Raw genomic sequence first — 57,671 nt, 5'->3', positions numbered from 1 at the left:
GCCGGTGACATGCTTGATGGCGCTGTCATGGGCTGTTTCGCTGTGGGCCAGGCCGCGGATGGTGGTGTCGTCCTTCATCGTCAAACTCCTGCCGCGTGATTCAGCCGCACCGGCAGATCCGGTTCGGATTGTTCCAGCCAGAAACGGCGGAACAGATTGGCCGCGACGGCCTGCCGGTATTCGGCGCTGGCCCGCCAGTCGCTGAGCGGCTGGAAATCTTCGGCCACGGCATCGGCGGCCGCTTCGAAGCTTTCGACCGCGAAGGGCTGGCCGGTCAATGCGGCCTCGGCGCGGGCGGCGCGTTTCGGGATGGCCGCCATGCCGCCAAAGGCGATGCGCGCCTCGGTGATGACATCATTTTCAACGCTCAGGCAAAAACCGGCGGCGACGGCGGTGATGTCGCTGTCGCGGCGCTTGCTGATCTTGTAGGCCGCGACCCGTGCATTCGGGCGGGTCGGTATCACGATCTCCTCGACGAACTCGTCGGGCTGACGGTCCTGCTTGCCGTAATCGATGAAGAAATCCTGCAACGCGACCTCGCGCCGCGCCGCGCCCCTGCGCAGCACGATCCGCGCGCCAAGCGCGATCAGCAGGGGCGGCGTGTCCCCGATGGGGGATCCGTTGGCGATATTCGCCCCGATCGTGCCCATGTTGCGCACCTGCCAGCCGCCGATGCGCAGCCAGTAATCATGCGCGGCCGGGATGTGCCTTGCGATCAGCGGCGCGGCCTCGGAATAGGTCACGCCCGCGCCCAGACGGATCTGATCGCCCTCGACGCGGATACCCTTCATCAGATGGCCGATGAACACCGCCGGGGAAATGTCGCGCAGGAATTTCGTCACCCACAGACCCACATCGGTCGCGCCCGCGACCAGCGTGGCTTCGGGGTTCTCTGCCAGCACGGAGGCCAGATCGTCGGTATCGGCAGGGATGATGGCGCGCTGGCCATCCCTGGACAATTCCACCCGCCGGCCCCACATGCCCTGCAACCTTCCGGCAACCGTTTCGCGTTCAAGGGTCAGCGCATCGCGCGCCTGTCCGCCCTCGCGGCCGGCGGCCAGCGCCGCCTTGACGATCGGCTCGTATCCGGTGCAGCGGCACAGGTTGCCTTGCAAGGCCTCCTCGATCTGGGCCACGCCCGCCTCCGGGTTGCTCATCCACAGGCCGTAGAGGGCCATCACGATACCCGGCGTGCAGAAGCCGCACTGGCTGCCGTGATGGGCGACCATCGCCTTCTGGATCGGATGCAGACCGCCCTTGGGTCCGCGCAGATGTTCGACCGTGACAATGTGGCAGCCGTGGCAGGATGCCAGAAAGCGGATGCAGGCGTTGATCGGCTCATAGATCAGCCCGGATCCGGTCAGTCGGCCCAACAGCACCGTGCAGGCGCCGCAATCGCCCTCGGCACAGCCCTCCTTGGTGCCGGTCAGACGGCGCGAGATGCGCAGGAAGTCCAGCAGCGTGTCGGCGGCGCCGACCTCGCCGAGGCTTATCTCCTGATCGTTCAGCAGAAAGCGCAATCGGGGCGTCATGGCATTCCTCCTCGCTGTGAACCCGTCCGGAAAGGTAGGCCGGAAAAAAGGATTGCGAAATCACTCGCGACGCGGAAGACTTTACACGAAACGTTGAAAGCGGCCTACGCAAATGTCCTATCTCGAAAGCCTGCGTGTTTTCGTCCGTGTGGTCGAGCTTGGCTCGATCACCGCGGGCGGGCGCGATCTGCGGCTGTCGCCCGCCGTCGCCTCGAACCGGATCAAGGATCTGGAAAACCGCTTCGGCGTGCGGCTGCTGAACCGCACCACCCGCAAGCTGACCACGACCGAGATCGGCCGCAGCTTCTATGACCATGCCCGCCGCGTCATCGACACGCTGGACGAGGCCGAGGCGATGGTCAGCAGCTTTTCCGGCAAGCCGCAGGGCGTGATCCGGCTGACCGCGCCCCTGGGTCTGGGCCGGCGTCTGATCGCGCCGCTGATCCCGCCCTTCTGCGCCGAGAATCCCGGCGTCGATGTGCGCTTGCGCCTGTCCGACCGAAACGTGAATATCGTCGAGGATGCCATTGATCTGGCTTTCTTTCTTGGCGACCCTGCGGATTCCGCGCTGAAATGGCGCAAGATCGCGGACGCGCCGCGTGTGCTGGTCGCCGCGCCCGCCTACCTGGCCGCGCAAGGCACGCCGAAACGCCCCGAGGATCTGGCCGATCACAACTGCCTGCTGCTGCGATATCCGCGCAGTCCGGAATATTTCTGGGTTCTGGATACCGCCGAGGGGCCGCAGAAAATGATGGTCGGCGGCCGCTATGACACGGATGACGGCGACGTGCTGACAGGTTGGGCGCTTGCCGGACACGGCATCGCCAACCGGCCGCGATACGAGGTGGCCGCCGATCTGGCGGCGGGCCGGCTGGTCGAGGTTCTGCCCGGCACGCCGCCGCCGCCCTCGCAATTCGGCTGCCTGACCCCGCATCGTCGGTTGCAGGATCCCAAGGTCCGCATGTTCGCCGACCATTCCGTGCGCGAGTTGAAGAAAATCTTCTAGCCCTCGCAGCCGGTCGCATGGCCCCTTCATCACGACGGCTTCACGACGAGGTGATGAGCATAGTCCGAGAAATCGGGTGGGCGACCTGTCCAGCCGGTTAAGGTTAACGGCGGCATCCGCTGTCGGATAGCCGGTATCAGGAGGTAAGTCTTTGCGTAATAAAAAGAAAACGATAGCCGCCGCGGCCACGGCGATGATTCTCGGCCTGCCGGCTGCGGGTTGGACTGCAACCTTCAAGGCAAATCTGGTCGAACTGAACAACTCGGGGGTGAGCGGAAGCGTCACTTTCGTGGTGAATGAGGCGCTGACTCTGCTGACGGTCAGTGCCCGGATCATGGGGCTGGAGCCGAACGCCCTGCACATCAACCACGTCCATGGCCGCTTCAACGAAGATGGCACGCCCAAGGATTCGATCCTGCCCACGGCCGATCTGGACACGGACAAGGACGGATTTGTGGAAGTGCTGGAGGCGCTGCCGAACTACGGCGACATCCTGCTGTCGCTGGAGCCGTCGCTGGCGCTGCCTTCGAGCGACCCGTCCAAGGTTCATACCGGGCCGATTTCCGACGCTTCGGGAAATCTGTCCTATGACCTCGACTTCGATCTGACCGACGACGCGGTCTTCTTCAGTCCGGTCTCGCGCGTCAACTACACCGCGGCGGATCTTTTCCCGCTGTTCCTGCGCGAATACGTCGTTCACGGCCAGACCGTGCCCGACGGCGTGCGCCAGGACGGGGAAGGCAATCTGCTGCCGGCGGGATATGACGCGACGCTGCCCGTTGCCGCGGCCGAATTGTCGCCCGTGCCTCTGCCCGCGACGGGGCTGCTGCTGATGGGTGGCCTGGGCTTTCTGGGTGCCATCAGGAAACGCCGCCGCGCGGCTGTCTGAGAAATCTTCCGGCGCGGCGGCAACCTGTCGCCGCGCCCCCGCCGGCATCGGCATCAGAGGCCAGACCCCTACATCCCGGCCGTATCGGCGGCGCCCGCCGCCCGGAACCAGCGAATGATGCGGGCCCGCTCTTCCGGTTCGATAAAGCTGACATTGGCGGGCGGCATCGCGTCGGTCAGTCCCGCCTGCACATAGATCTCGCGCGCGGCGCGGGCGATGTCTGCGGGGGTTTCGAGAAAGATCCCCTTCGGCGCGTGATAGATACCTTCATAGCCCGGCTGCCGCGCATGGCACATCGCGCAGCGGCCCATCACGATGTCGCTGACCTGCTGGAAGCCCTCGGCATCGGCGAAACGCTGTTCGGACGGGGACAGGGTGCGGGCCTCGGCCTGTTCGTAGCTGTCCTGATTCAGTCCGGCCGAGCTGAGCCACATGATCATGATGAACAGAACCGCCGTCACCAGCCAGGTCCACCACAATTCGCCCTTGCGCGAATGCATGGTGTTGAAGAAATGCCGAATTGTGACGCCCATCAGAAAGATCAGCGCGGCGATCAGCCAGTTGTACTGGCTGGCGAAGGCCAGCGGGTAATGGTTGGACAGCATCAGGAAGATGACCGGCAGCGTCAGGTAGTTGTTGTGGGTCGAACGCAGCTTGGCGATCTTGCCGTATTTCGGATCCGGCGCGCGCCCGGCCTTCAGGTCGGCGACGACGATCCGCTGATTGGGCATGATGACCAGAAACACGTTCGCGGTCATGATCGTCGCGGTGAAGGCGCCCAGATGCAGCAGCGCGGCGCGGCCGGTGAAGACCTGATCGTAACCCCAGCCCATCGCCACCAGCGCCGCGAACAACAGCAGCATCAGCACCGTCGGACGTTCGCCCAGCGGCGATTTGCAAAGCCGGTCATAGATCAGCCAGCCAAGCGCCAGCGATCCCGCCGAAATCAGCACCGCCTGCCAGGTCACCAGATCCATCTTCGCGGGATCGATCAGGAACAGCTGCGAATTCGCCCAGTAGGTGACCATCAGCAAGGCCGCGCCCGACAGCCATGTCGAATAGCTTTCCCATTTGAACCAGGTCAGATGTTCGGGCATCCGCTCGGGCGCGACCAGGTATTTCTGGATATGGTAGAAGCCGCCGCCATGGACCTGCCATTCCTCGCCATGGGCGCCTTTCGGCAGATGCGGCGCCTTTTGCAGCCCCAGATCCAGCGCGATGAAATAGAAGGATGACCCGATCCAGGCGATCGCGGTGATGACATGGGTCCAGCGAATGGCGAAGGCCAGCCATTCCCAGATGACGACGTGATCCGGAACCATCGCTCAGCTTCCCCGATAGGTTGAAAATCCGAAGGGCGAGATCAGCAGCGGGACATGATAGTGATCGTCCTGCGACATTCCGAACCGGATCGGGATCAGGTCCAGAAAGCGCGGGTTTTCCGCCGCGATGCCGGTCGCATCCATCCACGCGCCCGCGTGAAACTGCAACTCGTAGGTTCCCGTCGCGAAATCCGCCTCTGGCAGGATCGGCCGGTCGGTGCGGCCGTCCGCATTGGTGCGAAGCCGCGCCAGTTCGGTTCGCTGCCCGTCCGTCAGCCGATACAGCGCCACCTCCATCCCCTCGGCCGGAGCGCCGCGGGCGGTATCAAGAACATGGGTTGTCAGAAATCCCGGCATCCTCGCCTCCCCTGATGATTGCCGCCTGATTGATAACCGATCCGCCACGACAGGCGAGACACGGCAGAGGCAAGGCAGTCTTTACATCTGGTGCATAATCGCACATGCCCGGCCCCGGAAGAATGTTTCCCCGCAGATGGCCAGGCGGTTCGCCACGAAGGAAGCGCCGGCGCAAACAGGCCCCCCGCCATGTGCCGCGGCGAAAGCCGGCCGCATCAGCCCGCAAGCCGGGCCACGGCCGCTTGCGCCCGGCCTTGCAACTCGCGCGGATCGGCGCTCAGCAGGCGGTGTTCGCCGACGATGGCCCGGCCCTGGACATAGACGGCCCTTGGCCTGACCGGCGCGCAGAAGACCAGCGCCGCGACCGGATCCCAGTGGCCCGCCACCGGCAAGTCGCCGATATCCCACAGCACCAGGTCGGCCTGCATCCCCGGCGCCAGGGCGCCGATATCGCGCCGCCCCAGCACGCGCGCCCCGCCGATCGTGGCGATCTCCAGCACCTCGCGCGCGCCCATCGCGGCCGGTCCGTCGCGCAACCGGGCAACCAGCATTGCCTGCCGCGCCTCAAGCCCCAGATGGGAACAATCGTTGCTGGCCGAGCCATCGACGCCCAGGCCCACGGCCACTCCTGCGTCGCGCATGGCGCGGACCGGCGCGATGCCGCTGGCCAGCCGGGCGTTGGAACAGGGGCAATGGGCGACGCCGGTGCCGGTCCGCGCGAACAGGTCGATCTCGGGGGCCGACAACTTGACGCAATGGGCGTGCCAGACATCCTCGCCGGTCCAGCCCAGGCTTTCGGCGTAATCGCCCGGCAGCATCCCGAAAGTCGCAAGCGAATAACGGATATCCTCGTCGTTCTCGGCCAGGTGGGTGTGCAGCCGCACGGCCTTGTCGCGTGCCAGGATCGCTGCGTCGCGCATCAACTCGCGGCTGACCGAAAAGGGCGAACAGGGCGCAAGCGCGACCTGCACCATCGCGCCTTCCGCCGGATCGTGAAAGGCGTCGATGACCCTTTCGCTGTCGCGCAGGATCGCGGCCTCGTCCTCGACCAGGGCATCGGGCGGCAGTCCGCCCCGGCTTTCGCCGATCGACATGGCGCCGCGCGTGGCGGTGAAGCGGATGCCGATCTTCCGCGCGGCCTCGATGCTGTCGTCCAGCCGCGCGCCGTTCGGAAACATGTAGAGATGATCGGACGAACAGGTGCAGCCCGACATGGCCAGCTCCGCCAGGCCAATCTCGGCCGACAGGCGGATGTCATCCGGGCCCATCCGGGCCCAGATCGGATACAATGTCTTCAGCCACCCGAACAGCGCGGCGTCCTGTGCGGCGGGCACCGCGCGGGTCAGGGTCTGGAACAGGTGGTGGTGGGTGTTGACGAGGCCGGGCGTGACGACACAGCCCGCCGCCTCGATCACGCGGGCACGATCGGGCGGCAGGCCCCGGCCCACCGCCACGATCCTGCCATCCTCGATCAACACATCGCCCGAGGCGATCTCGGATCGCGACTGATCCATGGTCACGACGACGTCGGCACCCCGGATCAGCAGGCGGTCAATGCTCGGCGACATGGCCCGCTTCGCGCAGTTCCGCCTCGTCGATATCGGGCGCGCCGTTGTAGAACCAGTTCAGCAGCACCGCGCTGATCGCCGCCAGAAGAATGCCGGAATGGACCAGCGGATAGATCGCCTTCGGCATCCACTGGTTGAAATCCGGGGCGATCACGGGGATCATGCCGACCCCGATCGAGATGGCGACGATGAACAGGTTATGGCGGTTGGATGCGAAATCGACCCGCGCCAGAATCCTCACGCCGGTGGCGGCGACCATGCCGAACATGACCAGCCCGGCGCCGCCCAGAACAGTGGTCGGCAGGCTTTCGACCAGAGCGCCCATTTTCGGGATCAGCCCCAGCACGATCATGATCGCGCCTCCGGCCACGCAGACGAAGCGCGACCGGATCCCGGTCACGCCCACCAGTCCGACATTCTGCGAGAACGAGGTATAGGGAAAGGTGTTGAACAACCCGCCGATCGCCGTGCCAAGGCCGTCGGCGCGCAAGCCGGCGGCCAGCGACTTCTGGCTCAGTGGCTTCTTGCAGATATCGCTCAGCGCCAGGAACATGCCGGTCGATTCGATCATCGTGACCAGCATGACCAGCAGCATGGTCAGGATCATGATCGGATCGAAGGTCGGCATCCCGAAATGCAGCGGCTTGATGAAGGCGAACCACTCGGCCGTGGCCACCTTGTCGAACTGCATCATCCCCAGGGCCGCTGCCACGATTCCGCCCACCGCGATGCCCACGAGCACCGCGATATTGGCGAGAAAGCCGCGCGCATAGCGCGACACCAGCAGAATCGTGCCCAGAACCAGGATCGCGATCATGATGTTTCTGCCCGAGGCATAAAGCGGGTTGGGCACGTTCGCCGCCAGCGCCACGCTGGCCGGCACATCGCCCGCCGCACGCGCCGCGTCCAGCCAGGCCACGGCCTCGGGATCGACGATCCTGGGCGCGGTCGGGCCGCCCTGCAATCCGAAGATCCAGTTGATGCCGATCGGCATCAGGCTGATGCCGATGGTCAGGATCAGCGTGCCGGTGACGACCGGCGGAAAGAAGCGCAACATCTTGCTGATCACGGGCGCGATCAGGATTCCGATCAGGCCGGCGGCGATGATCGCCCCGAACAGCGCACGCGCGCCTTCCTGGCCCGGCGTCGTCTGCGCGATGGCCACCATCGGTCCGACCGAGGCAAAGGTGACACCCATCATCACCGGCAGCTTGATACCGAAATATTGCGTCGCGCCCAGGCTCTGGATGATGGACACGATCCCGCAGACGAACAGGTCGGCCGAGATCAGGAAGGCCACCTCCTCGGGCGACAATTGCAGCGCCCGGCCGACGATCAGCGGCACCGCGATGGCGCCGGCATACATGACCAGCACGTGCTGGAACCCCAGCGTCACGAGTTTCGGCGCCGGCAGCAGCTCGTTGACGGAATGCGCCGTCGCGGCGCTGCCGGTTGGATAGCTTGCATCAGACATTGCGGACCTCCCTTTCCACGGATGTCACGGTTTTCTCAAATCTCGACCTCGACGGCCTTTCCCTGTTCCTTCGCGCGTTCGACGACCGCGCCTGCGACCGCAAGATCCTGCAGCCCGACGCCGGTGCCGTCGAAAATGGTGATCTGCGCATCGTCTCGTCCCCGATGATTGCCGATGATGACCTGGCCTATCGCGGTGACATCGCTGGTGGAAATCATATTCTGCGCCGCGGCGTGCTGGAATTCACCGATGCTGAGGGATTGGGCAACCTCGTCGGTGAAAAGCCGGGCACGACGGACGAGGGCCGGGTCCAGTTCCTGCTTGCCGCGCGTATCGGTGCCCATCGCGGCGATATGGGTCGGGCCCTTCACATGGGCGTCCATCAGCAGCGGCTCGAAGGCCGAGGTGATCGAGATGATGACATCCGCCTCGGCCCCCAGCCGGCCCAGATCGACCGCCTCGAAGGGCAGACCCAGTTCGGCCGCGGTATCGGCCAGCCGTGTCAGCATCTGGGGATGCGGGTTCCAGCCGATCACGCTGGTGAAATCGGCGGCCTGCACGGCGGCCCTCATCTGGAACGCAGATTGATGGCCCGCACCGATCATGCCCAGCACGCGGGCATCCTTCGGCGCCAGATGCCTGATCGACACGGCGCTGGCCGCGGCTGTGCGCAAGGCGGTCAGCAGGTTGCCGCCCACCGCCGCCGCGACCCGTCCGGTATCCGGGTCGAAGAGAAATACCGTGGACTGGTGGTTGATGATCCCGTGCTTCTGGTTGTTGGGCCAGTAGCCGCCGGCCTTCAGTCCAAGGTTCAGCGCCGCCCTGTCGAAGCCGCCCTTGAAGCCATACAGCGCATCTTCGTAGCCGATCGCCTCGCGCACGACCGGAAAGTTGCTGGCATCTCCGCGCGCCATGGCCGCGAAGACCGCCTCGACCGCCTCGAACGCCGCCTCGGGCGTCATCAGGCCGGCGATTTCCTTTTCAGGAACGACCCACATCAATAGGCCTTCCCGCGCGCGCTGACCGGCCACAGCGTTTCGACCTTGCCGTTGCGGACACCGACATACCAGTCATGGACGTTGCAGGTCGGATCGCAATGGCCCGGCACCAGTCGCAGCTTGTCATTCACTTTCAGCGCGCCGTCCGGATCCTCGATCACGCCATGTTCGTCGCTGCATTTGACGTATTTCACGTCATCGCGGCCATAGATGAAGGGCAGCCCGCTATCGACCGACTGCGCCTTCAGGCCGGCATCGCAGATGGCCTTGTCGGGCTTGGCGTGGCTCATCACGCTGGTCAGGATGAACAGCGCGTTTTCCCATTCGCCCTGGTCGATGCGCTTGCCGTCCTTGTCGTGGATACGTCCGTAATCGGCATCCATGAAGGCGTAGCTGCCGCATTGCAACTCATTGTAGACGCCCGAATTGCTTTCGAAATAGTAGCTGCCGGTGCCGCCGCCCGAGACCAGCTCGGGTTCCAGACCCTCGGCCTTCAGCGCATCGACGGCGTCCCGCACCTGCGCGATGGCAGCGTCCAGTTTCGCCTTGCGGTCGTCATAGCTGTCCAGATGCTGCATCGCGCCCTGATAGGCCTGGATGCCGGTGAATTTCAGTCCCGGCGCGGCATCGACGGCGCGCGCGATCTCGACCACTGCGTCGGCGGTCTTGACCCCGCAGCGGCCGGCGCCGCAATCGATCTCGACAAAGACTTCCAGTTGCGTGCCGCGCTTCTGCGCCGCCGCCGACAGGTCGGCCACGTTTGCCACGTCGTCCACGCAGACGATGATCCGGCTGCCATGCTTGGGCAAACGCGCCAGTCGGTCGATCTTCTTCGGGTCGCGGACCTGGTTGCTGACCAGCACGTCCTTGATGCCGCCGCGGACAAAGACCTCGGCCTCGCTGACCTTCTGGCAACAGACACCGACCGCGCCGCCCAGGCTTTCCTGCAATTTCTGCACGTCCACGGACTTGTGCATCTTGCCGTGGCTGCGGTGGCGCATCCCGTGTGCCCTGGCGTAATCGCCCATCTTCCTGATGTTGCGCTCCAGCGCGTCCAGATCGAGGATCAGGCAGGGTGTCTGGATTTCGCTTTCATCCATGCCGGGCAGCGCCGGCACGTCGAAGCCGACTTCCAGATTGTCGAAGTTCGCGGGTGCGTTCATGACGCCTCTCCTTGGGTCCAGGGCAGCCTGTCCAGATCGACATTGCCGCCGGTGATGATGATGCCGACGCGCTTGCCGGCGAATGCGTCGCGGTTTTTCAGGATGGTGGCCAGCGGCACGGCGCTGCTGGGCTCCATCACCACGCGCAGATGTTTCCAGATCAGCTTCATCGCATCGACGATCTCGGCGTCGGACGCGGTATAGATGTCGGAGACGTGGTTGCTGACGAAATGCCAGGTCAGGTCCTTGAGCGGCACCAGCAACCCGTCGGCGATGGTCTTGGGCGCATCATCGGCGATGATGTGGCCGGCCTTGAAGCTGCGATAGGCGTCATCGGCCTGTTCCGGCTCGGCCGCGATCACCCGCGTCTGGGGCGACAGCGTCGCCAGCGTCAGGCAGGTGCCCGAAATCATGCCGCCGCCGCCGATCGGGGCGGTGACGATATCCAGCCCGTCGGCCTGCTCCATCAGTTCCTTGGCGCAGGTGCCCTGCCCCGCGATCACGCGCGGGTCGTTGTAGGGATGGACGAAATCGCCCCCCGTCGCCTCCTGCACCTTCGCAAAGGTCGCCTCGCGCGAGCTGGTCGAGGGATCGCACTCGGTGATCTGGCCGCCATAGCGGCGCACGGTGTCCTTCTTGGCCTGTGGCGCGGTGCGCGGCATCACCACATGGCAGGGAATACCCCGCCGCATCGCCGCGTAGGACAGGCACGAGGCGTGATTGCCCGAGGAATGCGTGGCCACGCCCCTTTTCGCCTGATCGTCGCTCAGCCCGAAGACCGCGTTGCTGGCGCCGCGGACCTTGAAGGCCCCCGGTTCCTGGAAATTCTCGCATTTGAAGAACAGCTGCGCGCCGGTCAGATCGTTCAGGTAATCCGATGTCCGGACCGGCGTGCGCCGGATATGCGGCTTGATCCGATCATGCGCGACCAGCATGTCGTCATAGGTGGGAATATCCATAGCGATGTCCTTCATCATGCGGCTGCCCGCTGGCTGCCGGCGGCGCTCTGGCGATAATGATCCTGCGCCGCGGCGACGCCGCTGCCAAGCGTGATCGGCAGGCCCAGGTCGGCCATGACCATTTCCGCCGTGGCAATGCCCGACAGCGCCATCACGTCCGTCAGCATGCCCAGATGCCCGATGCGGAAGACCTTGCCGGCCACGTCGCCCAGACCGGTGCCGAAGGCCACGTCATAGGTGTTCAGCGCATGGCTGACGATGCGGTTGGCGTCAAAGCCCTCGGGGACGCGGATCGCGCTGACGCTGTCGGAATACAGATCCGGCCGCGCCGCGCAAAGCCGCAAGCCCCAGGCGTCGACCGCGCGGCGCACGCCCTCGGCGATGCGGTGATGGCGGGCAAAGACATTGTCCAGCCCCTCATCCAGCAGCATCTGGCAGGCCAGGTTCAGGCCGTTCAGCAACCCGACCGGCGGCGTGTAGGGATAACCGTTGGCGGCATAGCCTCTGGCCATGTCGCGGATGTCGAAGAAGGTGCGCGGCAGCCGGGCGGTCTCGACCGCCGCCATCGCCTTGGGCGAAAAGCCCAGGATGGCCAGGCCCGGCGGCAGCATGAAGCCCTTCTGGCTGCCGGTCACGGCGATATCGACGCCCCATTCATCCATGCGGAAATCGTAGCAAGCGATCGAACTGACGCCATCGACCAGCAGCAGCGCCGGGTGGCCTGCGGCATCCAGCGCGCGGCGGACGGCGGCGATGTCGCTGCGCACGCCGGTCGCGGTTTCGTTATGGGTGGCCAGAACCGCCTTGATCTGATGTTCCCTGTCCGCGGTCAGGATGTCCTCGAAGCGATCGGCGGGCACGCCCTCGCCCCATTCCTGCATGACGACCTGGACGTCCAGCCCGTGCCGCTGGCACATGTCGATCCAGCGATGGCTGAACATGCCGTTGCGGGTGGCCAGAACCTTGTCGCCGGCCGACAGCGTGTTGGTGATCGCGGTTTCCCAGCCTCCGGTGCCGGTCGAGGGAAAGACAAAGACCCGGCCCTCGGCCGTCTTCAGCACCTGTTTCACACCGTCCAGCGCGGGATGCAGGATGCGCCCGAAAACCGGGCTGCGATGGTCGATCGTGGGCATGTCCACGGCCTTGCGCAGCACCTCTGGAATGTTGGTGGGACCGGGAATGAAGACGGGGTTCTGGCTTGTCATGGCGACTCCTCCTGCGAGTATCGAAATGCTAGCCCTGCCCTTGCAAGTTCGCAATTTTTCTGGAAATCATTTCCGGCAAGCGGAAATGTTCCGGATTGTCCCGTTTTTACAGAGCGTTGCGATTTTCCAGTTGCGCAACGGGATTTTCGTCCGCAAGAGATGGCTGAATTAAGCAGAGGTTGAAAATGGCTGAACCGCAACGCAAACGGGGTCGCCCGCGCAGCGCGCCCGAGGCCGCGGGCACGATTCAGGCGCTGGACAGGGCGCTGGACATTCTGGACCTGCTGGCCGCCCATCCCGGCCTGACGCTGTCCGAGGTGGCCGAAAGGATGGACCAGTCGCCCTCGACCGTGCACCGTGTGCTGCATACGCTGGCCGCGCGCGGCGTGGCGGAAAGCGACCCGGCAACCCAAGCCTGGCATATCGGGCCGGCAACCTTCCGGCTGGGATCAGCCTTCATGCGCCGCTCGGGCATCGTCGAGCGCGCGCGCCCGATCCTGCGCGCACTGATGGAACATACCGGGGAAACCGCCAATCTGGGTATCCTGAACGGCGACGCGGTGCTGTTCGTCAGCCAGGCCGAAACGCACGAGACGATCCGCGCCTTCTTTCCGCCCGGCACCCGCTCGGCGCTGCACGCCTCCGGCATCGGCAAGGCGCTGCTGGCCTTCGGCCGCCCCGAGATCCTGCGTGAGGTGCTGGAGCGCGCGCCGCTGCAACGCTTTACCGACAACACCCTGACCACGCCCGAGGCATTGCAGGCCGACATGTCGCGCATCCGCCATCGCGGCTTCGCCTTCGACGACGAGGAACGTACCCGCGGGATGCGCTGCATCGCCGCCCCGGTCTTCGATCTGACGGGCGAGGCCGTGGCCGGCATCAGCGTCAGCGGCCCGACCCACCGGATCGGGCACGAGCATGTCAAGACGCTGGGCGCCGCCGTCGCCGCCGCCGCGGGCGATCTGACCCAGGCGTCAGGCGGCTAGCCGCATTTGGAATGGCCGCAGCTTGGGCAGGTCATGCAGCCCTCGACCATCCGCATTCCGTATTGCCCGCAGCTTGGGCAGGCCGGGCCGCCGGGCGCCTCGCCGATGGTCATGACCTCGGCCTTCGGGTCCGATTTCAGCCCCTTGCCCTCGCCTTCCAGAAAACCGATGGCGATCATGTGGCGTTCGATCACGCCGCCGATCGCGGCGAGGATCGAGGGGACATAGCGGCCGGCCATCCAGGCGCCGCCACGCGGGTCGAACACCGCCTTCAGTTCCTCGACCACGAAGGACACGTCCCCGCCGCGTCGGAACACCGCGCTGATCATCCGCGTCAGCGCCACGGTCCAGGAATAATGTTCCATGTTCTTGGAATTGATGAAGACCTCGAAGGGCCGGCGATGACCCGATTGCACGATGTCATTCACGGTGATGTAGATCGCGTGTTCGCTGCCCGGCCATTTCAGCTTGTAGGTCGCGCCCTCCAGTTCGGCCGGACGGTCCAGCGGCTCGGTCAGATAGACCACATCGGCGCCCTGATCGGCCTCGGGCGCGGTTTCGGACTTTTCGCTGACCGACAGCACGCTGCCGGTCACATCGTTGGGTCGATAGGTGGTGCAGCCCTTGCAGCCCAGATCCCAGGCCGACAGATAGACATCCTTGAATTCCTCGAAACCGATATCCTCGGGGCAGTTGATGGTCTTGGAGATGGAACTGTCGACCCATTCCTGCGCGGCGGCCTGCATGGCGACGTGATCGCGGGGGGCCAGCGTCTGCGCGTTCACGAAATAATCCGGCAGGGCCGCGTCGCCATGCAGGTCGCGCCACATCTGCACGGCGTAGTCGACCACCTCTTCCTCGGTGCGCGAACCATCCTTCTGCAGAACCTTGCGGGTATAGGCATAGGCAAAGACCGGCTCGATCCCCGAAGAGACGTTGCCGGCGTAAAGGCTGATTGTCCCGGTCGGCGCGATGCTGGTCAGCAGCGCGTTGCGGATACCGTGTTTTGCCACCGCCTCGCGCACATCCGCGTCCATCTTCGACATGAAGCCGGATGCAAGATATTTCCCGGCATCGAACAGCGGAAAGGCGCCCTTCTCTCGCGCCAGATCGGTGCTGGCCAGATAGGCGGATCTGGCGATGGCCTTCATCCAGACGCGCGTCTGTTCAACCGCATCAGCCGCGCCGTAGCGCAGGCCCAGCATCAGAAGCGCATCGGCAAGGCCGGTGACGCCCAGTCCGATCCGGCGCTTGGCCTGCGCCTCGGCCCGCTGCTGCGGCAGCGGGAATTTCGAGGCATCGACGACATTGTCCATCATCCGGATGGCGGTCCGGACCAGGCCGTCCAGCGCCTTTTCGTCCAGCCTGGCGGCATCGGTGAAGGGATCCGTCACCAGCCGCGCCAGGTTGACCGAACCCAGCAGGCAGGCGCCATAGGGCGGCAGGGGCTGTTCGCCGCAGGGATTGGTCGCGGCGATCGTCTCGACATAGTTCAGGTTGTTGGCCTTGTTGATCCGGTCGATGAAGATCACGCCGGGTTCGGCGTAATCATAGGTGGCCTTCATGATCCGGTTCCAAAGATCGCGCGCCTGAACCGTGCGATAGACCCTGTCGCCATAGGTCAGGTCCCATGGCCCGTCGGCCCTGACCGCCTCCATGAAATCGTCGGTGACAAGGACGGACAGATTGAACATGCGCAACCGGGCGCTGTCCTGCTTCGCCTCGATGAAGTGTTCCACGTCCGGGTGGTCGCAGCGCATCGTCGCCATCATCGCCCCCCGGCGCGACCCGGCCGACATGATCGTGCGACACATCGCGTCCCAGACATCCATGAAGGACAGCGGGCCGGACGCGTCGGCCGCCACGCCCTTCACCTCGGCTCCGCGCGGGCGGATGGTGCTGAAATCGTAACCGATCCCGCCACCCTGCTGCATGGTCAGCGCGGCCTCCTTCAGCATGTCGAAGATGCCGGCCATGCTGTCGGGAATCGTGCCCATGACGAAGCAGTTGAACAGCGTCACCGAGCGGCCGGTGCCCGCGCCCGCCAGAATCCGTCCGGCGGGCAGGAACTTGAAATCCTCCAGCGCGGCGTAGAACCGATCCTCCCACAGCGCGGCGTCCTTCTCGACCCGCGCCAGATCGCGCGCCACGCGCCGCCAGCTATCCTCGACCGATGCGTCGATCGCCTTCCCCTCGGCGTCCTTCATCCGGTATTTCATATCCCAGATCTGTTCGGCGATGGGGACGGCAAAGCGGGTCATAGCGGCATTCCTTTGGCAGTCACGACGGGCGAGACCACTATATATAGTCATCGGAGAGACTTCGGATAACCCGCCGATCATGCGCGTTCAAGCCTCAATAGGGAAGCCCCCGAAGATCGGCATTTCCGCGCAATCAAGGCCGATGCAACACCCGCCGGGACACCGCCCAACCGCGTCGCCGCTTGCGCCCCTCTCTCAGCCCTGGCGCCTGGGCGGGTTCTGGACAAGTCCCTGTTCGACCCCGCCCCGCACCGCGGCCTCGGTCTTCGCGGCCAGAGATTTGCGCGTCTCGCCCGCGACCGGCACCGGCTGATGCAGCACCACCTCTGCCATTCCCTGACGGCGCGCGGACAGCACTGCCAGCAGGTGATCGGCCAGCGCCATGTCGGCCCACCAGCCGTAAAACCGCGGATCAGCGCCTTCGGGTGCGTGGTAGATCACGCTCATCGGCTGGATGGCCAGATCCGCGGGCAGGCCGGGATCCAGAAAGCCCTGAAACAGCGTCGGCTTGAAGGCCAGAACGCGGCGACCATCGGTCGAGGTGCCCTCGGGAAAGAACAGCAGCCGGTGGCCGGCGCGGATGCGGGCAGCGAATTCGGTCGCCTGCGCACGGGCAAATTTCGGGTCACGGACCACGAAATGCGTGTTCGTGACCGCCGTCAGGATATTGATCCCCGGCCAGCGGCGAACCTCGGCCTTGCTGACGAAAAAGACCGGCATGGCGGCGTTCATGGTCAGGATATCGAGCCAGCTCGAATGATTCGCCACCACCGCGCCGGGGCCGCGCATGGGTCGCCCCTTGCGCTGCCAGTCCAGGCCGATACAGGCCAGGACCAGCCGGCAGACAAGTTGCACATGCGGCCCCGTCCAGGGCCGGCGCGAGCCGTGGATCAGCCTCTCGGCCGCGCGCAGCGGCAGGATCAGCACCACGCCCAGCAACAGCACCAGCAATGCCGGCACAGCCCGCCGGATCACCCGCCACCATTCCGCCACGCCGTGCGGGCGCGGCAAGGCCGGAGGCGCGCCTTCGCGCCATGTGGCCTCGCGCAATGGCCCGCTCATTGGCCGTGCCAGCGGCTTTCATAGAACTTTCGATGCTTGTCCGACATTGCCTTGGTATCCATCAGCAGGAACACATCGGTCGTGTTGAACGCGCGGTCCACGAAAGCACCTTCGCCCACCAGCCCGCCCAGCCGCAGATAGGCCTTGATCAGCGCCGGCATCGACACCAGCGCCTCGCGCCGGTCCAGCCGTTCGGGCGGAATCAGGTCCATCGGCTGAAAGCCCGCCGCGCGCGCGCGCGGGCGCAGACCCAACGGCGCCAGATGGTTGTGATGCAGCCAGCTCAGCGAGGGTGCCAGTTCGGCCGGGTCGGTGCCGTGGAAACTGGCCACGCCGAACAGCACCTCGATCCCCAGATCCAGCACATAATCGGCCAGCGCGTTCCACAGCAGGAACATCCCCGAGCCACCCCTGTAATCGGGATCGACGCAGGACCGGCCCAGTTCCAGCAGCGATCGCCCCGATTGCCGCAGCGGTGTCAGATCGTATTCCGCATCGCAGTAGAATCGCCCGAATTCGGCCGCGCGGCTGCCGGGCAGAAGGCGATAGGCGCCGACCACGTGATCCAGGTCTTCGGCGGAACGGCGGGTGTCGATCAGGCACAGATGATCGACGACCGGATCGAATTCGTCGCGTTCCAGCCGCGCCTCGTGGTCGACCAACGCGCCATCGCCACCCAGTTCCTCGACGAAGACACGATAGCGCAGGCGCTGTGCGGCCTTCAGATCGCGCTCCGAGGTTGCGATGCGGATGTCGAAATAGGAGGGGGCGGACTTCATGAAGCCTGAAGGATTGTTGCAGGGCGGTGCGGCCTGTCTAGGCGCGGGGCGGCATCATTGCAACATGGCCGGATCGGCGAGCGGCGGTTGACTCCGGGTAAGGCTTGAGGGATACAACCCTTGGTTGCAGAACGACGTTCATGATTGAAAGACTTCACGAATCCCGCGTCCAGACGATATCCAGAACGACCCGCCGGCCGTCTATCACACGCTTTCCGGCCTCGGTGAAATTCACGGTAATGCGATCCCCGATCCGCGACTGCACCTGTCCGTCGCCCCATTCCGGGGCCGCGGGATGGCGCACGATCATTCCGGGTTCCAGCATCTCGTTCAAGGCCGCACCTCGCATCATCGTCAAGGAAGGTAAACCCGCATGACGCTCGACACAATGCAGATCGGATCCGGCGAATTGGCGCAAATGGTGGGGTCGCGGCTGTGCCATGACCTGATCTCGCCGCTTGGCGCGATCGGCAACGGGGTCGAATTGCTGGAGATGTCGCCCGATTTTCCCGGCATTTCCGACAGCCCGGAATTGCGTCTGATCGCCGAATCGGTGGCCGCCGCGCGGGCCCGGATACAGGCCTTCCGAATCGCGTTCGGGCAGGCGCAGGGCGATCAGCGCGTCAGCCGGGCGGAACTGGCGCGTCTGGCCGAGGGGGTTTCCGCGCAAGGGCGACTGAAGGTTCAGCTTGATGCCCAGGGCGACTTCGCACGCGCCGATGTGCGGATGGTCATGCTGGCGCTGATGTGTCTGGAGACCGCGCTGCCCTGGGGCGGGCGGGTGATGATTCTGCACGGCTCGGCCGGGTGGCGATTCGTCGCCGAGGCAGATCGCACCAAGCCCGATACCGCGCTGTGGGCGCTGTTCGATCCGGGCGCCGAAGGCAGTCGCGCCTGCGGCCCCGCCGAGGTCCATTTTGCCCTGCTGGCCGATGCCGCGCGTCGCGCCCGCCGCGGCATCCGCTGGGAGGTGGACGAACAAGGCGCCGAAATCGCCTTCTGAGGCAAGGGGCCGACCCGGGCCGGCTTGCCGCACGGCAGGGCGATCAGTCGCGGATGGCTCCCTTGCCCGTCACCAGATACTTGAAGCTGGTCAGCTGCTCGGCCCCCACCGGCCCGCGGGCATGCATCTTGCCGGTGGCGATTCCGATCTCGGCACCCATGCCGAATTCGCCGCCATCGGCGAACTGGGTCGAGGCGTTGCGCATCAGGATCGCGCTGTCCAGACCGGCAAAGAACCGCTGCGCGACCCGGTCGTCGCGGGTGACGATCGCCTCGGTGTGCTGGCTGCCGAAACGGCGGATATGGTCGATCGCGCCCTCGACCCCATCGACCAGTTTCGCGGCGATGATCATGTCCAGAAACTCGCGTCCGAAATCGTCATCTTCGGCCGTAACCACCCCCGGCAGACCGGCCAGCGCGCCCTCGGCCCGAACCTCGACGCCAGCCGCGACCAGATCGGCGATCAGGTCTTCGCGCAGCCCGCGATCCGCGGCGCGGTCGATCAGCAGACATTCCGCCGCACCGCAGATCCCCGTCCGCCGAGTCTTGGCATTCAGCACCACGCGGCGGGCGATGTCGGGATCGGCGGCGGCATCGACATAGACGTGACAGATGCCTTCCAGATGCGCAAAGACCGGAACCCGCGCCTCGCGCTGCACCAGCCCGACCAGACCTTTGCCACCGCGCGGAATGATCACGTCGATCAATCCCTGGGCCTGCAACATGGCGCTGACAGCGGTCCGGTCGCGCACCGGCACAAGCTGGATCGCATCTTCGGGCAAACCTGCCTGGCGCAGGCCCCGCACCATGCAATCATGGATCGCGACGCTGGAATTCAGGCTTTCCGATCCGCCGCGCAGGATCACCGCATTGCCCGATTTCAGCGCCAGCGCGCCCGCGTCGGCCGTCACGTTGGGACGGCTTTCATAGATCACCCCCAGCACCCCGATGGGCGTCCGCACGCGCTGAATATGCAGACCCGTCGGCCGATCCCATTCCGCGATCACCGCGCCCACCGGATCAGGTTGTTCGGCCACCGCGCGCAGGCCGTCCTCGATGCCGCGCAGACGGTCCCGGTCCAGTCGCAGCCGGTCCAGCATGGCACCGCCCAGCCCGTTCTTCCGGGCCAGATCCAGATCCGCGGCATTGGCCGAAAGAACCTCGTCGGCCCGCTGGCGGATCGCCTCGGCCGCGCCGATCAGCGCCGCGTGTTTGCGCTCGGCCGAGGCCGTGGCCAGCGTCACCGAGGCCGTCCTGGCCGCCGCGCCCATCCGCGCGATCAGGGCCGCCGATTCATCCATGTCCTTCATCGCCTTTCGCCTCGCTGCAGGGCGCGCGGGTCGCATCGCATGACGGGTTCGATCCGTGCCCGGTCGCGTGAAATGTCACCCATACCCAATCCCGCAAGGAAACAGGAGTCCTGATATGACCCATGACCCGCCCGTCCCGGACCATGCCTTCCGTCGCAACTCCGTCGTCGTGACAAGGCGACGCATGACGCGACATGCCTGCGCCCGGGCAAGGCGCGCCGGTATCGGGAAAAGAGATGGGGAAGGCTGATGAAGGATGGCGCGGTTGACGGGGCTCGAACCCGCGACCCCCGGCGTGACAGGCCGGTACTCTAACCAACTGAGCTACAACCGCACACATGTCGGGCGAAGGATGTGAGTGGCGCGGTTGACGGGGCTCGAACCCGCGACCCCCGGCGTGACAGGCCGGTACTCTAACCAACTGAGCTACAACCGCACACTCGCATCCCCCGGCCGATCGCCCGCCGGGGTGAGCGGGGTTTACGCACAGCGCCCGGTCCCGTCAAGGCCGCGTCACAAAAAATCGCGCGCCGGAACGGTCCGGCGCGCGATCGGGTTTCAGGCGGCTTTCGCGGCGCTATTCGGCTGGCTTGTATTCCGGCATATCCTCGATCTGCTCGGAATCCTGCGCGATATAGGCGCGGACCGTTCCCTCGCCATCGCGCTGGAACGAGATCTGGTCCATCGGCAGCGAAACCTGACGTTCGCCCATTCCCAGAAAGCCGCCGACACTGACGATGGCGGCGTTGTTGGCTGTGTCGAAACTGTCAACCTCGCCGATCTCTTCATCATCCGAGGCAAAGACCTGAAGCCCGTCCAGACCGGTCGCGACGACCTCGTCGGCGTTGACCACGGTCTGTCCTTCCCGCTGCGCGATCTGCGCGGCTGCGGTCTGGATCCCAGCATTCTCGGCACTGGTATCCTTGGCGTTGGCGTCAGTCGCAGCCGCTCCGCCAGCAGCCTGATCCCCGGCAGCGGGCGCCGCCGCGCTGTCGTTCGCGGCCTGGCCGGGGCCGGCCATGGACGGCGCGGCTTGTTCCGTTGCCGCGCCCGTTGCCGCGCCGCCGGTATCGGCTTGCCCGGTTGCCGGGGCATCAGTCGCGGCCGTTCCTTCAGCCGCCTGGTCCCCGGCAGCGGGTGCCGCCGCGCTGTCGTTCGCGACTTGGTCCGGAGCGGCCGTGGTCGGCGCGGTTTGTTCCGTTGCCGCGCCCGTTGCCGCGCCGCCGGTATCGGCTTGCGCGGTTGCCGGGGCATCAGTCGCGGCCCTTCCTTCAGCCGCCTGGTCCCCGGCAGCGGGTGCCGCCGCGCTGTCGTTCGCGGCCTGGTCCGGAGCGGCCGTGGTCGGCGCGACCGTCGCGGACGGTTGTCCGCCGGCGTCGCCGGCATTCCCGCCGGGCGCCGGCGGCGCGCTTCCTTCGGGCGCGGCCGCTTCATCCGCCCCGCTGGTCGTGTCGCCTGCGCTGGCGGAATCCGCCGGATTCTGTGACACCGAGCTGTCGGAAGCGGTTGCATCCTGAACGCCATCCGCGGCTGCGGTGCCATTTCCGGCAGCCGCGCCGTCGGCCGATTGTCCTGAAGCACCTGCATCTGCCGGGCTAGTTGACGCCTGGTCGGCACCCCCTGCCGGCTGTGCCGCGTTTTCATCCGCCGCGTTTCCGGCCGCATCAGGTGACGCGGCCGTATCAGATGCCGCGCCGCCGGCGTCCGATGCCGCTGTATTTCCGCCTCCGCCTGCGGCGGTTGCCGAATTGCCGCCTTGTGCGCCATCCGCCGCAGCCGTCGCCGTGGCATTGCTGTCCGCCCCGGCGGTTCCGGTGTTCTGGCGCGTCACGGTCAGCTCGGCCGTTTCGGGTGCGTTGACCACCACCTCGGGCTCGCCCTCGGCGGGCTTCATCTGCGCCTGCTGGCCAGCGCCATCGGCGAAGGTCACCGTCGGCTCGCACGCCTCGACGCTGACTTCGGGCGGGGCCTGCGTGACGGAAACCATCGGCTCGCCGCCCGCGTCGGCGGGCATGGTGATGGTGACTTGCGGCGGTGTCTGCGTAACCGTCACCTTGGGCGCGCATTGCTGCACGGTGACGCCGCTGACTGCCGCATTCTGGCTTTCGGCCGCAGGGGCAGTCCCGGTGGTCTGGGCGTTCTGGTCCTGCGCCAGGGCCGGGCCTGTCAAAAGCGCCAGCGCAGCAACGCTTCCCAAGAGATGTCTGGTCATGTCTTCCTCCGTATTTTCCTCGGGCCGCCGCTGCGGCTTCGCAGGCTCAACCGCGAGGGCGTGACAGGGTTCCCGAACCCGTGACCACGCTGCACGATCCTACAGCCGGGGATGACTGATCCGACCGCCGCAGGCCGGGGCCGGAACGCCGGTCGTGCCGGGGCCGGAGGTCGGCAATCCCCGCATCACCCGCACCGCCAGCCAGCCGAAAGCCTGCGCCTCAAGCATGTCGCCATCCAGTCCGGCCGCCTCGACCGGCATGACCCGTGCGGGCAGGATATCGCGCAAGGCGGACATGATCGCGCCGTTGTGCCGTCCGCCGCCGCAGACCAGGACCAGCGCGGGCGCGGCCGGCAACCAGCGGAACGCCGCGGCCACCGATCCCGCCAGCGCCGCGACCAATGTCGCGGCGGCGTCGGCATCGGCCAGCCCCGAGACGGCCGCGGCCAGGCCCGCGAACTGGTCGCGATCCAGTGATTTCGGCGGCTTCCGGTCGAAAAAGGGATGGCGCAGGAAATCCGCCACGGCCCCCGAATCGGCACGGCCTGCCGCGGCCAGGGCGCCGCCCTCGTCGCGGCTTTGCCGCCGGCGCGCGCGCATCAGATCGTTGATCGGTGCATTGGCGGGCCCGGTATCGAAGGCCAGACAGGCCCCGTCCGCCTGCGGCGCGGGGGCGGCCGGATCAAGCCAGGTGATGTTACCCACCCCGCCCAGATTGAGAAAGGCCAGCGGCGCGGTCGGCAGATGGCCCTGCCCGATCGCCCATTTGGCGCAGGCCCAGTGGAAGAAGGGCGCAAGCGGCGCCCCCTCGCCGCCCTGTCGTACATCCTCGCTGCGAAAATCCCACACGACCGGCCGCCCGATCCGCCGCGCCAGCGCCGCCCCGTCGCCCGCCTGATGCGTGCCGCGCCCCCGCGGATCATGGGCCAGGGTCTGACCGTGATAGCCGATCAGCTGGGCCTCGGGAAAATCCGCCGCCAATTGGACATGTGCGGTTTCAGAGATCGCGGCCGCGTGCGCCGCGCCCGGATCGCCCGGCCACAGGCCCCGCGCCGCGTCGAGAATGGCGGCCTCGTTGTCCGAGACCGGAAGAAAGCCGCTGCGGCCAAAGCCTGCGATATCGCTGCCATCAGTGTCGATCAGCGCGGCGTCGACCCCGTCCATCGAGGTTCCCGACATCATTCCCAGAGCCCGGATCATCACGCTTTTCCTTTTCCGTCACAGCCGGTATATCCGCCGCGACGCAGAGGAAAAACCCCATGACCTATCAGCCCAGATCCGAATTCCTGCGCGTGATGATCGACCGTGGCTATGTCGCCGACTGCACCGATCACGAGGGGCTGGACCGGGCGCTGCTGGCGGGGCCGGTCACGGCCTATATCGGCTATGATGCGACGGCGGCCAGCCTGCATGTGGGACATCTGCTGAACATCATGATGCTGCGCTGGTTCCAGAAGACCGGCAACCGGCCGATCACGCTGATGGGCGGCGGCACCACCAAGGTCGGCGATCCCTCGTTCCGGTCAGAGGAAAGGCCGCTGCTGGATGCGGCCGCGATCCAGGCCAATATCGACGGGATGGGGCAGGTCTTCGCGCGCTACCTCGATTATGGCGACGGCGCGGCGCTGATGCTGAACAACGCGGAATGGCTGGACGATCTGAACTATCTCGATTTCCTGCGCGACATCGGGCGGCATTTCAGCGTCAACCGAATGCTCAGCTTCGAATCGGTGAAGTCGCGGCTGGATCGCGAACAATCGCTGTCCTTCCTGGAATTCAACTACATGATCCTGCAGGCCTACGACTTTCTGGAACTGCACCGGCGGCACGGATGCCAGTTGCAGATGGGCGGATCGGACCAATGGGGCAATATCGTCAACGGGATCGACCTGACCCGGCGGGTGGACGATGCGGTGATCTGGGGGCTGACCTCGCCGCTGCTGACCACCAGCGACGGGCGCAAGATGGGCAAATCCGCGGGTGGAGCGGTCTGGCTCAGTGGTGCGATGCTGTCGGCCTATGATTTCTGGCAGTTCTGGCGCAACACCACCGATGCGGATGTGGGCCGGTTCCTGAAGCTCTACACCGAATTGCCGATCGAGGAATGCGACCGGTTGGGCGCCCTGCAGGGTTCGGAAATCAACGATGCCAAGATCCTGCTGGCCAACGAGGTCACCTCCCTGCTGCACGGCGCCGACGCCGCGGCCAGCGCCGAGGCGACGGCGCGCGAAGTCTTCGAGCAGGGCGGGGCGGGCGGCGATCTTGATGTCGCGGTATTGCCGGCGGACGCATTTTCGGGCGGGCTGTCGGTCGTTCAGATGCTGGTTCAGGCCGGCATCACGTCCAGCGGCAAGGAGGCCAAGCGCCTGATCGCCGAAGGGGGCCTGCGGTTGAACAATCAGCCGGTCACCGATCCGCAGATGCCGATAGGATCGGCGATGATCGGCGATGGCATGAAGGTATCGGTGGGCAGGAAAAAACACCGGATGGTCCGGATCGGCTGAGGCCCGATGGGGCCGAATACCGCGCATTCGAGCTGTGACGCGGCGTCATGGCTCTGGCATCCACGGCCGCCGCCGTCTATCTGAACCTGCTTGCAAGAGAATCCTCCTATGGAGAGACGAGATGAGCGACGACAAGCGATCGACGGATGCGCCCCGGATTTCAGACCAGCCGGGCAAGGAAGCCGCGGCTTCGGATGCCGCGGGCGCTGCCGCGCGGCCCGCGCCGATCCGGCGCGCGATCGTGACCGAACTTGATGCCCTGAAGCCGGTCTGATCCCGGCAGGCCGATCTGCGGGATCTGAGCCTGGTCAGTCCATCTTTTCGATCCGATGCCTTGCGTCGCGGCCTTGCATGTCCCGCCTCCGTCCGCGGATCTGGTCCGGTGGCAGTCAGTGCCCTATCGGGCCACAGCGCGTGGATAGCCGTTGCGGCGCAGATGATTCAGGGCCTCGACCAGCGAGCGGCGGTCGCGAAACGGCCCTGCAAGGATGATCCGAACCCTGATCCCGCCCCGTCGGCCATAGGTCTGCGCCACGCGATAGCCAAGATCGGAAAGCCGCCGGATCGCGCCGGCCGCATTCGCCTCCGCCGCATAATCTCCGATCCGGACATAGCGGGCCGAGGCCGGAATCATTTCGACACGATCCGCTGCCACGGTCGCGGCCCGCGATCTGCGGGCCGGGCCGGAGCTGGCGACAGCTTTCCTGGCGGCCCTGTCCGGCGGCCGCGACGCGGCGGGACGCCGGTCCCGGCGAATGGATGAGCCGGCGACAGCCGGCGATGTCCTGCGCCCTGTTTGTCCGGCATCCTGCGGGTCGGCCTCGCCTTCCATCGCGCCCCGGCGAACCCGCGCGGACAATGTGACCGGCCGCATTCCCGCGCACAGGCCAAGCGTGACATCCTGCCCCAGCACCGGCGCGGCACCCGGATCGGCCACATAGCCCAGCTTTTCGCACAATCCGTCGGGCGCGTCCTGCATCGCGGCCATCGCGGCCCGAACCTCTGCTTCCTTCGTCATCACCGTGTCCAAGTCGCGCGCGAAGGCCTGTTGGCCGGATGCCTCGGCAGGCGCGGCGATCGGCTGCGCCACACGGGGGTCGGCCGTGAATTCGCCCGCGCGAAGCCCGAAAGCCAGGGCCTGGATCAACCGATCCTCGGGGCTGGGCGGAACCTTTGCCTCGCCCAGCGGAAGCACGCGGTCCGTTTCAGGATCCGTGCGCCGGGTCGAGAATGTCGGAGGAAATCCGCAGATCCGCACCCCGGTCTTGTCCAGCTTCGGTATCCATTCGCCATCCGCGCGTCGAAACACGCATCCGGCACCGTCGATATACTGAAGGGCCGCAAAATCCTCGGGAGGCGGCGGTGCCGGCGCAGCCAGGACCGGCCCCGCCGCCATCATCCACAACAAGATCCCGACCAGCACCCGCATAAATCACCCGCGATTCGACCCTTCATGTCACGGGATAGGGCAAAAGCCTGAAACGGTTGTTAACGCGGTCCTATTTCGTGCCGAACATCCGGTCGCCCGCATCGCCCAGACCGGGCACGATGTAACCGTGATCGTCCAGCCGCTGGTCCAGCGCGGCGGTCCAGATCGGCACATCGGGATGGGCCTCATACATCCTGCGAACGCCCTCTGGCGCGGCCAGAAGACACAGGAAACGCAGATTCCTTGCGCCACGGGATTTCAGCATGTCGATCGCCGCGACAGAGGAATTGCCCGTGGCCAGCATCGGATCGACGACGATGGTCATCCGCTCATCGAGGCTGGGCACCTTGCAGTAATATTCGACCGGCTTCAGCGTCTCGGGGTCGCGGTAAAGACCGACGAATCCCACCCGCGCCGACGGAATCAGCTCCAAGATACCGTCCAGCAGACCATTGCCGGCCCGCAGGATCGAGATCAGCGCCAGCTTCTTGCCAGCCAGCGTCGGTGCCTGCATCTCGCAGATCGGGGTCTGGATGGTGATGTCGGTCAGTTCCAGTTCGCGCGTGACCTCATAGGCCAGAAGCAGGCTGATCTCGCGCAGAAGCTGGCGGAAGGTGGCGGTCGAGACGTCCTTCTGCCGCATGATTGTCAACTTGTGCTGGATCAGCGGATGCTTGACGACACTCAGGTGGGGATCGGTCACGCGAATTCCTTTCTCAGCCGGTCGCGGGTTTCGGGGTCGCAAAAGGCGGCCTCGGCTGCCCATTGGTTGATCTGCAGGAAGTCCTTTTCGCCCCAGCCGAAGGCATCGGCAAGGCGGTCGTATTCCTTGCCCATGTCGGTGTGAAAGAACGGCGGATCGTCGGTCGAGACGGTCACTTTCACCCCCGCATCGGCCAGCCGCGCGATGGGATGGGCGTCCCAGGAATTCCACAGCCCAAGCGCGATGTTCGAGCCGGGACAGACCTCGAGCACCGTCCCGCGTTCGGCCAGATCGCGCACAAGCGCGTCGTCTTCGATGGCGCGGACGCCGTGGCCGATGCGGCTGACACCCAGCGACAGCGCCTGCCGGATGCTGTCCGGCCCGCCCCATTCACCGGCATGACAGGTCAAGCCCAGGCCGGCCTCGCGCGCGCAATCGAAGCTCCAGGCGAAATCGGTGGCGCGGCCCGTCGTCTCGGCGCCGCCCATGCCGAAGCCGGTGATCCAGCCGCCCGCCGTTTCGGCCGCGCAGACCGCCGATCTGCGGGCGCGATCGGCGCCGAAATGACGAATGCAGGTGACGATGCCGCGGCTGTCGATGCCCTGCTTGCGCATCTGGTCCGCGACTTCGGTCATCGCGGCCAGGTAATCGCGCCATGCGGCCAGATCGCCGCCGCCGCAGAATTCTGGGCTGACGAAAAGCTCGGTATGGATCACGCCCGTCTCGGCGCTGCGTTCCAGCACTTCGGCCAGCAGGCGGGCATAGTCGCGCGGGCCCTGCAGAATGCTGGTCGCGGCCTCGTAGACGCGCAGGAAGTCGTTGAAATCGGCATAGGCATACTGGCCCCGCGCGTCAAAGATCGTGGGCAGATCGACGCGCTTTTCAGCCGCCAGCGCGCGGATGAAATCGGGCGGGGCCGCGCCTTCCAGATGCAGGTGCAATTCGATCTTCTTCACAGAAACGACCTTCCATGCTGCGGCGCGGGCAGATCCAGATGGTCCATGACCGAGGCGCCGATATCGCTGAACCCCACCTGCCCGACCGGCCGCCTGCCCAGCCCGTGCCCCAGCACCGGCACCCGTTCGCGCGTGTGATCGGTGCCATGCCACGACGGATCGTTGCCGTGATCGGCGGTAAAGATCGCCAGATCACCGGGCCGCAAAGCCTCGATCAGCCGGCCCGCCACCGTATCGAACCATTCCAGATGCCGGCCGTAGCCGGCAACATCGCGCCGGTGCCCGAAATTCGTGTCGAATTCGACGAAATTGGCGAAGGTCAGGCTGCCCGGTTCGGCCTTTCGGCCCAGGTCGATCAGCTGTTCGGCCAGATCGGCGTCGGATTTGCCCTTCCACAGATGCGCGATGCCGCGATGGCTGAAGATATCGCCGATCTTGCCGATGCCGTGGGTGACGCGCCCCGCCGCCGCCGCGATGTCGAGGATCGTATCGGCGGGCGGCGCGATGGCGAAGTCGCGGCGATTGGGGGTGCGGCGGAACCGGCCCGGCGCCTCGCCCAGAAACGGCCGGGCAATGGCGCGGCCGACGCGCATGTCATGCAGCATGGGGGCGATTCCCTCGCACAGCGCAATCAGCCGGTCCAGGCCGAAATGCTGTTCATGCGCCGCGATCTGCAACACGCTGTCGACCGAGGTATAGCAGATCGGCCAGCCGCTGCGGATATGTTCGGCCCCGAACCGCTCGATCACCTCGGTGCCCGAGGCGTGGCAATTGGCAAGGATCCCCGCGGTTCCGGCCAATTGGCACAAACGTGCCGTCACCGCCGGCGGAAAGGCGGGCTGCGTGTCGGGAAAATAATGCCAATCCCACGGCACCGGCACGCCCGCCATTTCCCAATGTCCCGACGGCGTGTCCTTGCCGACCGAGATCTCGGTCGCGGCGCCCCACAGGCCCTGCGGTTGCGCGGAAAGCCCCGGCACCGTCAATCCGCTGGCAAGCCCGATCGCCGCGCCAAGCCCCAGACGGTCCAGATGCGGCATGGCCAAGGGGCGGGCCTGCGCGATATGGCCGATGGTGTTCGCGCCGGTATCGGGCCGCCCCTCGTTGAAGAACCGTGCCGCATCGGGGGCGCCGCCGATACCGGCGCTGTCCATCACGATCAGAAAGGCGCGATTGCTAGTCATCTGTGTCCAGCCTTTCGCGGATCAGCGGACCGGGCGCAATCCCGTCCCCGATCCGGTAGGCGGCCGCGACCGCGGCGACGGCGATCTCGGCGGCGGTTTCGTCGGCGGCATGGACGATGGCCAGGGGCCGGTCCGGACCGACCGCCTCGCCCAGTTTGGCAAGCCGCGACAGGCCGACACGCACATCAATCGCATCACCGGCGCGCACCCTGCCACAGCCAAGCGCCACGACAGCATGACCAAGCGCCGCGACATCGATGGCATCGACCGAACCGGCAGGCGCAGGAACCGGATGGCAGGCAGGCGCGGTCGGCAAATGCGCCGCAGGCCGGTCCAGCAGATCGCGCGGCCCGCCCTGCGCCGCGACCATGCGGCCAAAGACCTCGGCCGCCGCGCCCGCATCCAGCTGCGCGGCAGGATCGCCCCCCTGCCCGGCAAGGCGCAAGGCCTCTGCCGACAATTCCAGCACCAGATCACGCAAGGCGCCGCCTTCGCCGCGCAGGACACGGATCGCCTCGGCCACTTCCAGCGCGTTTCCGGCCGATCGCGCGAGCGGCTGATCCATATCGGTAATCAGCGCCGAACAGCGACATCCCGCGCCATTGGCGGTGCGGACCAGCGATTGCGCCAAGGCTCTCGCCTGATCGGGTGATTGCAGAAACGCGCCCGATCCGGCCTTCACGTCCAGAACCAGCCCCTCCAGCCCCGCCGCCAGCTTTTTCGACAGGATCGAGGCGGTGATCAGGTCGATTGATCCGACCGTCGCGGATTCGTCGCGGATCGCGTAGAGCCTGCGGTCTGCGGGCGCGATATCGCCCGTTGCCGCGACGATGGCGCAGCCGGTTTCACGCAGGATGCGGCGAAAATCGTCCTCGGGCTGGTCGCAGACGAAGCCGGGGATCGCCTCCAGCTTGTCCAGCGTGCCGCCGGTGTGACCAAGCCCGCGACCCGAGATCATCGGCACATAGACCCCGCAGGCCGCCAGCAGCGGCGCAAGGATCAGGCTGACGGTGTCGCCGATGCCGCCGGTCGAATGCTTGTCGACGACCGGCCCCGGCAGATCCCATCGCAGCACATGCCCCGAATCGCGCATCGCGCGGGTCAGCGCCACGCGCCCGGCCTCGCCCGTGCCACGGGTCAGGACCGCCATCGCGAAGGCGCCTGCCTGCGCGTCGCTGACGGATCCGTCCGCCAGCCCCTGCGCGATCAGCGTGGCGCCGGGGCCATCCAGCCCGCGTCCATCCCGAAGCGCGGCGATGACGGGGCGCGGATCGGTCATCCGGCCCGGGTCATGTGGCCCGCATCGAATCGGCCGGGCAGCAGATCGCCGATCGTGGTGGTCTGGCGGGCTCCGTCGACCGTGCCCATGATGACGGGGGTGTCGGCGCGCCCGAACTCGGCCAGTTTCTGCCGGCAACCGCCGCAGGGCGGGCATGGGGCGGGCGCATCGGCGATGACCGCGACCTCGACCAGTTGGGTCTCGCCGGCCGCGACCATGGCGCTGATGGCTCCGGCCTCGGCGCAGGTGCCCTCGGGATAGGCCACGTTCTCGACGTTGCAGCCGCGATAGATCCGGCCCGATGCGCCGCGTATCGCCGCGCCGACCTTGAACTTCGAATATGGCACATAGGCCGCTTCGCGGACCTCTTGCGCAGCATTCAGCAGCGACATCGTCACCCCCTGATTTCGTTGAGGCAGTCTTGCGCCCCGACGGGGGCGAACGCAAGCCGATGCCGCCTGTTCCCGGCGCCGCAAATGGTTTAACGGTGAACCAAATTCGGCTTGCGGAGGGGGACAGAGATGGAAGAACGCCGGCAGGACAGCGCGCGGCAGGCCGCGCTGGATTACCACGAATTTCCGCGCCCCGGAAAGCTGGAGGTCCGCGCGACCAAGCCGCTGGCCAATGGCCGCGACCTGTCGCGGGCCTATTCGCCCGGCGTGGCCGAAGCCTGCCTGGAAATCAAGGCCGATCCGGCGACCGCCAGCCGCTATACCGCGCGCGGCAATCTGGTCGCCGTCGTGACAAATGGCACCGCCGTTCTGGGCCTGGGCAATATCGGCGCCGCGGCCTCCAAACCGGTGATGGAAGGCAAGGCGGTCCTGTTCAAGAAATTCGCCAATATCGACTGTTTCGACATCGAGGTGAACGAGGCCGATCCCGAGAAACTGGCCGATATCGTCTGTGCGCTGGAACCGACATTCGGCGCGATCAACCTGGAAGACATCAAGGCTCCGGACTGCTTCATCGTCGAAAGGCTGTGCCGCGAGCGGATGAACATCCCGGTCTTTCACGACGATCAGCACGGCACCGCCATCGTGGTGGGCGCCGCGGCGACCAACGCGCTGCATGTCGCGGGCAAGCGGTTCGAGGATATCAAGGTCGTCTCGACCGGCGGCGGCGCGGCGGGGATCGCCTGTCTGGACATGCTGCTGAAGCTGGGCGTCAGGCGCGAAAACATCTGGCTTTGCGACATTCACGGGCTGGTCCACGAGGGCCGGGCCGAGGACATGAACCCGCAAAAGGCGGCCTATGGCCAGCCGACCGATCTGCGCAGCCTCGATCAGGTGATCGAGGGGGCCGACCTGTTCCTTGGCCTGTCCGGTCCCGGCGTGCTGAAGCCCGAGATGGTGGCAAGGATGGCCAGCCGGCCGGTGATCTTCGCCTTGGCCAACCCGATGCCCGAAATCCTGCCCGAGGATGCGCGCGCCGTCGCCCCCGACGCCATCATCGCCACCGGTCGCAGCGATTATCCCAACCAGGTCAACAACGTGTTGTGCTTTCCCTTCATCTTCCGCGGCGCGCTGGACGTGGGCGCGACAACGATCAACGACGAGATGGAACTGGCCTGTATCGAGGGTATCGCGGCCCTGGCCCGCGCCACCACCGCCGCCGAGGCGGCGGCCGCCTATCGCGGCGAGACGCTGACCTTCGGCCCCGAATACCTGATCCCGAAACCTTTCGATCCGCGCCTGGTCGGGGTCGTCTCGACCTCGGTCGCCAAGGCAGCGATGGCATCCGGGGTCGCGACCCGTCCGCTGGACGACCTGGACGCCTACAAGCGCAAGCTGGACGGATCGGTCTTCCGCTCGGCCCTGATCATGCGCCCGGTCTTCGAGGCTGCGGCCACCTCGGAACGGCGCATCGTCTTCGCCGAGGGCGAGGACGAGCGTGTGCTGCGCGCGGCCAATGCGATGCTGGAGGAAACCACCGACAAGCCGATCCTGATCGGCCGCCCCGAGGTCGTCGCCATGCGGGCCGAACGCGCCGGCCTGCCGATCCGGCCCGACCGCGACTTCGAGATCGTGAACCCCGAAAGCGATTCTCGCTATCGCGATTACTGGGAAACCTATCACCAGTTGATGGCACGGCAGGGGGTCAGCCCCGATATTGCGCGGGCGATCATGCGCACCAACACAACCGCCATCGGCGCGGTCATGGTCCATCGCGCCGAGGCCGACAGCATGATCTGCGGCACGTTCGGGCAGTATAGCTGGCATCTGCAATATGTCCGCCATGTCCTGGCGCGCGACGGGCTGCATCCGGTCGGGGCGCTGTCGATGATCATCCTGGAAGACGGCCCGCTGTTCATCGCCGATACGCAATGCCACAACGATCCCACGCCGGAACAGGTGGCCGAAGCCGTCCAGGGCACCGCACGCCATGTCCGCCGCTTCGGTCTGACGCCCAAGATCGCACTCTGCGCCCATTCGCAATTCGGCAATCTCGACACCTATACCGGCCGCAAGATGCGCGAGGCCATGGCGCTGCTGGACGCACGCGAACCCGATTTCATGTACGACGGCGAGATGCATGTCGATGCCGCGCTGGATCCCGAACTGCGCGAACGCATCTTCCCCGGATCGCGGCTGCAGGGCGCGGCCAACGTGCTGGTCTTTGCGGGCACGGATGCGGCCTCGGGCGTCAGGAACGCACTGAAGATGCGCGCCGGCGGGCTGGAGGTCGGGCCGATCCTGATGGGCATGGGCAACCGCGCCCATATCGTGACGCCCTCGATCACCCCCCGCGGCCTGCTGAACATGAGCGTGCTGGCCGGAACCCCGGTCGCGCATTACAGCTGAGGCGCGGTGATGCCCGGCCTGCGCGCGCGATACGAACAACAGGTTCGGGCGCTGGCGCGGCGGGCTGATGATCTGCGCGCCGCGGGTCTTGCCGCCGAAGAGATCGCGCGCGGGCTTCACGCCGAACGCCGGGCCTTGTCGGCCCGCTACAAGGCGCTGACGCCCGAACCGCTGCGCAGCCGCATCGCCGCCCGCAGCATCGCGATCCATGGCGATCCCGACGGCCCGAGCATCGACTCGCTGCGCGCCGCCGGCAAAAGCTGGGATCAGATCGCCGAGGCCGCTGCGTGTCCTGGCCGCTTTCCGCCGCTGGGATGAAAGCCTGCCCGCCCAGATCAGCGGTCTCGCCCCTGCAGCCGGGCCCTGCAACGCCGCGCGGGCAAGCCGAGATCAAAGGGCCGCGGCTGCCGCCGGTGACGGGCGCGGAGGGCATTGAAAGAAAGTCGGGCGCTGGTCCGGCCCGCCACGATCCGGCCACCGCAGCCGCACCCGGCGCAATTCACGCCGCTTTCCTGGACCGTCCCGCCGGGGATGCCGCTAACATGGTTGCACAGCCTCCGTGCTGCCCCATAACAAGTCCCAGGGAGAAGGAGGACGTCATGGCCTACAAGGACATCTATGCGGGCTGGAAATCCGATCCGGAGGGGTTCTGGATGCGCGCGGCGCAGGCGATCGACTGGGACCGCGCGCCCGGCCGCGCCTATTCCGATGATGGCCCGGCGGGCGAATGGTTCGCGGAAGCGATGGTCAATACCTGCTGGAACGCCGTGGATCGTCATGTCGAGGCCGGCTACGGCGACCGCCTTGCCATCATCCATGACAGCCCCATCACCGACAGCATCCAGCGCATCACCTATGCCGAGCTTCGCGACCGCGTGGCCCGCCTTACAGGCGCGCTGCGCACCGCTGGCGTCGGGAAAGGCGACCGCGTCATCATCTACATGCCCATGGTTCCCGAGGCGCTGGAGGCGATGCTGGCCTGCGCGCGGCTGGGGGCGATCCATTCGGTCGTCTTCGGCGGCTTCGCGGCGCATGAACTGGCCGTGCGCATCGACGACGCCCGGCCCCGCGCTATCATAGCCGCGTCCTGCGGGCTGGAGCCGGGGCGCATCGTCGCCTACAAGCCGCTTCTGGACCGGGCCATCGATCAGGCTTCGCACAAGCCCGATTCCTGCATCATCCTGCAACGCGAACAGCAGCCGGCCGAACTGATCGCGGATCGCGATCTCGACTGGGACCGGGTCACGCGCGACGCCGCGCCCGCCGATTGCGTGCCGGTCGAGGGTCATCACCCGGTCTATATCCTTTATACCTCGGGCACGACGGGTCAGCCCAAGGGCGTGGTGCGCCATACGGCGGGTCATCTGGTCGCGCTGCAATGGTCGATGCACAACATCTACGCGATCGAGGCCGGAGATGTGTTCTGGGCCGCATCGGATGTCGGCTGGGTCGTGGGCCACAGCTATATCTGCTATGGTCCGCTGATCGCGGGCGCGACCACCATCGTGTTCGAGGGCAAGCCCGTCGGCACCCCCGATGCCGGCGTCTTCTGGCGAGTGATCCAGGATCATGGGGTCAAGTCCTTCTTCACCGCGCCCACCGCGATCCGCGCCGTCAAGCGCGAGGATCCCAAGGGCCAGTTGATCCGCGACTATGACCTGTCCTGCCTCAAGGCGCTGTTTCTGGCAGGCGAACGCGCCGATCCCGATACCGTCGAATGGGCCGAAAATCACCTGACCGTGCCGGTGATCGATCATTGGTGGCAGACCGAAACCGGATGGGCCATTGCGGCCAACCCCCTGGGGATCGAACGGCTGCCGGTCAAGTCCGGCAGCCCGACCGTCGCCATGCCGGGATATGACGTGCAGGTCCTGGACGAAGGCGGCCAGCCGGTCGCCCCCGGCACGCTGGGCGCGATTGCGCTGAAACTGCCGCTGCCACCCGGCACGCTGCCGACATTGTGGAATGCCGAGAACCGGTTCCGACAAGCCTATCTGGCGCATTTCCCCGGCTATTACGAGACCGGCGATGCCGGCTATCTGGACGAGGACGGCTATCTCTATGTCATGGCGCGCACCGATGACGTGATCAATGTGGCCGGCCACCGCCTGTCCACCGGCGCGATGGAAGAGGTTCTGGCCAGCCATCCGGCGGTCGCGGAATGCGCGGTGATCGGCGTTGCCGATCCTCTGAAGGGTCAGGTGCCGCTGGGCCTTCTGTGTCTGAAGAAGGGCGTGAATGACCCGCCGGATCAGGTGCTGCGCGAGGTGGTGGGTCTGGTTCGCGACCGTATCGGCCCGGTCGCGGCCTTTCGCCTGGCCTGCATCGTGGATCGCCTGCCCAAGACGCGCTCGGGCAAGATCCTGCGCGCGACCATGGCCCGGATCGCTGATGGAGAAGATGTCGGGACGCCGGCCACCATCGATGACCCCGCGATCCTCGACGAGATCGCGACGGCCCTGCGCGGCCTCGGCCTTGGCCTTGGCCTCGGCCTTGGCAGGGGTGCCTGACCGACCGCGGTGACGGCAAGATCGTTACAAGGGTCGGTCGCGGGCCTATAAAGGAGATCAGGTGGCTGGCCGGCGCGGATTTCAGTCCAGACCAAACATGAAGGAGATCACCTTGTCAGAGACCCGTCGCCCCTCTTTGGCGGATCAGGTTTACGATCAACTGCTGGCGACAATTCTCGAAGAGAAATACCCGGTGCAAAGTCGGCTGCCCGCCGAAGACGTCCTGGCCCAGAATTTCGGCGTCTCCAGACCGATCGTGCGCGCGGCGCTTTCGCGCCTTCGCGATGACGGGATCGTCCAGTCGCGACGCGGCTCTGGCAGCTATGTCCTGCGCCGGCCCGACCGGCAGCTCATCAGTTTCATTCCGCTGGAATCCGTCTCGGGCGTCCAACGCTGCTACGAATTCCGCATCGACGTGGAAGGGGCGGCCGCCGCATGGGCGGCACGGCGCCGAGACGAAGATGATCTTGCCGCGATGGATCACGCCTATGAGGTGATGAAGCAAGCCTATGAACAGAACGCTCTGGGTGTCGAGGCAGACCAGATGCTTCACCTTGCCGTGGCGCGTGCCTCGAAGAACCCGTTCTTCGCTTCGGTTCTCGAATCGCTTGAAGAACAGATCGCCTTTGGCGTGAAGCTGTCGCGATCCCTGACCCTGCTGGATACGCCGGTGCGTCAGGAACGGGTGCTGGCTGAACATCGAGCCGTCCTGGACGCGATCCGGCTGCAGCAGCCAGAGGTCGCCAAGGCCGCCATGCGCCATCATATTACCGCCGCCAAGGACCGGATGTTCGTTGGCAAACCGGAAAAGGACCGATCGTGAAAACATCGCGGTCGGCCTTGCCCGAAGACCGGCGTCCCGGACCCCTGGGCCACGAGGCCGATCTCAGCTTCCGACCAGGTCGCCGCCATTGGGGTGCAGAACCTGGCCGGTGAAATAGGACCCGTCATCGCAGGCCAGAAACAGCATGGCAGAAGCAACCTCGTTGGGCTGGCCGGGACGGCCCAGCGGTGAGGACTTGCCGAAATCCTTCACCTTGTCCGGTGGGAACGAGGCGGGGATCAGCGGCGTCCAGATCGGTCCGGGGGCAACGCCGTTCACGCGAATCCCCCTGGGCGCCAGCTTGGACGACATGGCCCGCATGAAGGACAGGATCGCACCCTTGCTGGACGCATAGTCGATCAGCAGATCCTGGCCGCGATAGGCGGTCACAGAGGTGGTGCAGATGATCGATGCGCCCTTCTCCAGATGCGGCAGCGCTGCCTGAACCATGAAGAACTGTCCGCCCAGATTGGTTCGGAAGGTGCGAAACAGCTGGTCTTCGGAGATTTCGGTGACGTCCTCTCTTGCGTGCTGTTCGGCCGCGTTGCAGACCACAACATCCAGGCGTCCGAACTCGTCCAGGGTCTGGCGTGCCACGTCTTCGCAGAACGACTTGCTGCCCACGTCTCCCGCCAGCAACAAAGCCTTGCGGCCCTCGTCCTTCACCAGACTGCGTGTCTTTTCCGCGTCGTCATGTTCGTCCAGATAGACGATCGTCACATCGGCGCCTTCCCGCGCGAACAGGACCGCGGTCGCGCGTCCGATACCGGAATCGCCGCCGGTGATGATCGCCACCCTGTCCTTCAGTCGTCCCGACCCGGGATGGCGCGGCATGTATTCCGGGGGCGGGTCCATGCGGGATTCGATCCCCGGCTGACGGTCCTGGGTGTCCATCTTGTCAAGATCCTTCGGATGCATCCTTGTTCTCCTTTCATGTTGCCAGACCCGCATCCACGCGCGCGGACGACATTCTTCCTGCTTTCAGTCCTTGGCCACCATTTGCTGCAGCCCGTCGATCACGCCATCGGAAAGGGTCTGCCGCTCTTCCTGCAGGGCCAGCGCCGGGCAGCGGGACTTCAGCCTCGCGGCCATGTCGCCCATCGAAAACCCGCCGGATGCCTCGATTTTGCGAAGCTCGGTCCAGGTGACCGGGACAGCGACCGGCGCCCCCGCGCGCGCGCGGACGGAATAGGGGGCGATGGCCGTCGCGCCGCGTTCGTTGCGCAGCCAGTCGATGAAGATGCGCCCCTTGCGACGGGCCTTCGACATGGAGGCTGTGAACCGTTCGGGTTCGCGCGATGCCATCGCATGGGCAAAGGTCTTGGCAAACAGCTTGACCGTGTCCCAACCCCGTGTGCGGCGCAGCGCGGTCCAGACGTGAACGCCCTTGCCACCGGTCACGATGACGCCCGTCTTCAGCCCGATCCCTGCCAGGGCCTCGCGAAGGTCGAAGGCCGCGGTACGCACCGCGTCCCAGCCCAGCCCCTCGTCGGGGTCCAGATCGAAGACCAGGCGGTCGGGCCTGTCCAGACGATCGCGACGCGCCCCCCAGACGTGGAATTCCAGCGTGCCCATCTGCGCCGCCGCGACCAGTCCGCCGGGGCCCGTGGCATAGAGATACCGGGCCACATTCCCGTCGCTTTCGCCGATTTCGACGCGGCCCAGTTCGCGGGGCATCCCGCCGGTGTCGTGCTTCTGGAAAAAACATTGTCCGTCGATCCCCGAAGGGCAGCGGAACAGAGACAGCGGACGCTGACCGATCAGCCCGATCATGCGTTCGCCGACACGATCATAGTGGCGCGCCACATCGCCCTTGGTGCAGCCCGCTTCCGGAAAGACCCTGCGACCCTCATGGGTGACGCGGATGCCGCGAATCCCGGTTTCCTCGTTCTGTTGCATCGGTTCCTCCAACCGGACCTGATCGGCGGTCTTGTCGTGGCGCAATCCCAGGAACGCGCCGTGACGGATATGGCCGTCGGCGGTGAATTCGGTGAACTCGACTTCGGCCACCAGGTCAGGGCGCAGCCAGGATGCGCCACGCGCGATGGCCGCGGGCACATCACCGACCGGCGGGGTCTTGCGGGGGGTGAAGGCGGCAGACAGATCCTTCATCGAGGCCTCGGAAAAGCCTGTGCCGACGCGACCCTTGTAGCGCAGCTTGCCGGCTTCGTGCGAGGCTACCAGAAGCGATGCGAACGGCCGCCCCTTCTTGTCCGAGGGGCTGAATCCCACGATCACGAATTCCTGCCGTCGCGTGCACTTGGTCTTCAGCCAGGTCTTGGCGCGTCCACCGCGATAGGGTGCGTCGAGACGCTTTGACACCGTGCCTTCGCCCCCGGCCTCGCAAGCCGCGGCGAAGATCCGGGCGCCGTGGCCGATGACGTGGTCGCTTGTCCGCAGCGCGCCGCCGGCCGGCAGACCCGCCAGCAAGCCGGCCAATCGTTCGCGCCGCTCGATCAGGGGCGCGTCGGTCAAGTCGGTGCCGTCCACGCGCAGCAGGTCAAAGGCGAAAAAGACCAGATCGCCCCCCTCCTTGAGTGCGCGTTGCAGCGATGAAAAGGCCGATTGCCGAATCCGATCGGCCATCACCTCGCCGTCGATCAGGGCGGTGTCGCAGGGCAAGGCGTCGAACGCCGTGGCCAGGCGGCCGAAACGATCCGTCCAGTCCTTGCCCGAGCGGGTATAGAGCCGCGTCCCTCCGCCACCCAGCGCGGCAAGGCATCGGTAGCCGTCGAACTTCGTCTCGTGCAGCCAATCGTCACCCTCGGGTGGCTTGTCGACCAGCGTGGCAAGCTGCGGCGTGGTGAAGGCCGGCCGTTTGCCCCGGCGTTTTCGATCCGCGGCCGCGGATGCGACCGGACCGACCGCGGCCGCGATCCGTTTCATCGGGCGGCCGGTCCTGACCGAGACGTCGAACTGGTCGGTCAACGCGTCCGGTTCCTCCCCTGCGTCGTCGTCGATCTCCTTGATCAGCAGCCAGTTTTCCCGCTTGTCATCGGGCTTTCGCTGCATCCGCACCAGGGTCCATCCGCCGTGCATCCGGCTGCCCTGAAGCGTGAATTTCAGCTTGCCCTTCTTCAGGCCCTGCCCGAAATTCTCCTGCGCCGACCAGGTGCCCTCGTCCCACAGCATCACCGTTCCGGCACCGTATTCGCCTTTGGGGATCGTGCCTTCAAAGCCGGCATAGTCGATCGGATGATCCTCGGTCCGGACCGCAAGGCGTTTTTCGCGCGGATCGGAGGAAGGGCCCTTGGGGACAGCCCAACTGAGCAACACGCCATTCCATTGCAGCCGGAAATCGTAGTGCAGGTGGGAGGCGGCATGTTTCTGCACGATGAAGCGGTGATTGTCGTCTGCGGCAGCCGGAATCCGGCCTATCGGCTCGCCGGTGCGGGTGAAATTGCGCTTGTCGTTGTATTCGGCCAGAGGGTCGGCCGGCCGAGCGCCGCGGCGGGTCATCACGACGCCTTCTTGCGCTTCGGCTTCTTGCTGTCGGCCGCCCGCGCGGTCTTCAGGCTCTGTTTCAGCGCGCTCATCAGATCGACGACCTTGTCGCCGCCGGCAACTTCACGTTCGGCGTCGTCGCGGACTCGTGGGGCTTTCTTGTCCTTTCGCTTGGCCTCCAACAGATCGCGCAGCGCCGCGGCATATTTGTCGGTATAGGCGGTGGCGTCGAAGGGCGCGGATTTGCGTTCGATCAGCGAGGTGGCAACCTCGACCAGTTCGACATCGGCGGGTGCATCCTCGATACCGGTAAAAATCTGATCGGCCTCGCGCAGTTCGTTTTCGTAATGCAGCGATTCCATCAACAAGCCGTCGCCACAGGCCTTGACGGCGGCAAGATATTCCTTGCCGCGCATCGTCACCTGGCCCAGCCCGACCTTGTTCGTCTGCCGCAGCGCGTCGCGCACGACGCGATAGGCATCCTCGGCCAGATCGTCGGAAGGGACGATGTAGTAGGGCTTGTTGAAGTAGATCGGCGGTATATCGCGAAAATCGACGAACTGAACCAGTTCGAAGGTCTTTTTCGTCTCCAGCTTGATCGCGTCGATTTCTTCGGGGTCGATCAGCAGATATTCGTCATCCCCGATCTCGTAGCCCTTGACGATTTCGGCCGCATCCACTGGTCCGATCTCGGGCACGGTCTTTTCATATCGCACCTTCTTGCCCGAAGGCCGGTGAATCTGGCGAAATGACACGCGGCCATCGGGTTTCGTGGCCGAATAGATCTCGACGGGGATGGCGACCAATGACAGCCGAAGCTGACCCTTCCACAATGCGCGCGGTGCCATTTCCGTCCTTTCCCTCGGGGTCCACGAGAATGATCAAAGGCATTTCGGAAGAATATACGCCTTGCGCGGCGCGATGGTTCCTGAACCGGCCCCCATTTGGACCGTTTCTTCCGGCGCCGGAATGGGCGCCTGCCGTCGCCCCGCAGTCAAGGACGGGACTGCCGTTCGCGTGAGGCATATTGCCGGCCGCGACAGGGGTCAGCGCCTGCCGATCCGGGCAAACAGGCGGGCGAAAACGCCCGCCGGACTTTCGAAGATACAGGCCGCCTGGTGGCCGCAGGGCCGGCGCGGTCCAGAGATGGACTGCCCCGCCCCGATGCGCGCTACCAGATCGCGCGCTCGCGATCATGGAACCGCCGTGCAGCGACCTTGACGAAGGCATCGGGGTCCAGGTCCACGACACCCTCATCCCTGGTGACGCCCGCCGCATCCAGAAGCGGTTTCGCCGCATCCTCGGCCGCGATCGCTTTCAGATGCGCGAAGGCGTCCGAGACGAAATCGATCGCCGGCTTGTAGCTGGCCAGCGCCCGTGCGTCCTCTGACCCGATCACCAGGGCGATCGCATCCAGAAGAACCGATGGCGTGGCGGCAAGTTGCGCCTCGGCATGGCCACGCTGCCTTGCGATCATCACCGCCACGCCGCCGGCCGCTTCGACCGCTTCACGAATGGCCTTGGCGCGCGCGGAATCGCCCCCGGCGCCGATGACAATCCCGACCTTGCGGCCCGCGAGGCTGGGCTTCGACCGCTTCAGGATCGACAGCGCGTCCGAGGGCGGCATGTCGATCGGGGCCCGCTGCGGCGTCGCGGCCGCGGGCAGATCTTCGGCCAGGCCGCGGGCCACGGCGCCGGCGAGATCTTCGTCGATCACCCGCAGATGACCCAGAATCCGGCTGCGGACATGATCCAGTCCCACGTTCGACAACTCGAAGGTGATCGCCTCGGCGATGTGGCGCTGTTCGACCTGGGTCTGGCTGCGATAGAACAACCGCGCCTGGCTGTAGTGATCGCCGAACAATTCGGGCCTGACGCGCAGCTTGGCATCGGGCGAGTTGCCCAGATCGGTCATCGCAGGGGCGGTCGCAAAACCCCGATCCACGGCGCGCGGACCGCCGTCCTCGCCGGCTTCGGCAAGACTGTTGGGTTCATAATTGGCCCGTCCCTTGGGCACCGCCATCTGCATCATCCCGTCACGCTGGAAATTCTGCATCGGGCATTTCGGGGCATTGATCGGCAATTGATGGAAATTGGCGGTTCCCAGCCGCGATTTCTGGGTGTCCAGATAGCTGAACAGCCGCCCCTGCAACAGCGGATCGTCGGTAAAGTCGACGCCCGGCACCACATGCGAGGGACAGAAGGCCGCCTGCTCGGTCTCGGCAAAGAAGTTGTCGGGATTGCGATCCAGCACCATCCGGCCGACGACGCGCACCGGGATATCCTCTTCCGGAACAAGCTTGGTCGCGTCCAGGACGTCATATGGCTGCCGGGCGGCCCAATCCGCGTCAAAGACCTGGATGCCCAGATCCCATTCGGGATGATCGCCGCGTTCGATGGCCTCCCACAGATCCTGTCGGTGATAGTCCGGGTTGGCGCCCGCTGTCTTGACCGCCTCGTTCCAGACCTGGCTCTGAAGCCCCAGCCGTGGCTTCCAGTGAAACTTGACAAAGGTGGACTTGCCCTCGTCATTGACCAGACGGAAGGTGTGGATCCCGAAACCCTCGATCATGCGGAGACTGCGCGGAATCGCCCGGTCGGACATCGCCCACATGATCATGTGCAGCGATTCGGGCATCAGCGAGACGAAATCCCAGAAAGTGTCATGGGCCGTGGCGGCCTGGGGATAGCCCCGATCGGCCTCCATCTTCACGGCGTGGATCAGATCGGGAAACTTGATCGCGTCCTGGATGAAGAACACGGGGATATTGTTGCCGACCAGATCGAAATTGCCCTCTTCGGTATAGAACTTGACCGCAAAACCCCTGACATCGCGGGGGGTGTCGACGCTGCCCGCCCCGCCCGCGACGGTGGAAAAGCGGGTAAAGACCGGCGTGCGGCCCTTCTTCGACAGGAATTGGGCGCGTGTCAGTTCAGGAATGGGATCGGTGCATTCGAAATAGCCATGCGCACCCGACCCGCGGGCATGCACGATCCGTTCGGGGATACGCTCGTGATCGAAGTGAAAGATCTTCTCGCGCAGGATGAAGTCTTCCAGAAGGGAAGGCCCGCGCGCGCCCGCCTTCAGGCTGTTCTGGTTGTCGCTGAGCGCGACGCCCTGATTGGTGGTCAAGGGCTTGCCGCCACGCTGATGCAGCTCGCCCGCCTCACCGCTCTTGTTGCTGGTGTCGGTCACGGCACTCTCCTGTCCTGATTTGTGATCCGGCATCCGCAAGGACGCCCGGCGAACAACGCAGGTGATGGCTGACCGTTCCCGCGAAAGACGAAATCCCGGATCAGCGGCGCCGCCCTTGTCCGGCGCCGACGCGCGCCGTGTCCGTGATCGGGCGATGCGAGACCGCCCGCAATGGTCGGTGGCGACGGAACGAAGCGCGCGCGGAGGGCGGGCCACGACCGCCCTTGGCATCGTCGGCGCGCGTCCTGGAAATGGTTGACTGATGCAAAAAATGCGAGCGACGTGCCTGCGGGGCCGACTCTCGCTCCGGCTAAAGCCTTTCGACACCGCCGTTTTTTCGACCGGACGGCGCATGGCGGAAAACTGCCCGGAACATGCGACCCCGCCGAACGGAAGGGGAGGAATGTCGTGACGGACATAACCAGTACCCGGGACATGCCACCCTCCGGCCGACATCCAAGCGACCTGCTGGAACCGATCCATCATTACAGCGACCGTGCCGCGCGAACCTGGCTTTACAGTTCCGTCTTCTGGCTGATGTTCGTCACCCTGGTCGGCCTGACCATCGCGACCGAGTTGATCGCGCCGAACATCTTTGCCGGCATCCCCTATCTGGTCTTCAGCCGGATCCGGCCGATCCACGTGAACGGGGTCATCTTCGCCTGGCTGTCGATGATGTATTTCGGCGGTGCCTTCTATGTCCTGCCGCGGCTTCTGGGCTTGCGGGAAATGTGGGGCGAAAGCCTTGCGGTCTGGATGGCGTGGGCGTGGAACCTGACGATGGCCGCGGGCTTTGCCGGGCTGTCGATGGGATATACCCAGGGGCGTGAATATACCGAACTGATCTGGCCGGTCGATGTGGCGGTGGTGGTCGTGCTGCTGATCAACATCTACATTATCCTGATGACGGTGCTGGCGCGGCGGATCAGGCCGCTTTACGTCACCGTCTGGTGGAGCGTCGCCAGCCCGATCTGGCTGGCCGCAGATTATTTCATCGTCAACGTGATGTGGCGGCCGGGCACGTTGCTGGGCAACGGCATTCCGGGGGCGCGGCTGTCCGGCGCGCTGGAAGACCCGCTGGCCGACGGAATGCTGAACTGGTGGGGAAACCACAACCTGTTCGGATTGTGGCTGACGCCGATGATGGTCGGGCTGATGTATTACTTCGTGCCCAAGATCACCCGAACGCCGCTTTACAGCCACACCCTGTCGCTGGTGTCGTTCTGGGGCATCGCCTTCTTCTACACCGGGGTCGGGCACCACCATCTGTTGCAGGCGCCCATCCCCGGCTGGCTGAAGACCTTCGCCACCGTCAACTCGATCATGCTGCTGGTTCCGGTCTTCGCCTTCGTGGGCAATATCTGGCTGACCATGCGCGGCAACTGGGACAAGTTCTTCGTCAACATTCCGCTGCGCTTCATGCTGACCGGGTTCCTGTTCTATTTCCTGGTCAACGTGCAGGGCTCTTTCATGGCGGTGCCGGCGTTCAACAAGATGATCCACTTCACCAATTTCATCGTCGCGCACGCCCATCTGGCGCTGCTGGGGGCGTTCACCTTCTTCGGCATGGGGCTGATCGAATACATGGTGCCGCAGATGGCGCGGCGGCCGGTCTACAGCCGCAAGATTTCGGAATGGACCTACTGGCTGCTGCTGACGGGCTTTTTCGGCTTCTTCTGGGTGCTGACCATCGCCAGCTTCCTGCAAGGCGAAAGCTGGGCGCGGGGCGAGCCCGAGGTCAATGTTCTGGCGATGATCCGGCCGCAATATATCGGCCGCGCGATCTTCGGCGCGCTGATCGTGTTCTCGACCTTCACCCTGGCATGGAACGTCGTCGCCACCGTGTTCAGCGATACGAGCGCCGGCACCCGCCGCGCCTTCCGCCGTGCCGTGGCCCTGGAGCCGGGAGAGTAGCGACATGGACAACCGCAACCGCATCCCCGAACACCCCCCCTACCCCGAAAAGCTGCTGCGCGCACATCGTGGCCGCCGGATGCTGATGACCCCCGGCATGGTGGCGATCGGCGGGCTTCTGGCCTTTTTCACCGTGGTGTTTTCGGTGGTCGTCCTGCCCACCAGCACCTACAAGCCACAGGTATCGCCCAACTGGCTGCCGCTGGACGATACCCAGGTATCAGGCCGCGCCGTCTATCTGGCCAATGGCTGCGTTTATTGCCATAGCGGCTTCAGCCGGCCGCAGGATGTCTTCACCGGATCCTCGGCGCTTTACGCGCGCGCCTCGCAGCCGGGCGACTATGCCGGCATCAGCCAGAGCCCGAACACGCTGGGCAGTATCCGCACCGGGCCGGACATGTCGAACGAAGGCGGCACCCATCCGGATGGCTGGCACCGCTCGCATTACTGGAACGCGCGCAGCACCACACCGATGTCGGTGATGCCCCGCTTCAGCTTTCTCAGCGCCGACGAGACCGATGCGCTGATCAGCTATACGCAAAGCCAGGGCGGCAAGCTTGCGGCACTGCGCTATGCGGCGACGCAGACCGGCAACTACCTGATGCGGCTCAATGCCGGCAAGGCGGGTCTGGACGATCCCGGCGTGCCGGTGGCCGATCTGGTGGCGCAGTTGCGCGGCACGGGCGAGCTGCGCGAGAACGGCACGCCCAAGGACAAGGCACCAAGCGGCATGAGCTGGATGGACGTCTGGCACATGAACAGCTTCTCGCGATCCTACTGGCTGACCGACAACCCGCTGGAGGTCAATGCCGAGAACCTGATGCGCGGCAAGGCGACCTATATACAGCGCTGCGCGGGCTGTCATGGCCGCAATGGTGACGGCAAGGGGCCGGGCGCCGAGCGGCTGAAGGTCAAGCCCTTCGATTTCACCCAGACCAACCTGCCCTATGACACCGGCACCTCCAGCGGCATGATGTATCACCGCATCCTGACCGCCGGGCCCGGCACCGCGATGGAGAATTTCGGCACCCGCCTGTCGGTCGCCGAGATCTGGCGCACGGTGATGTTCCTGCGCACCATCCCCAATGGCGGACTGAAGGAAACCCTGCCCACCGTCGAAATGTACGAACGCTGGAATCCCCCTGAAACCGCGCTGCGCTATATCGCGGAAAACCCGATCGACGAGACCTATACCGACCTGCCGAAGACCGATGACCCGTTCATGCAGGCCGCGCGCTGGATCGCGCCCGGCATGACCGCGAACGACACGATCTATGTCGGCGGCAAGCTGCCCATCACCCTTGACCGGCTCGCCGGGGTGATCGGCGGATTGTACCGGGCCGACATCCAGCGCCGATACGACGACGCCACGGCGCGCGGCGAGGCGATTCCCGCGCTTGCCGAACTGCAGGATATGGAAGGGCTGGTGTTCCATGCACCCTGATCATTTTCAACCGCGCCAAACGGCCGCCGCCTGCGCCGCGGCCTCCGCCCTCGCCATGGCCGCCGCACCGGCATGGGCCAGCGTCTCTCCAAAGGGCGCGGAGTTCGTCATGGCGGACTGGATGCTGCTGTCGTTCCTGTCCTTTGCCGGCGCGGCGCTGGTGGTGTTCCTGATCGCGGTCCGGCGGGGAATGTTCGTCGGCATGGAAGAGGCGAAATATCCGCTGCTTTCGGTCGAAGAGCCCGATTATTACACGCCCGAATGGGCGAAGGAGGACGGTGATGCAGCCCAGTGGAAGTGATCCCGCGACGGTGGATGCGATCAACCGCTATATCTATGCCCAGTATATGGATCGCATCCCGACCGATCGCACCGAGATCCTGTGGCGCGGGCCGATCTATGAGGTGCTGTTCGCGGTCACCCTGATTGCATTCTTCTTTTCGGTTGTCTTCCTGATGCGGCTGACATTCCGTCAGCGCGCCGAACTGACCGAACTGACCTCTTTCGCCGGCCAGTTGACCGAGCGGGCGGGCATGATACGGCTGTTTTCCTATGTCGTCTGGACCGCGACGACGGTCTATGCGGCCTATTTCGCGGTCACGGCGATCTTCCGCGGTATCATCTATTGAGGTGGGTCCATGGCCGAAGGTCATTCCTATAGCTACGTCACCACCGCCACGCTGTCCGGGGATACATGGGCGCGGGTACAGCCGCTGCTCGAATCCTGGAAGCCGGTGCTTCAGGATCTGCCGGGATATGCCGGAAGCGACGTGATGGCGCGCACGACCGGGAACGGCGCACTGAGAATGCATGTGCGCGTCACCTGGCTGACCCGGGAGCAGTTGGAAGAGTTCGCGGATTGCCGCTGGGAAACCGAGCGGATGATCGCCGCGACCGGGGCAGAGCCCGGCGACATGCGCTCGGAGACGTTCGAGCATTTCATCTGAAGCGACGGAAGGGCAAGATCATGGCGCAGATTTCAGTGACCGACGCACCACCGGTGGACCTGCCGCGCCCCTTCAGCGACGACGAGATCGACCAATCCTTTCAAGTCGAGGACGACCGCTGGAGCCGTCGGGCGCAGATCGGGGACTGGTTGATCCTGGCGGCGATGATCGCCGTTTCGCTGGGCTATCACCTGGCGATCTTCGCGTTGCAGCCGGGCCTGCGCTGAGCGATGCGCGTCGAAGACATATCCAACCTCGATGCCTTGCTGTTCGTGCTTTTCCTGGCGGCGGCGTCGCTGCTTGTCTTCCGGCTCGTCCCGCGTGCCGGTCCGCGCGCCGAGGCCGAGACCTTTTCCGCCGCCGAGATCGCGCGCTATGACGGCGCCCTGACGAAATATGCGCTGACCGTCGCCGCGGCGCTGCTTGTGGGCAGCCTGCACCTTGCGGTCAAGTCGCTGCCACCCGTGGCCCGCTGGCTGGCACAGGCCGGACGCGGCGGCCACCTGGCCGCCAACATCGCCTACAGCCACATGGTGATCGTCATGGGTGGCACGATCGCGGTGACGGGTCTGACATGGTATGTCCTGCCGCGGGTTGTGCAACGCCCCCTCTACAGCGGAACGCTGGCCCAGCTGGCGTTCTGGGGCACGGTTCTGGGCGCCGGGGGGTTCTATCTGATCAACTTGTTCGGCGGCGTGACGATGGGCGCGCTGGTGCATGGCGGCATGACCGACGCCGAGGCATCGGACGCGCTTGGCATCTGGCGGACGCTGCCGACGGCGGGCGCGGCGACGCTGATGGGCGTGGGCTACTGGATTTTCGTCATCAACGTGCTGGCAACCTGCTGGCTGGGGCGCCGGGTCGCCGGTGCGCGACCGCTTGCGCATCTTGCCGGTTTCTTCGTGCTGGGCACCATCGGTCTGCTGGTCGGCACGGTGCAGGGCGTTCTGCAGGTCATGCCGGACAACGAGGAATGGCTTGCCGCTGCCGGAGTGGCCGGACGCTACATCGATCCGATCTCGCATGCCCATGTCAACCTTCTGACCGGGGTCATGATGCTGATCGGCGGCCTTGTCTTCGCCCTCGCAGACCCGCCCGCCCAGGGATCGCACGGTCGCCGCATGGCCGCGCGCGTGTTCTGGACGCTGGGGCCAGGATCGGTGGCGCTGTATCTTGCCTTTCTGGTTCTCGGCCTGACCGAGGGCAAGCTGATCGTGACCGAAGGTCTCGGCTTCGCGCAGGCGACCGAACGGCTGGGCCTCTGGCACAGCATTCCGCTTGCAGCATCCGCAGGCGTCGTCCTGTTCGGCCTGTGGTCGCTGCTGGGCGCCATCGTCATGCGCTTTGCCCGGGGCATCGGGCGACGCGCGGGCTCGGGGTTGATCTGCCTCGGCGTGGCGATCCTGATCGCGGGAACGATGCAGGGCGCGCTGCAGATTCTGCCGGAGGTCAAGAACTGGATGGTCGAGGCGGGCAGCGCCGGTGTCGCCGTCGCGCGAACCCATGCCCAGGTCAACATGCTGGGCGGCGTTCTGACGATCCTGACCGGCCTGATGCTGCGCATCGGCCGTCCGATCCTCGGGGCCGATCCCGCGCCGGAATTCGACCTGCGTCTGGCAAGACTGATGGGCGCGGGCGTGGCGCTGTATTATCTTGGCGCCCTGGCCGGAGCGATCGCAGCCGGACAGGCGATCCGTTCCGGGGCAGAACCGCAACCGGGGCTTTGGGCCTGGTTCTTCGCCTCGGGCGTCATCGCGGGCGCTTTTCTCTATGCCCGTGCGGCGGCGCTGTTGCTGGGCTTCGTATGGCGCGCGACACCGGTGCAACGGGCCGCAGGCTGGCGCATGGTCAAGGCCGAAATGGCCCGGCACGACGGGCCGCGACCACGCTGGCTGCGCCAGGTTCCGATCGCAGCACTGCTCTTGCCGGAAACGATCGGAGCCGTGACAGGCTTTCCCGGGCTGGGCTGGATCCTGTCGGGCCGCGCCCTCATCGGCGTTCCGCTGATCTTCGCTGGTCCAGCCCTGGCCTGGGCCGTTCTTCCGCTGATCCTGTCGCCCTATGGGCCGGTCGCCCGCCCCGATACGCTGTTCATCATAATCCAGGGATATCTGATCGTTTCCGCCACCTTGTCGGTCCTGACGCTTTGGGCCTGCATCAGGTCAGAGCGAAGCTTGAGGCCCGGACAGATCGCCTGATAACGAACCCGGTCTTGCGAGTCTTGCCGCACGGGGTTCGATCGTATCGTCTGAGGCTGCCACGGTCCCCGGCGGGCGGGCGCGCAAGGCATCAAGGCAGGTGCGCGTCAGTTGGGCGGAACCGCCGCCAATTTCTTGCCCGGTTTCTTGATGACGAGGAAGTAGATAAAGACCAGCGTCAGCAGGACGAAGAACAGGCTGTCGGGGTTCGTGAGGAAAGTCGTTGGATCGCCGTTGGACAAGGCCAGCGATCGCCGCAAAAATTCCTCAAGATTGGGGCCCAGAATATAGCCGAGCAGCATCGTGATCACCGGAAAGCCGTTGCGCCTCAGATGGAAGGCCAGAACACCCATGCCCAGAGCCATGAACATCTGAAAGGTCGAATAGGTGGAAACATAGCTTCCCACGACGGCCAGGATGGTGATGACCGCGTAGAGAACATCCTTGCGGACGGAGACGATCCTGATGAAATACGGACCGATCAGATAGAGCGTCAGGGGAATGAGCACGACCGCGCTGAACAGCAGGGTTGCCAGCATCGGGGCTATCAGCCCGGCCTGATCCGACATCAGTTGCGGGCCGGGCTGGATGCCGTTGATGACCAGGACGCCGAGCATGATGGCAGTGATCGGATCGCCGGGAATCCCGAAGGTCAGCATCGGAACCATGGCACCGCCACAGACGGCATTGTTGGCACTTTCAGAGGCTGCGATGCCTTTGGGATTTCCCTTGCCGAAGGTTTCCGGCTCGGAAGATGTTCGGACCGCCTCGGTATAGGCGAGAAACGAACCCATCGATCCTCCGGCACCCGGCAGCGTCCCGACGAAATAGCCGATCAGGCTGGATTTGAGATAGCAGACGAACCCGATCTTGCGAATCTCGGAAAGCGGCGGCAGAAAATCCCGCCGTCTGATCCTGACCTTTTCCGCGGCCGCCGTTGCAGCGGCGATGTCATTGGTCGAACTCGCCTGGATCAGCACTTCGGCGATGGCGAATGTCCCGATGATGACGGGCATCAGGTCGATCCCCGCGGTCAGGTTGCTGTAGCCATAGGTGAACCGGGTGATCGGTTCCATCGCGTCGAGGCCGATGGTTGCAAGCATGAGGCCAATGCAGGCTGCCAGCCCGGCCTGGGGGATGCGGCCGCGCTGCGCAATCACGACGACGACGATGGCAAAGGCCAGCAGCGAGAACTTGCCGGTCGTCTTGACGAGCAGGGAAACCTCGGCCACGAATGGCGCGACCGCGATCAGCAGCAGCGCCCCCAACGCGCCGCCGAACATGGAACCCAGGGCCGCGTGACCCAACGCCAACGCACCCTTGCCCTTCTGTTGCATGGGATAGCCGTCCAGCGCGGTCATCATCGACGATGGCGCGCCCGGAATATTGATCGTGACCGCGGTGATGCTGCCCCCGCACATGCCGGCCATATAGATGCTGGCAGAGGCCATGAGCGCTGTTTCAACACTGAGCGTGTATGTGACCGGCAGCAGCAGGGCCATCGCCAGCGTCGCGGTCAGGCCCGGAATCGCCGCAAAGATGGTTCCGATCACGAAGCCCATGACGACATAGGTCAGGTTCAGCGGATCCAGGAGCAGGGTGCTGCTGCTGATGACAAGTAAGATGAAATCCATGATCTAACCCCACAAAGTCGGGAGCCGGACCCCGAACAATTGCTGGAACATGACGTAGGCGATCACGACAATCGCCACGGATATGACAGCCTTCTGCAGCAGCTTTTCAAAAGAAGAGAAAAGCACGACAAGCACGAAAACGAAAATTCCCGACGAGATGAAATATCCGGCAGGCTTGAAGGCAATGATGTAGATGAAGATGGCCAGGACAACCCAGAGATGGGTGAAGTTTCGAGGTCCACTTGCACCGGGTTCCTTGGGTTCGGTGCGGATCTTCTGAAGAATGAGAATGCTGGAAAAGACGATTGCGGCGCCTCCCACCAGGATGGGAAAGAACGAGGGCGTCAATCCGCTTTCGGATACGGGCGCACCCAAACCGATCGCGGAAATGAAGTATCCGACAGACACTGCAAGAGTGACATAGAGAAATAGCGGCGGCCTTTTCACGAGCATCGTCTTCTCCGGGACTGGGGGTGGAACGGCGCGTCGGCGCGAAGCGCCTGCCCATGCGTTCAGGTATGAAGAAAATCGTTGGATCACGGATGCGCCAACCCGCCGCGTTGCCAGCATGGGATGACGTCGTTGGTTCGGGCGACATCCTCCACCGCCACGGCAAGCCTCGGCCGGGCCCAAGTCTCCGATACCAGATCGGAGGCTTGGGTCCCTGCAAGGATCAGAGGTCCAGTTCGTCCATGAGCTTGAACGTCTTGTCCTGAAGTTCGCCCATCCAGATCTTGACCTCGTCAGAGCCGAGCCAATCCGGAGTAACCCCAACCTGTTTCAGCCAATCCTGAAATTCTTGGCTGTCATAGGCCGTCTTGAACACGGTTTCGAGCGTCGTGACGGCCTCTTCGGGCGTGTCTTTCGGCGCTGCCAGAATGATGAAGCTACCGGTTTGCAGGTCGTAACCCTTGGAGCTGATCGTTGGCACGTCCGTATAGGTCATGTTTTGCACCGAGGTCAGTTCGACCACGCCTTTGGCATCACCCGACGAAATGATGCCGCTGAAATCGCCCAGGCTGGAAATCGCTGCATCGAGTTCGCCCGACAGAAGGGCTTCTGCCTCCGCGCTGGAAGATCCGGCATAGGTGATAACGTTGAAATCGACTTCCAGCAGCTTTTCGAGCTGGATGACCGACAGATACGGACCCGATCCTTTCGGAGCGACGCCGACACGCACGGTTCCAGGCTTCGCCTTGGCCGCTTCGACCAGTTCCTCGAAGCTGTCGATACCGGAGCTTTTTGAAACGACGATCGCATCGGCTTCGGTCGTGATGCGGGCGATCGGCGTCATGTTGTCCAGGGAATAGCCGGGCACCATCTGGCCGCGCGGCAAGGTGATGACGCTGTCATAGGTCAGGACCCCGACCGTATAGCCGTCAGGACGCGAATTCGTCATCTGAATCAGACCAGTCGCGGTCAGGGCGCCGGCGATGTTCTCGACATAGATCGATTTCGGCAGGTCTTGTTCGGCGATGTTGCCGATCTTGCGCGAAATCGAATCAGCACCGCCGCCGGCGGGCCACGGAACGATCAGGCGGATATCACGGGTGGGAAATTCCGCCGCGACTGCCGAGGTGCCGATGATGCAGGCACCAAGTGCCAAGATTATTCTGCTTTTCAAGCTTTTCAAAAACATGACCTGTTCCTCCTCCAGAAATTTGATGGGATCGCGAGTGGAACGCTCGGCTGGAACATCCTCACACACGAACCCGTGCTTCCGCCGATCGTCGCCTTCGGCGCAGTAGACTTGCCCCCAAGAACTCTGCCCATCATACTAACTACTTATTACAACTCAACGGAAAAATCATCGATAAAGGCCGATTATTCCGGGGTGTAAGCAGAAATCTGTATATAATATATACAACTTGACAGGCTGCTTCGGCCAGCGCGGCGGGCATTGGCAAAAGCTGCAAGGCCCGCCGATCACCGCCATCGGCCGGATCGCGGCGTGACAACGCCACAAGAGGCTTCAGCAGAGCCCGGCGACCGAACTCGAAAGATCGACCCGCCAATCACGAAGGCGTGGTGACGGGTCGGTGGGGCCGTGACCTGCCAGGTCAGACATTCACCAGGTCGTCCGGCAACAGTTCTTCGGGAAGGTTCTGGTAGCACACAGGCCGCAGGAAGCGGCGGATGGAAAGTGTGCCGACAGAGGTGGCGCCAAAGTTTGTGCTGGCCGGATACGGACCTCCATGAACCATGGCGTCGCAGACCTCGACGCCGGTCGGAAATCCATTGGCCAGAACACGACCGGCCATTCGCTCCATCACCGGCAACAAGTCCCGGGCAAGTTCGATATCACCATCATCCATCTGAAGCGTCGCGGTCAGTTGTCCCTTGAAGCTTTCGGCGACCTCTCTCATCTGCGCCGCGTCCCTTGCCCGGATGACCAGCCCCAACGGTCCGAACACTTCTTCCGACAGATCCTGGTTGATCATCCACTCGCTGGCCGAAACTTCGAAAAGATACGGTGCGGCATTCCGACCTTGACAGGATGTGGTCAGCAGCGATCTGACCCCTGCGCCTTCCGACACCCGGCGGACGCCATTGCGATAGGCGTCGGCGATCCCGTCCGTCAGCATGGTCTGCTCTGCCACGCCCTCGAGGCCCTCGGCCGCGGATTGGACGAAAGCATCGGCGCCCTTCCCGTCAACCACGATGGCAATACCGGGATTGGTGCAGAACTGCCCGGCGCCCATGGTCAGGCTCGCCGCCCATCCCGCCCCCAGATCCGCACCCCGGGCGGCAGCGGCCTGCGGCAAGACGAACATGGGGTTGACGCTGCCAAGCTCGCCGAAGAACGGAATCGGTTCTGGTCGCGATGCGCAAAGACCATAGAGTGCGCGTCCGCCGGCAAGGCTGCCGGTGAAGCCCACGGCCTTGATCCGCGGATCTGTGACAAGCGCCTCGCCCACGATACGACTGCCCCCCTGGACGAGGCTGAAGATACCCGCGCTCATGCCAAGCTTTTCAAGCGCCGCAACGATCGCGTCACCGACGATTTCGCCCGTGCCCGGATGCGCGCCGTGACCTTTGACGACGACCGGGCACCCTGCGGCCAGCGCGGCGGCGGTATCACCACCGGCCACCGAGAATGCCAGCGGAAAATTGGATGCGCCGAAGACCGCGACCGGGCCCACCGGACGCTGCATCAACCGCAGATCGGGACGGGGAAGAGGTTTGCGATCGGGCAAGGCCGGGTCATGGCGACGATCGAGATACCCGCCGTCACGAATATGGGCAGCGAAAAGGCGCAACTGACCGGTGGTCCGGCCGCGCTCGCCCTGCAGGCGAGCTTCCGGAAGTCCGGTTTCCATACATCCGATTTCGGTAATCTGGTCGCCGCGCGCCTCGATCTCTTCTGCGATCGCTTCCAGCAGCTTCGCGCGTTGCTCGCGCGGGGTGGCGGCAAAGTCCGGAAATGCCGCATGGGCCGCGGCGCAGGCTTCGGCCACAAGCTTGGCGGAACCGGCCGAAAACTCGAAGCCCCGGCCGGTTGCCGGAGCAGAAAAGAACCGCGCCTCCGAGCCGACCCGCGCGCCTGCGATCAAGTGATTTCCGTGTGGAATGAAGGTCATGCTATCGTCCTGTCCGTTCACGCCATGCATCGTATTTCACGAGGTTTTCGTCGTCCGTCGCCGGATAGAGACCGATGATCCCGGCGCCCGCGTTTACCTGCTCCAGCACAAAATCCTCATAGGATTCCATGTTCGTGCATTCCTCTGCGATCTCGTCGGCCAGATGGGCCGGGATCACCATCACGCCGTCACCGTCGCCCAGCATCACGTCGCCCGGAAAGACCGGTGCATCGCCGCAGGAAATCGGCACGTTGATATCCACGGCCTCATGCAGGGTAAGGTTTGTCGGCGCCGAGGGACAGGCAAAGTAGGCCGGCATGTCCAGGGCCGCGATGGCCGCCGCGTCGCGCATACCTCCGTCCGAGACCACGCCGGCAACGCCGCGTTGCCCCAGGCGGGTGACGAGAATCGATCCGGCCGTGGCCGCACGCCTGTCCTTGCGGGCATCCATCACCAGCACCTGACCTTCGGGACAGGTCTCGACCGCCACACGTTGCTTGTGGTCGCGCTCGCGGAACACGGTCAGCGGGTTGCGGTCCTCACGGGCGGGAATATAACGCAGCGTGAAGGCCTGTCCGACCATCGTGACCGGCTTGCGCTCCATCGGCACGACACCCTGCACGAACTGGTTGCGCAGACCGCGCTTGTACAGAGCCGTCGCGACAGAGGCCGTCGAGACCTTCCTCAACTTCGCGCGCGTCTCACTCGACAAGATGTAATCGCTCATATCCGTATTCCTGTCATCTGGCCCCTTGCGGCCATGGTTTTCGCAAATCCGCTCCGCTCTCCGGCACGAGGGAAAACGGCCGAAAAAACTCGATCGACTGCCCTTCAGCCGCTTCTGCGCCAGGCCCGATGACCTGGCTCTCCGACACGCCTGTGAACCTGACGGTCGGTTGGCCAGCATTGCCGCGGTTGAAACGGTCAGGTTGGTTCGCCGGAACTGCACCAGGCCATGTCGCAAGCCATGCAGGCCAGCGCGTCAGGATGGGCACAACGGCCCGTTTCCGACCTGCGACGTTCAGCGTAAAAGACCCGCACAACCTTTTGTGGCGCTCGGCAAATGAGTTCTCCCGATTTCTCCTTCCCAAGAGATCAGAAGCGTTGCTAAGCGTCGACGTCAAATTTGTCAATAGTTGTAACGTAAAGAAAGGATATTCGCGGCATATCGGGGGTTTTATGCGTATTTTTTGTCTATAATTATTACAGAATTCGATGCTCATCTCGGCTCTGCCATGCAAAGAGCGTGAACCCCAGGCTCCGGCAAAGCTGCGCTCCTCCACCTCCGCCTCCACGATCCGGTCAGTCGCAAAGGCCAGCATCTCGCGTACGAAGTCGCCCTCAGCTTGCTTCTCAACCAGCTCGATCAGCGTCATTCTGTTGTCGGTTATCGTGGGCATCCCACACTGCCGATCGGTCATATCCCAAGGCATGGTGTATCTGAGGCGGCCATCGGGTTTGTCGGCAGGGTCGGGTTGCGACGGCCAACCTGAACCGAGGGATGACCCCGATGACCAAACCCGTAACGGACCTGAGAGAGCTCGTAGAGAAAAGCGGCGATGCGGATCTGCTGCGCGAGATGATCGGCTTCGCCGCCGGGCGGCTGATGGAGCTCGAGATGGGCGGCCAGACCGGCGCCGCCTATCGCGAGAAGAGCCCCGAACGCCTGGCGCAGAGGAACGGCGACCGCGACCGGTCGACGTATCCGTCGACGGCAGACACGCGCCGGGAACGTGGAGCTGCGCATCCCGAAGTTGCGCACGGGCAGCTACTTCCCGTCGTTCCTTGAGCCTCGGCGCGCCGCAGAGTCGGTTTTGGGATTCACGCGGTCGGTTTGTCCGATTCACTGACGCCGGTGATTTGCCAGGGGGCGAAGATGACGAGGAGCCTGAGCGGCGACCTTCGCGGTCGGGTGATTGCGGCTATTGAGTATCCGTCATGCGCAAGCGGGTTTCTCGGCCCAGAAGCGGTCGGCTTTGACCAGGGCGTTCGCGATCTCGATCAGCTTCCGCATGAGCGCGACGAGCGCGATTTTCGCGGGTTTTCCGGCTTCGCGCAGCTGCAGATACTTGGCCTTGAGATCCCGGTTGAACCGCATGCCGACGAGAGCAGGCATGTAGAGCGCATCGCGCAGCGGCTTTCGTCCGCCGCTGATGAAGGACTTGCCCTTCCATTGGCCCGACTCCCTGTTATGTGGAACCAGCCCGGCCAGACTCCCGGCCTGCTTTCGGCCCAGCGTGCCGATTTCCGGGAAGAAGGTGAGAATGGCAGCGGCGGCAATCTGCCCGATTCCGGGGATCGAGCTGAGGATGTCGCGCTTGCGTGCGCTCGTCGTGTCCTCGGCAATGCGCCGTGCGATCTCGGCGTCGAGTTCGCCGAGCTGCCGTTCGACCAGGGTGAGGCGTGCATTCGTCTGACGCTTCAGCAGGGCACTGGTCAGGATCAGGCGGCGATTGCGCAGACGCCCCCGCTCCTTGATCAGCGCGGCTCGTGCCGTCTGCAAGTCACGAAGATCGCGCAAATTTTCCGAAACGGGCTCGTCGGGTTCCAGGCCCAACGCGGCCCCCATGCGCGCCAGACAGCGGGCATCCACCGCATCGGTCTTGGCATGCGTTCCGACGGCCTGCGCGAAGCGCCGCGCCTGCAGAGGGTTGACCTTCACGAGCGGGAACTTGCCCGAGAGAGCCGTCTCCAGCCGACGATGATAAGGCCCTGTCGCCTCGTACACGATGCGCGTCACGTCCATTGTGTCCAGCCATTTCTGCAGGGCGCGCACACCCTGTGCCGAATTCTCGAACTGCCTCGCCTCATTCCCCTCCAGATCGATTGCATCGAGGTGGGATTTGGAAATGTCGATCCCGATCGTGTGCTCCGTCATCTTCGCCGTGTCCTATCCTTGTCATGCGTGACGCAAGCACGCGTATCCGTTCAGGCCCTGGGTGAAGACGGCGGCCGATCCCACTCAATACCGGTCCCGCTGACCTTTGCTGACACGATCCGACCGCCGCCATGGCCCGCCATAAATGGCGTGGCGGGCCA

Annotated in this window: 50 protein-coding genes, 2 tRNA genes and 2 pseudogenes (1 of these 54 running past the window's edge); 18 read left to right on the top strand and 36 right to left on the bottom strand. The window is 65.1% G+C overall.

What is annotated here, in order from left to right; translation table 11 throughout:
• Both xdhB and xdhA read right to left on the bottom strand, forming a co-directional pair.
• Nucleotides 1-78, bottom strand: partial view of a xanthine dehydrogenase molybdopterin binding subunit gene (gene xdhB, locus AC13CR_RS09695; RefSeq protein WP_292953544.1) — the beginning only. 2,229 nt of this gene lie to the left of the window's left edge; the window shows 78 of its 2,307 coding nt (coding positions 1-78); the start codon lies at nt 76-78; the stop codon falls past the left edge of the window.
• 2 nt (nt 79-80) lie between these two features.
• Nucleotides 81-1,532 carry a xanthine dehydrogenase small subunit gene (gene xdhA / locus AC13CR_RS09690; RefSeq protein WP_292953542.1) on the bottom strand — a complete coding sequence of 484 codons (1,452 nt, stop codon included), beginning with the start codon at nt 1,530-1,532 and terminating at the stop codon, nt 81-83.
• 112 nt (nt 1,533-1,644) lie between these two features.
• On the opposite strand from xdhA, the gene AC13CR_RS09685 reads away from it, so the two are divergent.
• A complete protein-coding gene (locus AC13CR_RS09685) occupies nt 1,645-2,538 on the top strand; it encodes a LysR family transcriptional regulator (protein ID WP_292953539.1) in 894 nt (297 codons plus the stop codon).
• Between the two features lie 268 nt (nt 2,539-2,806).
• Complete coding sequence (locus AC13CR_RS09680; RefSeq protein WP_298854977.1) at nt 2,807-3,427, top strand: VPLPA-CTERM sorting domain-containing protein; 621 nt, start codon at nt 2,807-2,809, stop codon at nt 3,425-3,427.
• 68 nt (nt 3,428-3,495) lie between these two features.
• Here the strand turns inward: AC13CR_RS09680 and AC13CR_RS09675 are convergent, their stop codons facing one another.
• From AC13CR_RS09675 to bhcA, 8 genes are all read right to left on the bottom strand, one after another.
• Nucleotides 3,496-4,749 carry a urate hydroxylase PuuD gene (locus AC13CR_RS09675; RefSeq protein WP_292953533.1) on the bottom strand — a complete coding sequence of 418 codons (1,254 nt, stop codon included), beginning with the start codon at nt 4,747-4,749 and terminating at the stop codon, nt 3,496-3,498.
• A gap of 3 nt (nt 4,750-4,752) precedes the next feature.
• Nucleotides 4,753-5,106, bottom strand: coding sequence for a hydroxyisourate hydrolase (uraH, locus tag AC13CR_RS09670; RefSeq protein WP_292953530.1), 354 nt, complete (start codon nt 5,104-5,106; stop codon nt 4,753-4,755).
• Between the two features lie 215 nt (nt 5,107-5,321).
• Nucleotides 5,322-6,674 carry an 8-oxoguanine deaminase gene (locus AC13CR_RS09665; protein WP_292953527.1) on the bottom strand — a complete coding sequence of 451 codons (1,353 nt, stop codon included), beginning with the start codon at nt 6,672-6,674 and terminating at the stop codon, nt 5,322-5,324.
• The gene (locus tag AC13CR_RS09660) at nt 6,658-8,148 is read right to left on the bottom strand and encodes a nucleobase:cation symporter-2 family protein (RefSeq protein WP_292953524.1); all 1,491 of its coding nucleotides are present in this window, start codon (nt 8,146-8,148) and stop codon (nt 6,658-6,660) included. Before AC13CR_RS09660 ends, AC13CR_RS09665 begins: the two co-directional genes overlap by 17 nt.
• Before the next feature lie 35 nt (nt 8,149-8,183).
• Nucleotides 8,184-9,146, bottom strand: a complete 963-nt coding sequence (gene bhcD, locus AC13CR_RS09655) for an iminosuccinate reductase BhcD (RefSeq protein WP_292978977.1) — start codon at nt 9,144-9,146, stop codon at nt 8,184-8,186.
• A complete protein-coding gene (bhcC, locus tag AC13CR_RS09650) occupies nt 9,146-10,309 on the bottom strand; it encodes a 3-hydroxy-D-aspartate aldolase BhcC (RefSeq protein WP_292953520.1) in 1,164 nt (387 codons plus the stop codon). Before bhcC ends, bhcD begins: the two co-directional genes overlap by 1 nt.
• Nucleotides 10,306-11,283 carry a beta-hydroxyaspartate dehydratase BhcB gene (bhcB, locus tag AC13CR_RS09645; protein WP_292953518.1) on the bottom strand — a complete coding sequence of 326 codons (978 nt, stop codon included), beginning with the start codon at nt 11,281-11,283 and terminating at the stop codon, nt 10,306-10,308. The genes bhcC and bhcB overlap by 4 nt, the downstream gene beginning before the upstream one ends.
• Complete coding sequence (gene bhcA, locus AC13CR_RS09640; RefSeq protein ID WP_292953515.1) at nt 11,283-12,473, bottom strand: L-aspartate--glyoxylate aminotransferase BhcA; 1,191 nt, start codon at nt 12,471-12,473, stop codon at nt 11,283-11,285. The genes bhcB and bhcA overlap by 1 nt, the downstream gene beginning before the upstream one ends.
• Before the next feature lie 185 nt (nt 12,474-12,658).
• Here bhcA and bhcR point away from each other — a divergent pair, with 185 nt between their 5' ends.
• Complete coding sequence (gene bhcR, locus AC13CR_RS09635) at nt 12,659-13,459, top strand: HTH-type transcriptional regulator BhcR (RefSeq protein WP_292953512.1); 801 nt, start codon at nt 12,659-12,661, stop codon at nt 13,457-13,459.
• Here bhcR and AC13CR_RS09630 read toward each other — a convergent pair.
• The 4 genes from AC13CR_RS09630 to AC13CR_RS09615 all read right to left on the bottom strand — a co-directional run bounded on the left by AC13CR_RS09630 (nt 13,456) and on the right by AC13CR_RS09615 (nt 17,895).
• A complete protein-coding gene (locus AC13CR_RS09630; RefSeq protein ID WP_292953509.1) occupies nt 13,456-15,720 on the bottom strand; it encodes an adenosylcobalamin-dependent ribonucleoside-diphosphate reductase in 2,265 nt (754 codons plus the stop codon). The two genes, bhcR and AC13CR_RS09630, sit on opposite strands and share 4 nt — an antisense overlap.
• 195 nt (nt 15,721-15,915) lie before the next feature.
• The gene (olsA, locus tag AC13CR_RS09625; protein WP_292953506.1) at nt 15,916-16,782 is read right to left on the bottom strand and encodes a lyso-ornithine lipid O-acyltransferase; all 867 of its coding nucleotides are present in this window, start codon (nt 16,780-16,782) and stop codon (nt 15,916-15,918) included.
• Nucleotides 16,779-17,561, bottom strand: a complete 783-nt coding sequence (olsB, locus tag AC13CR_RS09620; protein WP_292953503.1) for an L-ornithine N(alpha)-acyltransferase — start codon at nt 17,559-17,561, stop codon at nt 16,779-16,781. Before olsB ends, olsA begins: the two co-directional genes overlap by 4 nt.
• Nucleotides 17,562-17,715: 154 nt before the next feature.
• The gene (locus tag AC13CR_RS09615; RefSeq protein ID WP_292953500.1) at nt 17,716-17,895 is read right to left on the bottom strand and encodes a DUF3553 domain-containing protein; all 180 of its coding nucleotides are present in this window, start codon (nt 17,893-17,895) and stop codon (nt 17,716-17,718) included.
• 39 nt (nt 17,896-17,934) lie between these two features.
• Here AC13CR_RS09615 and AC13CR_RS09610 point away from each other — a divergent pair, with 39 nt between their 5' ends.
• Nucleotides 17,935-18,564 (top strand): histidine phosphotransferase family protein, encoded by a 630-nt coding sequence (locus AC13CR_RS09610; RefSeq protein ID WP_292953497.1) that lies wholly within the window; start codon nt 17,935-17,937, stop codon nt 18,562-18,564.
• 43 nt (nt 18,565-18,607) lie between these two features.
• Here the strand turns inward: AC13CR_RS09610 and AC13CR_RS09605 are convergent, their stop codons facing one another.
• From AC13CR_RS09605 to AC13CR_RS09585, 5 genes are all read right to left on the bottom strand, one after another.
• A complete protein-coding gene (locus AC13CR_RS09605; RefSeq protein ID WP_292953494.1) occupies nt 18,608-19,909 on the bottom strand; it encodes a glutamate-5-semialdehyde dehydrogenase in 1,302 nt (433 codons plus the stop codon).
• A gap of 221 nt (nt 19,910-20,130) precedes the next feature.
• Nucleotides 20,131-20,207 (bottom strand) — tRNA-Asp (locus tag AC13CR_RS09600).
• A gap of 25 nt (nt 20,208-20,232) precedes the next feature.
• Nucleotides 20,233-20,309, bottom strand: a tRNA-Asp gene (locus AC13CR_RS09595).
• Between the two features lie 141 nt (nt 20,310-20,450).
• Nucleotides 20,451-22,085 (bottom strand): PRC-barrel domain-containing protein, encoded by a 1,635-nt coding sequence (locus AC13CR_RS09590; protein WP_482919994.1) that lies wholly within the window; start codon nt 22,083-22,085, stop codon nt 20,451-20,453.
• A 99-nt stretch (nt 22,086-22,184) separates the two neighbouring features.
• Nucleotides 22,185-23,285, bottom strand: a complete 1,101-nt coding sequence (locus AC13CR_RS09585; protein WP_292958036.1) for an anhydro-N-acetylmuramic acid kinase — start codon at nt 23,283-23,285, stop codon at nt 22,185-22,187.
• Between the two features lie 59 nt (nt 23,286-23,344).
• Here AC13CR_RS09585 and tyrS point away from each other — a divergent pair, with 59 nt between their 5' ends.
• Nucleotides 23,345-24,589, top strand: a complete 1,245-nt coding sequence (gene tyrS / locus AC13CR_RS09580) for a tyrosine--tRNA ligase (RefSeq protein ID WP_292958034.1) — start codon at nt 23,345-23,347, stop codon at nt 24,587-24,589.
• Nucleotides 24,590-24,710: 121 nt separating this feature from the next.
• A complete protein-coding gene (locus tag AC13CR_RS09575; protein WP_446232335.1) occupies nt 24,711-24,863 on the top strand; it encodes a hypothetical protein in 153 nt (50 codons plus the stop codon).
• Between the two features lie 123 nt (nt 24,864-24,986).
• Here the strand turns inward: AC13CR_RS09575 and AC13CR_RS09570 are convergent, their stop codons facing one another.
• From AC13CR_RS09570 to AC13CR_RS09545, 6 genes are all read right to left on the bottom strand, one after another.
• Nucleotides 24,987-25,898, bottom strand: coding sequence for an SPOR domain-containing protein (locus AC13CR_RS09570; protein ID WP_292958030.1), 912 nt, complete (start codon nt 25,896-25,898; stop codon nt 24,987-24,989).
• A gap of 190 nt (nt 25,899-26,088) precedes the next feature.
• Nucleotides 26,089-26,721 (bottom strand): uracil phosphoribosyltransferase, encoded by a 633-nt coding sequence (gene upp, locus AC13CR_RS09565; protein WP_292958028.1) that lies wholly within the window; start codon nt 26,719-26,721, stop codon nt 26,089-26,091.
• The gene (locus tag AC13CR_RS09560) at nt 26,718-27,677 is read right to left on the bottom strand and encodes an adenosine deaminase (RefSeq protein WP_292958027.1); all 960 of its coding nucleotides are present in this window, start codon (nt 27,675-27,677) and stop codon (nt 26,718-26,720) included. Before AC13CR_RS09560 ends, upp begins: the two co-directional genes overlap by 4 nt.
• Nucleotides 27,674-28,861, bottom strand: coding sequence for a phosphopentomutase (locus AC13CR_RS09555; protein WP_292978177.1), 1,188 nt, complete (start codon nt 28,859-28,861; stop codon nt 27,674-27,676). Before AC13CR_RS09555 ends, AC13CR_RS09560 begins: the two co-directional genes overlap by 4 nt.
• The gene (locus AC13CR_RS09550; protein WP_482900458.1) at nt 28,854-30,140 is read right to left on the bottom strand and encodes a thymidine phosphorylase; all 1,287 of its coding nucleotides are present in this window, start codon (nt 30,138-30,140) and stop codon (nt 28,854-28,856) included. The genes AC13CR_RS09555 and AC13CR_RS09550 overlap by 8 nt, the downstream gene beginning before the upstream one ends.
• A complete protein-coding gene (locus tag AC13CR_RS09545) occupies nt 30,137-30,532 on the bottom strand; it encodes a cytidine deaminase (protein ID WP_446232334.1) in 396 nt (131 codons plus the stop codon). The genes AC13CR_RS09550 and AC13CR_RS09545 overlap by 4 nt, the downstream gene beginning before the upstream one ends.
• Nucleotides 30,533-30,661: 129 nt before the next feature.
• Here AC13CR_RS09545 and AC13CR_RS09540 point away from each other — a divergent pair, with 129 nt between their 5' ends.
• From AC13CR_RS09540 to AC13CR_RS09525, 4 genes are all read left to right on the top strand, one after another.
• Entirely contained in the window at nt 30,662-32,941 is a 2,280-nt protein-coding gene (locus AC13CR_RS09540) for an NADP-dependent malic enzyme (protein WP_292958019.1), read from the top strand.
• A gap of 9 nt (nt 32,942-32,950) precedes the next feature.
• Nucleotides 32,951-33,259 carry a hypothetical protein gene (locus AC13CR_RS09535; protein WP_292958017.1) on the top strand — a complete coding sequence of 103 codons (309 nt, stop codon included), beginning with the start codon at nt 32,951-32,953 and terminating at the stop codon, nt 33,257-33,259.
• A gap of 281 nt (nt 33,260-33,540) precedes the next feature.
• The gene (locus AC13CR_RS09530) at nt 33,541-35,451 is read left to right on the top strand and encodes a propionyl-CoA synthetase (protein WP_482900457.1); all 1,911 of its coding nucleotides are present in this window, start codon (nt 33,541-33,543) and stop codon (nt 35,449-35,451) included.
• A 97-nt stretch (nt 35,452-35,548) separates the two neighbouring features.
• Entirely contained in the window at nt 35,549-36,274 is a 726-nt protein-coding gene (locus AC13CR_RS09525) for a FadR/GntR family transcriptional regulator (protein ID WP_292958014.1), read from the top strand.
• 63 nt (nt 36,275-36,337) lie between these two features.
• Here AC13CR_RS09525 and AC13CR_RS09520 read toward each other — a convergent pair whose 3' ends face one another.
• From AC13CR_RS09520 to AC13CR_RS09505, 4 genes are all read right to left on the bottom strand, one after another.
• On the bottom strand, nt 36,338-37,192 hold the full coding sequence (locus AC13CR_RS09520) for an SDR family oxidoreductase (RefSeq protein ID WP_292958012.1): 855 nt from the start codon (nt 37,190-37,192) through the stop codon (nt 36,338-36,340).
• 63 nt (nt 37,193-37,255) lie between these two features.
• Complete coding sequence (ligD, locus tag AC13CR_RS09515; protein WP_482900456.1) at nt 37,256-39,733, bottom strand: DNA ligase D; 2,478 nt, start codon at nt 39,731-39,733, stop codon at nt 37,256-37,258.
• Nucleotides 39,733-40,566: a non-homologous end joining protein Ku gene (gene ku / locus AC13CR_RS09510; RefSeq protein WP_292958008.1), complete on the bottom strand. Its 834-nt coding sequence runs from the start codon at nt 40,564-40,566 to the stop codon at nt 39,733-39,735. Before ku ends, ligD begins: the two co-directional genes overlap by 1 nt.
• 323 nt (nt 40,567-40,889) lie before the next feature.
• On the bottom strand, nt 40,890-42,947 hold the full coding sequence (locus AC13CR_RS09505) for a catalase (RefSeq protein ID WP_446233539.1): 2,058 nt from the start codon (nt 42,945-42,947) through the stop codon (nt 40,890-40,892).
• 375 nt (nt 42,948-43,322) lie between these two features.
• Here AC13CR_RS09505 and AC13CR_RS09500 point away from each other — a divergent pair, with 375 nt between their 5' ends.
• The 7 genes from AC13CR_RS09500 to AC13CR_RS09470 are packed head-to-tail and all read left to right on the top strand — an operon-like array spanning nt 43,323 to nt 49,417.
• Nucleotides 43,323-44,828, top strand: coding sequence for a cbb3-type cytochrome c oxidase subunit I (locus AC13CR_RS09500; RefSeq protein ID WP_298856176.1), 1,506 nt, complete (start codon nt 43,323-43,325; stop codon nt 44,826-44,828).
• 4 nt (nt 44,829-44,832) lie between these two features.
• Nucleotides 44,833-46,272 (top strand): cbb3-type cytochrome c oxidase subunit II, encoded by a 1,440-nt coding sequence (locus AC13CR_RS09495; RefSeq protein WP_482900455.1) that lies wholly within the window; start codon nt 44,833-44,835, stop codon nt 46,270-46,272.
• Between the two features lie 55 nt (nt 46,273-46,327).
• Complete coding sequence (locus AC13CR_RS09490) at nt 46,328-46,573, top strand: hypothetical protein (protein WP_292958000.1); 246 nt, start codon at nt 46,328-46,330, stop codon at nt 46,571-46,573.
• A complete protein-coding gene (locus AC13CR_RS09485; protein WP_292957998.1) occupies nt 46,554-46,901 on the top strand; it encodes a hypothetical protein in 348 nt (115 codons plus the stop codon). Before AC13CR_RS09490 ends, AC13CR_RS09485 begins: the two co-directional genes overlap by 20 nt.
• 9 nt (nt 46,902-46,910) lie before the next feature.
• A complete protein-coding gene (locus AC13CR_RS09480) occupies nt 46,911-47,219 on the top strand; it encodes a hypothetical protein (RefSeq protein ID WP_292957996.1) in 309 nt (102 codons plus the stop codon).
• A gap of 20 nt (nt 47,220-47,239) precedes the next feature.
• On the top strand, nt 47,240-47,446 hold the full coding sequence (locus AC13CR_RS09475) for a hypothetical protein (protein ID WP_292957994.1): 207 nt from the start codon (nt 47,240-47,242) through the stop codon (nt 47,444-47,446).
• Nucleotides 47,447-47,449: 3 nt separating this feature from the next.
• Nucleotides 47,450-49,417: a hypothetical protein gene (locus AC13CR_RS09470; RefSeq protein ID WP_482900454.1), complete on the top strand. Its 1,968-nt coding sequence runs from the start codon at nt 47,450-47,452 to the stop codon at nt 49,415-49,417.
• 107 nt (nt 49,418-49,524) lie between these two features.
• On the opposite strand, the gene AC13CR_RS09465 is transcribed toward AC13CR_RS09470, so the two are convergent.
• From AC13CR_RS09465 to AC13CR_RS09440, 6 genes and pseudogenes are all read right to left on the bottom strand, one after another.
• Nucleotides 49,525-51,051: a tripartite tricarboxylate transporter permease gene (locus AC13CR_RS09465; RefSeq protein ID WP_292957990.1), complete on the bottom strand. Its 1,527-nt coding sequence runs from the start codon at nt 51,049-51,051 to the stop codon at nt 49,525-49,527.
• Between the two features lie 3 nt (nt 51,052-51,054).
• Entirely contained in the window at nt 51,055-51,621 is a 567-nt protein-coding gene (locus AC13CR_RS09460; RefSeq protein WP_292957988.1) for a tripartite tricarboxylate transporter TctB family protein, read from the bottom strand.
• A gap of 103 nt (nt 51,622-51,724) precedes the next feature.
• A complete protein-coding gene (locus AC13CR_RS09455) occupies nt 51,725-52,759 on the bottom strand; it encodes a Bug family tripartite tricarboxylate transporter substrate binding protein (RefSeq protein WP_298856166.1) in 1,035 nt (344 codons plus the stop codon).
• Between the two features lie 352 nt (nt 52,760-53,111).
• Complete coding sequence (locus tag AC13CR_RS09450) at nt 53,112-54,632, bottom strand: aldehyde dehydrogenase (NADP(+)) (RefSeq protein ID WP_292957985.1); 1,521 nt, start codon at nt 54,630-54,632, stop codon at nt 53,112-53,114.
• Between the two features lies 1 nt (nt 54,633).
• Entirely contained in the window at nt 54,634-55,359 is a 726-nt protein-coding gene (locus tag AC13CR_RS09445) for a ribonuclease activity regulator RraA (protein ID WP_482900453.1), read from the bottom strand.
• A gap of 514 nt (nt 55,360-55,873) precedes the next feature.
• Nucleotides 55,874-56,023, bottom strand: a pseudogene (locus tag AC13CR_RS09440) (IS256 family transposase); the annotation flags it as partial.
• Between the two features lie 119 nt (nt 56,024-56,142).
• On the opposite strand from AC13CR_RS09440, the pseudogene AC13CR_RS09435 reads away from it, so the two are divergent.
• Nucleotides 56,143-56,449: pseudogene (locus AC13CR_RS09435) on the top strand (transposase); the annotation flags it as partial.
• Between the two features lie 119 nt (nt 56,450-56,568).
• Here the strand turns inward: AC13CR_RS09435 and AC13CR_RS09430 are convergent.
• Nucleotides 56,569-57,510, bottom strand: a complete 942-nt coding sequence (locus AC13CR_RS09430) for an IS110 family RNA-guided transposase (RefSeq protein ID WP_446237293.1) — start codon at nt 57,508-57,510, stop codon at nt 56,569-56,571.
• Nucleotides 57,511-57,671: the final 161 nt, after the last annotated feature.

Source organism: Paracoccus sp. L-17 (genome assembly GCF_056857655.1).
Note: the sequence above shows the minus strand (reverse complement) of the source record. Positions and strands in the feature narration are given on the sequence as shown.

Coding starts and splice junctions, on each gene's coding strand:
- AC13CR_RS09665 (WP_292953527.1), bottom strand. CDS start 6,674: ATGTCGCCGAGCATTGACCGCCTGCTGATCCGGGGTGCCGACGTCGTC.
- tyrS (WP_292958034.1), top strand. CDS start 23,345: ATGACCTATCAGCCCAGATCCGAATTCCTGCGCGTGATGATCGACCGT.
- bhcD (WP_292978977.1), bottom strand. CDS start 9,146: ATGTGGGTCGTTCCTGAAAAGGAAATCGCCGGCCTGATGACGCCCGAG.
- AC13CR_RS09545 (WP_446232334.1), bottom strand. CDS start 30,532: ATGTCGCTGCTGAATGCTGCGCAAGAGGTCCGCGAAGCGGCCTATGTG.
- AC13CR_RS09610 (WP_292953497.1), top strand. CDS start 17,935: ATGACGCTCGACACAATGCAGATCGGATCCGGCGAATTGGCGCAAATG.
- AC13CR_RS09550 (WP_482900458.1), bottom strand. CDS start 30,140: ATGACCGATCCGCGCCCCGTCATCGCCGCGCTTCGGGATGGACGCGGG.
- AC13CR_RS09430 (WP_446237293.1), bottom strand. CDS start 57,510: ATGACGGAGCACACGATCGGGATCGACATTTCCAAATCCCACCTCGAT.
- AC13CR_RS09585 (WP_292958036.1), bottom strand. CDS start 23,285: ATGATCCGGGCTCTGGGAATGATGTCGGGAACCTCGATGGACGGGGTC.
- AC13CR_RS09450 (WP_292957985.1), bottom strand. CDS start 54,632: ATGACCTTCATTCCACACGGAAATCACTTGATCGCAGGCGCGCGGGTC.
- AC13CR_RS09520 (WP_292958012.1), bottom strand. CDS start 37,192: ATGCATCCGAAGGATCTTGACAAGATGGACACCCAGGACCGTCAGCCG.
- AC13CR_RS09675 (WP_292953533.1), bottom strand. CDS start 4,749: ATGGTTCCGGATCACGTCGTCATCTGGGAATGGCTGGCCTTCGCCATT.
- AC13CR_RS09445 (WP_482900453.1), bottom strand. CDS start 55,359: ATGAGCGATTACATCTTGTCGAGTGAGACGCGCGCGAAGTTGAGGAAG.
- AC13CR_RS09575 (WP_446232335.1), top strand. CDS start 24,711: ATGAGCGACGACAAGCGATCGACGGATGCGCCCCGGATTTCAGACCAG.
- AC13CR_RS09465 (WP_292957990.1), bottom strand. CDS start 51,051: ATGGATTTCATCTTACTTGTCATCAGCAGCAGCACCCTGCTCCTGGAT.
- AC13CR_RS09475 (WP_292957994.1), top strand. CDS start 47,240: ATGGCGCAGATTTCAGTGACCGACGCACCACCGGTGGACCTGCCGCGC.
- bhcB (WP_292953518.1), bottom strand. CDS start 11,283: ATGAAGGACATCGCTATGGATATTCCCACCTATGACGACATGCTGGTC.
- olsB (WP_292953503.1), bottom strand. CDS start 17,561: ATGAAGTCCGCCCCCTCCTATTTCGACATCCGCATCGCAACCTCGGAG.
- AC13CR_RS09470 (WP_482900454.1), top strand. CDS start 47,450: ATGCGCGTCGAAGACATATCCAACCTCGATGCCTTGCTGTTCGTGCTT.
- AC13CR_RS09525 (WP_292958014.1), top strand. CDS start 35,549: ATGAAGGAGATCACCTTGTCAGAGACCCGTCGCCCCTCTTTGGCGGAT.
- ligD (WP_482900456.1), bottom strand. CDS start 39,733: ATGACCCGCCGCGGCGCTCGGCCGGCCGACCCTCTGGCCGAATACAAC.
- AC13CR_RS09460 (WP_292957988.1), bottom strand. CDS start 51,621: ATGCTGGCAACGCGGCGGGTTGGCGCATCCGTGATCCAACGATTTTCT.
- ku (WP_292958008.1), bottom strand. CDS start 40,566: ATGGCACCGCGCGCATTGTGGAAGGGTCAGCTTCGGCTGTCATTGGTC.
- AC13CR_RS09495 (WP_482900455.1), top strand. CDS start 44,833: ATGGACAACCGCAACCGCATCCCCGAACACCCCCCCTACCCCGAAAAG.
- uraH (WP_292953530.1), bottom strand. CDS start 5,106: ATGCCGGGATTTCTGACAACCCATGTTCTTGATACCGCCCGCGGCGCT.
- bhcR (WP_292953512.1), top strand. CDS start 12,659: ATGGCTGAACCGCAACGCAAACGGGGTCGCCCGCGCAGCGCGCCCGAG.
- olsA (WP_292953506.1), bottom strand. CDS start 16,782: ATGAGCGGGCCATTGCGCGAGGCCACATGGCGCGAAGGCGCGCCTCCG.
- bhcC (WP_292953520.1), bottom strand. CDS start 10,309: ATGAACGCACCCGCGAACTTCGACAATCTGGAAGTCGGCTTCGACGTG.
- AC13CR_RS09555 (WP_292978177.1), bottom strand. CDS start 28,861: ATGACTAGCAATCGCGCCTTTCTGATCGTGATGGACAGCGCCGGTATC.
- AC13CR_RS09505 (WP_446233539.1), bottom strand. CDS start 42,947: ATGCCGGATCACAAATCAGGACAGGAGAGTGCCGTGACCGACACCAGC.
- AC13CR_RS09490 (WP_292958000.1), top strand. CDS start 46,328: ATGGCCGCCGCACCGGCATGGGCCAGCGTCTCTCCAAAGGGCGCGGAG.
- bhcA (WP_292953515.1), bottom strand. CDS start 12,473: ATGACAAGCCAGAACCCCGTCTTCATTCCCGGTCCCACCAACATTCCA.
- AC13CR_RS09540 (WP_292958019.1), top strand. CDS start 30,662: ATGGAAGAACGCCGGCAGGACAGCGCGCGGCAGGCCGCGCTGGATTAC.
- xdhA (WP_292953542.1), bottom strand. CDS start 1,532: ATGACGCCCCGATTGCGCTTTCTGCTGAACGATCAGGAGATAAGCCTC.
- AC13CR_RS09485 (WP_292957998.1), top strand. CDS start 46,554: ATGCAGCCCAGTGGAAGTGATCCCGCGACGGTGGATGCGATCAACCGC.
- AC13CR_RS09480 (WP_292957996.1), top strand. CDS start 46,911: ATGGCCGAAGGTCATTCCTATAGCTACGTCACCACCGCCACGCTGTCC.
- AC13CR_RS09685 (WP_292953539.1), top strand. CDS start 1,645: ATGTCCTATCTCGAAAGCCTGCGTGTTTTCGTCCGTGTGGTCGAGCTT.
- AC13CR_RS09630 (WP_292953509.1), bottom strand. CDS start 15,720: ATGACCCGCTTTGCCGTCCCCATCGCCGAACAGATCTGGGATATGAAA.
- AC13CR_RS09535 (WP_292958017.1), top strand. CDS start 32,951: ATGCCCGGCCTGCGCGCGCGATACGAACAACAGGTTCGGGCGCTGGCG.
- AC13CR_RS09530 (WP_482900457.1), top strand. CDS start 33,541: ATGGCCTACAAGGACATCTATGCGGGCTGGAAATCCGATCCGGAGGGG.
- AC13CR_RS09590 (WP_482919994.1), bottom strand. CDS start 22,085: ATGACCAGACATCTCTTGGGAAGCGTTGCTGCGCTGGCGCTTTTGACA.
- AC13CR_RS09605 (WP_292953494.1), bottom strand. CDS start 19,909: ATGCGACCCGCGCGCCCTGCAGCGAGGCGAAAGGCGATGAAGGACATG.
- AC13CR_RS09660 (WP_292953524.1), bottom strand. CDS start 8,148: ATGTCTGATGCAAGCTATCCAACCGGCAGCGCCGCGACGGCGCATTCC.